The sequence below is a fragment of the Kitasatospora sp. NPDC086801 genome (assembly GCF_044745805.1).
Classification (GTDB): Bacteria; Actinomycetota; Actinomycetes; order Streptomycetales; family Streptomycetaceae; genus Kitasatospora.
In genome coordinates, this window is sequence record NZ_JBIVAX010000051.1 from 1 (window position 1) to 52060 (window position 52060).

A 52060-nucleotide genomic window follows, 5' to 3' on the forward strand; every position below is an offset into this window, starting at 1 on the left:
CGCGGACGAAGCCGGACAGGGTGTACGTGGTGTTCGGCTGGACGGTGACGGTCTGCTGGCACTGCGCGGTGTCGGAGGCCGAGGCGGCGGCGGCGCCCGCACCCGGCACCACCGCTTCCTGCCCCTCACCCCTCACGAGGATTTCCCGCCATGCGAACCCGACCCCTCGTCGTCGCCCTCGCCCTCGCCGGTGCGGCCGTGCTGCCCGCCGCCGTGCCGGTCGCCGCCCACGGCGAAACCGTCCACCTGGACGTCTCCGGCCAGCGGAACGGCCACGTCAGTACCGTCGCCACCTGGGAGAACGACCACGACCCGGTCACCGGGGAGTTCACCGGCACGCTGGCCGCGACGGCCACGGACGGGCGCACGGTCGGCCCCTGGCGCCTGGTCGCCGTCCTGGGCGAGCCGGGGACGTACACCACCCGGGAGATCCTCCCGGCCGGGCACTGGCGGGTGAGCGTCGACTGCGCGTTCCCCTCGCCGGGGCACGGCGAGGGCGAACTCGACGTCGAGGCCACGGTGAGCAGCGATCCTCCGCTGCCGGGGGCGACGGCCGGGGCCTCCGGCGGCATACCAGCGCCCGCTCCCACGCCCACGCCTGCGGCCCCGACCGCCCCGCTGGCCGCCGAGAGCGCCGCCCGGGCCCGCGCCGTCGCCCGCGACACCCGCTCCGACACCACACCCGACGCCGCCACCTGGGCCGCCATCGGCACCGCCGTCGCGGCCGTCGTGCTGGTCGCCACCGGCTTCTGGCTCCGCCGCCGCCCCCGGCACTAGGTGTTCTGACCCCGGGAGGTCGGGGTTGCGGCCACCGTCCGCGCCGATGCAGTCGCGGCCGGTGCCCGCGCTGCCCGCCCAGCTGACCGGACCGCACCGCCACGCCGGTCAGGAGGTGGTCAGGAGGTGAGGATGGAGATGCCGTCTCCGAGCAGTTTCAGCCCGAGAACGAAGAACAGGGCCGCCATCACGGCGACGTTGTGCTGGGCTGCCCAGTCCTTCCAGCCGCCGAGCGTGGTCTTCGCTCGCTCTCCTCCGAGCAGGAAGACTCCCAGTGGGGCCAGCAGGCCGAGGGAGGCGATCAGGACGAAGATCGCCAGCGACGCGATCTGCTGCCCGACCGGTAGTCCGGTCGAGCCGATCGCGGCGCCTGCGGCGATGGTCAGCGGGGCGTTCTTGACGTTGAGCGCGGCCAGGGCCGTTCCGAGTCCGAACACCTTGAGCGGCGTGAGGCGGTCGATCGCGCCCATCCACTTCGGCAGCTGAGCTTGCGAGGCATCCACCGGGCGCCGGTGCCACTGCCGGGCGCCGAAGAGGAGGAGGAGCACGCCCAGAGCGAGCTTGAGGACTCCCACCCAGGTGGCCGGGTGATCGTGGGCGGAGGCACCCGCGGGGGAGGCGATGGCCAGCATCACCGCGCCCAGTGCCGAGAGTCCCAGGATCCAGCCGACGGCGAAGAGCGATCCGTTGAGACGTCCCCGGGGCGTGGCGAGGGTGAGGATGATGGCGATGATCGGGAGCGGGCTGATCGCGACACCGGCCGCAAGCCCCAGGACGTCGCCGAGGACTTTGCCCATGCTTGCCTCCAGATGAGGGTCAGGGCCGCGATCGGGTTGCCCGAGAACGTGACGACGACCGGATCGGCAGCTCCCGGTTCCATTTTCCTGCGCCCTCGCGAACCTGTCCTCCGGAGCTTCTCGGAGCGCTCGGGTGAAGCCACCCCGGGTGATCACCTCGTCCCGGGCCGGATGTGCGAGGCGGTGCGCAGGCGGCCAGGATTGAGGGTGAGGGCGATGGCGCCTCGTTTCGGGCGCTTGGCGCCCCTCGCACCGATCCGCGGCAGGAGGCTCTCACGATGACCGCAACGACAGGTGCAACCCGGCCGGCTCAACCCGAGCGTCCGGGCAGGAAAGACGGGGTCTGTGGCGAGTTCACGGTCTTCACCAAGATTAAGCCGGGCCATGCGGACGCGCTGCGGGAGGACCTCGCCAAGATCGCCGCCACGTCGGTTGACGAGGGGAACCGCGCGGCGCTGCGCCAGATCGGCACCCTGCACGACGCACGTCATGTGATCTTCGACAACGACACCCGGTTCATGTTCGCCAGCGTCTTCGACGGCTCCTGGGACACCTACATCGACGACTTCGGCAAGACGGCGGTCGGAGCGAACTTCGACAGGGTCTTCGCGCACAGCGAAGGGTTCCCCGGCGTCAGCGATCCGGGGGCGAAGGACTGGTTCGTCGCTCACCAGGAACCCGCGGGTGTCTTCGTCAGCTCCTACCCCGATCTGACCGTTCAGCAGATCTGGAAGGACCAGCGCGTGAACGAGGCGTTCCAGGCGGTGCTGGACACCCCCGAGTTCCGGGCGGCACTGGAGAACCCGGCCAACGCGGAGCTGCTGGCGACGCCCGCCTTCCAGAAGCTGCTGGAGGAAGCCGCGGCCTAGCAGCCGGACAGACACCGATACAGGAACCGATACAGGAACCGATACAGGAACCGATACGGAGGCAGAGGCAGGCATGAACACGGCGGACAGCAGCAGCGCAGCCGATGCGGGCGTAGAGATCGACGACGTCCAGAGCGGGGCCCTGCGTCCCCGGCCGGTTCCGTACCAGGGAAAGTTCGTCTTCCTGCGCGTCGACGACCGCCACGCCGGGCGTGCCCTGCTGCGGCGGTTACTCCCGCTGACCTCGGGCGGTCTGCCCAGCGTGGACCCGAACCGGGGCGCCTGGGTGGCGGTGGCCTTCACGTACCAGGGGCTGAGGGCCCTGGGGGTGCCTCAGGAGTCGCTGGAAAGCTTTCCGCAGGCGTTTCGTGAGGGCATGGCCGCTCGGGCGGAGCTGATCGGTGACGTGGGCGAGAGCGGCCCGGCCCACTGGGAGGCACCGTTCGGAACGGGCGACGTCCACATCGCGTTGAGCGCCCTCGCCTCCGATGCGGCGCAGTTGGACCGGGAACTGGAGCGGGCCCGCGTCGCCTTCCAGGACACGCCCGGTGTCCAGGTGATCTGGCAGCAGGACGTCCATCAGCTTCCGACCGGGCGCACCACTTTCGGCTTCCGCGACGGCATCAGCCATCCGAACATCGAGGGCGTCGGACTGCCCGGCTCCAACCCGCAGGAAGTCCCCATCAAGGCCGGCGAGTTCATCCTCGGCTACGCCGACGAGACCGGCAGCCTGCCGCCGATGCCCAGCCCCGAGGTGCTGGGGCGCAACGGGACCTACGTGGCCGTGCGCAAGATCCACACCGATGTGGCGGCCTGGCGCCGGTACCTGCGGGCGAACAGCTCCAGCGCCGAGGAGGAGGCACTCCTGGCGGCGAAGATGGTCGGGCGCTGGCCCAGCGGGGCGCCACTGACCCTGGCGCCGGAGCACGACGATCCGGAGCTGGCGGCGGATCCGCACCGCGTGAACGACTTCCTGTACCGGGAGAACGACGATCGCGGCTTCCGGTGCCCCGCCGGTGCGCACATCCGGCGGAACAACCCCCGCGATGCCACCATCATCGGCGACGCACGGATGCACCGCCTCATCCGCCGCGGCACCACCTACGGCCCGCCGCTGCCGGAGGGCGTGCTGGAGGACGACGGCGCCGACCGGGGCCTCGTCGGCGTCTTCATCGGAGCCCATCTTGAGCGGCAGTTCGAATTCATCAAGGCCGAGTGGGTCAACGACGGCAATTTCATCGGCTACCCCGGCGAGAAGGACCCGGTAGCCGGGCATCACGACGGGACCGGCAGCGCCACCATCCCGGAGAAGCCGATCCGGCGCCGCCTGCAGAACCTTCCCAGCTTCGTGGTCACCCGCGGCGGCGAGTACTGCTTCCTGCCGGGCCTGCGCGCCCTGCGCTGGCTCGCGGAGTCGGAGGGCTGAGGGAGATCTCCGCCCCTCGGACCTCACTACGCTCGGAGGAGAGGTCGAATCCATGGCAGCGCAGTTCGTCCCCTACACGCCGGATGTCGAAGACGACGATCCGCATTTCGACCGCGACCTGCAGACGGTGATTGAAAAGACCGAGAGCTACATCGGCGAGTCGGTCGGCGCCGGTGGCACCGGCCGGGCCCTTCGCGACGCCCACGCCAAGGGCTACGGGCTGGTCCGGGGGCAGGTGGAGATCCTGGACGGGCTTCCCCCCGAGTACGCCCAGGGCATCTACGCGACTCCGGGCACCCACGATGCGCTCATCCGCTTCTCCAACGGTTCGCCTCACGCCGGAGCCGACGCGCGACTGGGCAGCGCCACCGGACTGGCGCTGAAGATCTTCGACATCGCTGGCCCGACCCTGCTGGAAGACGAACCGGACACCGGCACATTCGACTACGCCAACATCAACGCGCCGATCTTCTTCTGCAATACGGTCGAGCACTACCTGTTCATCCAGGACTTGTTCCTGAACGCGCCCGCCTACTTCTCTCAGGGCCGACCCGGAGCACATCGCTTCTTCACCGATTTCGTGACCGGAAAGGGAACGCTGGACCAGGACGACTGGGCGTGGGACGAATTCCTGGCCTTCGTCCGCCTGTCGAAGATCCCCCCGGTCAACGTCCTGCTGTCGAGCTACTGGACCATGGGAGCGGTCAGGCACGGGGACTACATCGCCAAGGTGCGCATCACCCCCGACCCGGCCTTCGCCGCCGCGGTGGTTCGGCGCGCCATCGACCCGGCCTCGGCGGCGGAGGTCTTCCGACCGGCCCTGCAAGCCGAGCTTCAGGAGCGCCCCTACGCCTTCGACATCCAGGTCCAGCTCTGCACCGACCTGGAGCGCATGCCGGTGGAGGACACCACCGTGGAGTGGCCCGAGCAGCTCTCGCCATCCGTCACCGTGGCCAGGCTGCGGCTGCCGCGGCAGGACATCTCCGGCCCGGAGAATCTGGAGCGGATGGACGCGCTGTCCTTCACGCCCTGGCGGGTCACCGCCGAGCACGCCCCCCTGGGCAACATCATGCGGGCCCGCAAGGAGGTCTACCGGCGTTCCTCCATCGAGCGCCACCGGCTCAACCGGCAGCCGCGCACGGAGCCGCGCAGCATCGACGAGGCATTCGGCCCGGCGCACGGCTAGGCGTACGGCCAGGCGTACGGCCCGGCGCCGCGGGATCCGCAGGCGGAACCATCGAGCGCGAACCACCGTCCCAGAAGTCACCGGGCGCCACCGGGCGCCCGGCCGACCGCAAGGGAGCGTCCGCGCATGAAGAAGGTCCTGATCACCGGCGGCGCGGGATTCATCGGCAGTTCGGTGGCGTTCGCCCTGCTCGACCAGGGCATCACCCCGGTCATCCTGGACGACCTGTCCAAGGGCCGGGCCGAGTTCGTCGAGGGCAAGGTGTTCTACCAGGGCGACATCGCCGATGCGGCGTTGCTCGACCGGATCTTCGCCGAGCACCCGGACATCGACGCCGCCGTGCACTGCGCGGCCAGGATCGTCGTCCCGGATTCGGTGGCCAGGCCGCTGTACTACTACCGGGAGAACGTCGGCAAGACCGTCGAACTGCTCGACGCCCTTCAGCGCCACGGCTGCACCCGCGTCGTCTTCAGCAGCTCCGCCTCCATCTACGCGCCCACCCCGGACGCGCGGGTCGACGAGAGCAGCCCGGTCGAGGCCAACAGCCCCTACGCGCGCACCAAGCTGATGATGGAGCAGGTGCTCCAGGACTGGACCCGGGGGGAGGGCGCCGAGCGGCAGCGGGTCATCGCCCTGCGCTACTTCAACCCGATCGGCGCCGACCCGCGGTTGCGCACCGGCCTCCAGGACCTCAACCCCACCCACGCCCTGGGCAAGCTGATCGAGGCGCACACCAACGGCACCCCGTTCACCGTCACCGGCGTCGACTGGGCGACCAGGGACGGCTCCGGCATCCGCGACTACGTCCACGTGCGGGACCTCGCCGAGGCGCACGTCGCGGCGCTGGTCCGCTTCGACCAGGTGATCGCCGAGGGCGCCGAGGACCGCTACCGGGTCATCAACGTCGGCACGGGCGACGGCACCACCGTGCGCGAACTGATCGCCGCCTTCGAGCAGGCCGTCGGCGTGACGCTCGACGTCCGCGAGGCCGGCCCCCGGCCCGGTGACGTGATCGGCTGCTACGCCGCCGTCGACACCGCCCGCGAACTGCTCGGCTGGCAGCCGCGGCGGGGCATCGCCGAGGGGGTCGCCGACGCGCTGGCCTGGCGCGCGAAGTGGGCCGCCCGCCTCGACGCCAGCTGACCCCCCGGCGCGGGCGCCTGCGGGGGCGCCCGCGCTCTCCAGGGCCCGGGGGCCGCGCTACTGGACGGCCGTGCCGGACTTGGCCCAGTTGTCGTGCAGCCGGTCGAGGTAGGACTGCGCCTGGGCGCCCACCTTGACCCCCCGCGCGAAGGCCAGCATGTTGCCCGCGCCGGCGTTGTAGCCGAGGGCGAGGAGCTCGTCGCGGTTCAGCGGCGCGCCGGGGCGCGCCGGAAGCTGCCCGGCCAGGTCGTGCAGGTGCCAGGCGGCCGCCTGGACGGCCAGGTTGCGGTCGTCCGGCAGCTCCTCCCACTGGCGGGCGGCGAAGGGGCGGCCGGGCTTGGTGTCGTCGAAGGCGGCGCGGTGCATGTTGGCGATGCCGAACGAGGCTTCGGGCTTGCTGCGCTGCCAGGCCCGTTCGAGCTCCGGGTCGTGCGGCTTGTACGACTCGTTGTAGAGGATCGCCATCAGCAGCTGCGGGTTGACCCCGGCCTCGGCGGCGTACTGGCGCACCGGGGCCGCGTAGTCGGCGGGGTCGTAGCGGCCGGACGGCTTCGACGGCGCGGCGGAGGCCGGTGCGGACGCGGAGGGCGCGGCACCGTCCGGGGAGGGGGTCGCGGACGGGGTGGCGCCGGACGTCGCCGTGGTGGGGTGGTCACCGCCGTGGACGATGCCCCACCCGGCCGCGACGAGTACGCCGACGACCAGCCAGCGCCCCCAGCGCGACCCCTTCTGCTCCTCGCTCACCGCTGCCGACCCCTCCCCGTCCGCCCGTGCCCTTGTTCGACCGTCGTGCTGGCGATCGTGCCCGGTGGCAGGCTACTCGGCCGGCTTCTGTTCGCCGTCGAGGTTGCGCAGGAAGCCCTTGGCCTTCTCCACGCCGGTGTCGATCTGGCCGCTGTACTTGCCGTCCGTGCGGTTGTCGATCACGTCGCCGACCTTGTCCAGACCCTGCCCGAGCACGTCGCTGTGCTCGCGGGCGAGGTCGGTGGCCTTGTCCGCGAGGTTCTTCAGACTCTCAAACATGGTGACGCTCTGCTCCTCTGACGCGTTCCTGATGGTGTGCCGACGTGGCGGGGATCATGACCATCCTAACGACGGCCCACCGGGCGCTCGGCCGCTACCGGAGGACGGCGGGTGACTTTGCTGAAATGGGTTTGTATGCTCCAGCCCACCTTCTACATCCCTGTAGAAGGTGGGAACCGCCACCAGGACGGAACACGTCCCGGCACGCACAGCGGCGCGCACGCGCCGCGGCAGCCGAAACGAGCGAGGGAAGTGCGCATGGCCGGGCAGCGGGCGAGAACGCCGTACCAGGACGCGGGACCGCGCACCGAGGACCCCGCCCTGCCCGCGCAGCGCTCGCGCGCGGCCGACGCGGCGGACCCCGCCGCACCGCCCGCCGTCCGCCCCCAGCGGGCCGCGGCCTCCCGCCGCCGCCCGCAGGCCCGCCGGGGCGGCCGGCTGCCGGTGCTGCTCACCGCCGTCGGCCTGCCCGTCCTCGGCGGCGTCGCGGACGAGCTCGGCGGCCCCGGCGTCGGCGTGCTCTTCGCGGTCGGTGCGGTTGGCGGGACGGGCGCCGCGGCGGCGCTGTGCAGCCGGGCCGGCCGCTGGTGGGTCGTCACCGCCGCCCCGCTCGTGGTGCTGCTCGGCGCCGCCGGCATCGAGTACCTGGCGAACCGGGACGCCTACCAGGGCAAGCAACTCGGCACCGGCGCGCTGCGGTGGGTGGTGGGGGCGTTCCCGGTGATGGCGGCGGCGGTGGCGGCCGCGCTGCTGGTCGTCGCGGTCCGCGCCGCGCTCGACCGCCGACGACCCCGCAGTGCGGGCACCCCGACCGGAAGGAGCCGTCGTGGCTGAACGCGCCGACCGCCCGCGCGGCCGCGCCCCGCGCCGTGGCGCCGCCCCGATCACCGTCGCCGGGCGCACCCTCGCCTGCACCGTCTCCATCGCCGTCCTCGGCGCCAGCGGCTTCACCTGGTACGAGTACCGCAGCCTGGACGACGGCATGACCAAGTCCACCGCGCTGAGCGAGGCCAAGAAGAACGCCCCGCCCCACCTCGACAAGTCCGTCAACCTGCTGCTGATCGGCCTCGACAGCCGCAAGGACATGGACGGCAACGACCTGCCCAAGCAGTTCGTCGAGGACGAACTGCACGCCGGGTCCAGCGAGATCGGCGGCTACAACACCAACGCCCTGATCGTCCTGCACATCCCGGCCAACGGCGGCAAGGTCACCGCGCTGTCCGTCCCGCGCGACGACTACGTGCAGACCGCCGGCGCCGACGGCAAGATGCACAAGATCAAGGAGGCCTACGGCATCGCCAAGGTGGCCGCCGAGCAGAAGCTCGCCGGCAAGGGGCTCTCCAAGGCCGACCTGGAACGGCAGAGCCGCGAAGCCGGGCGCTCCGCCACGATCCAGACCGTGCAGAGCTTCCTCGACGTCCCGATCGACCACTTCGCCGAGGTCAACCTGATCGGCTTCTACGACATCGCCAAGGCCGTCGAGCCGATCCAGGTCTGCCTCAACCACCCCGTCGACGATCCGATCACCGCCCGCACCGCCACCCACGAAGGCGGCGGCACCGGCCTCAAGCTCCCCGCCGGCATCAGCTCCCTCAACGCCGCCCAGGCCCTCTCCTTCGTCCGCCAGCGCCACCACCTCGCCAACGGCGACCTCGACCGCACCCACCGGCAGCAGGCGTTCATCTCCTCCGTCGAGTACCGGCTCAAACAGCAGGGCATCCTCAACGACTTCGGGCAGATGCAGAAGCTCTTCGGGGTGGTGAAGAAGGACGTCGTCATCGACAACGAGTGGAACATCCTCGACTTCGCCCAGCAGGCGCCCAACCTCACCGGTGGGAACGTCGAGTTCAACACCCTGCCGATCACCGGGTTCAAGACCGTCGGCGGCCAGGAGGTCAACACCGTCAACCCGGAGCTGATCAAGAAGATCGTCCGGCAGCTGTTCAACCGCGAGCCGGCCCCCGTCCCGGCCGCCCCGGCGCCCACCGAGGCGGCCACCGAGGCGGCCACCGAGACCGCCACCCCCTCGCCGTCCGCCGCCTCCCCGACCGCGACCAAGGCCGTCGCGGACGTCAACGCCGTCGCGGGCGCCGGGGTGGCCGCCGCCGAGTCCAAGGCCCTCACCGAACTCGGCTACCAGCCGGGGAAGATCGGCGACGCCGCCGCCAGGACCAGGGCCACCACCGTCACCTACGGCAGCGGTGCCAAGGCCGACGCCCAGCAGCTCGCCACCCGTTACGGCGTCACCGCCACCGCGGCCGCCGCCGTCGCGCCCGGCCACATCGTCGTCACCCTCGCCGCCACCCGCACCCCCAGCCCCTCCGCCGCCGCCATCGCACCGACCGACGCGGCCACCGACCCCGCCGCCGGCCTCCCCATGCAGGGCCCCGCCGTCAAGGCCGGCGGCATCCCCTGCGTGGACTGACGGGGCGGCGGGCGCCGCTCGGTGAGTCCACGCGAGGCGGTGGGCGAACCGGGCCCGGTGGCCGAACCGGCCGTCACGGGTGGGGAGTCCAGTCCCGGGCCCGCCGTACGAGCAGGCCGACCAGCCACAGCAGGACGGCGGTGGCGCCCACCGCGGCCAGCACGTAGGTCGCGGGCATGTCGTCGTTGGGGTAGCGGTCACCGGCCACGCGGACCGTGGCCGGGTCGTCCGCCGCCGCCTCCAGGGGGACGGTCATCCCGACGCGCGGCCGCCCGACCCGTTTGAGGCCGAGCGCCGTCGTGCGGTAGGCGCGGTCCCCCACCCGGTAGGTGACGGTGTAGAGCCAGCCGCCCTTGCGCAGGGCCGCCGCGCTGACCGTCCCGTCCACCCGCAGCGGAGCGGCGTCGATGCGGTTCGCGGCCCGCCACTGCGCGGACGCGGCGAACAGGCTCCAGCAGAGCACCAGCAGCGAGACCACCGCGCCCGCCAACGGAAGGGACCACACCCGGCGTAGCACTGCCTTCATGGGCCGGACGATACCCGCCCCGCGACGCGGTGTCGGCGCCCCAGGGGGAGGTGGTGTTCTGATCCTTCGTCAATTCCTGTTCTCGGCGAGCCAGTAGAGCAGTGCGGCCAGGCTGGTGGCCGCGCCGAGGAGGCAGACGGCCGTCCAGCCCCAGTGGTCGTAGACGACGGTGGAGCCGATCGCGCCCGCCGCGCAGCCGGCGGAGTAGAGGAGCATGTACCCGGCGGTGAGCCGGCTCTGTGCCTCGGGGCGGACCTGGTACAGCAAGTGCTGGTTGACCACGTGCACGGACTGCAGGCCGTAGTCGATCACCACCATGGCGAGCACCAGCCACCACACCGAGTGCGGCAGCAGGACCGCCGGGATCCAGGCGGCGAGCATGGCCGACAGGCCGATGCCGGCGGTGCGTTCGGCCCGGCCGCGGTCGGCCTGGCGGCCCGCGTGGCCGGCGCCCAGGGCTCCGGCGGCGCCGGCCAGGCCGAAGAGGCCGATCTGGGTGTGGCTGAGGTTGAACGGCGGGGCGGCGAGCGGGAGCACCATCGGGGTGAGCAGGACGGTGATCGAGGTGAAGGTGAGCAGCGCGAGGACCGCCCGGGTGCGGAGCACGGGCTCCTCGGCGAAGAGCGTGAACACCGAGCCGATCAGCCGGAGGTAGCCGATCCGCCCGGTCGGCCGGCGTCGTTCGGCCGGGAGGGCGAAGGCGACGGCGAGGGCCATCGCGCCGGTGGCGACGGCGGACACCACGTAGACGGCGCGCCAGCCGGCCAGGTCGCCGATGGTGCCGGCGACGGTCCGGGCGAGCAGGATGCCGACCACGATGCCGCTGGTGACGGTGCCGACCACCCGGCCCTGGTCGGCGGGGGCGGCGAGCGAGGCCGCGTACGCGACGACGACCTGGGCGACCACCGCGAGGACGCCGACGGCGGCCATCGCGGCGAGCATCAGCGGCGCGGAGGGGGCGAGCGCGACGGCGGCGAGGGCGAGTACGGAGAGCCCGAGCTGGGCGGTGGTCAGGGTGCGGCGGTTGACGTGGTCGCCGAGCGGGACGAGCAGCAGCAGGCCGACGGCGTAGCCGATCTGGGTGAGGGTGCCGACGAGGCCGATGGTGGCCGGGTCGATGCCGTAGTCCTCGGCGATGAGGTCGAGCAGGGGCTGCGAGTAGTAGACGTTGGCGACGGCGAGGCCGCAGGCGACGGAGAGGAGCCAGGCGGCGGCGGGTGGCAGACCGCGTGGAGGTGCGTCGGAGGCGGGGCCGGGGGTGGTGGCGCGGACGGGCGAGGTCATGGGTGGGGCTCCCTGGTGGCGGGCACGACTGGACTGGTTTCAAAGTGCTACCGCGCCACCCTGGCATATTCTGGTTTCAATAAGCAACCACGCAACAACTCGCCGGTAGGCTGGGCGCCGACCGGTGGAAGGTGGGAGAAGTGCCGAAGCGCACCACGCACGAGGAGTCGACCTGCCCGGTCGCCCGCCCGCTCGACGTCGTCGGCGACGGCTGGACGCTGTTGATCGTCCGCGACGCCTTCGACGGGCTGCGCCGCTTCGGGCAGTTCCAGAGGAGCCTGGGCCTCGCCAAGAACATCCTCTCGGCCCGCCTCGCCAACCTCGTCGCCAACGGGGTGTTCGAGCTCGCGCCGGCCGCCGACGGCAGCCCGTACCAGGAGTACGTGCTGACCGAGAAGGGGCGCGCGCTGTTCCCGGTCATCACCGCGCTGCGGCAGTGGGGCGACCAGTGGTTCTTCGCCGAGGGCGAGCCGCGCGCCCGGCTGGTGGAACGCGGGACGGGCGCGCCGATCGAGTCGATGGAGGTCCGCACGGTCGGCGGCCGGGTGCTCGGGCCCGAGGACGCCGAGGTGCTGCTGCCCTGAGACGCGCCGCCGCCACCGGTCCATGAGCGGCCGGTGGTGCCGGGTGGTGCCGGGGGAGTCGGGCGGATCAGCTGGGGGTGGTGCTCCCGGCCGTCGCGGTCTTCGGCACCCCGCTGCCCGTCGGGGTGGTGCCGGTGGTGGTACTCGTCGCGGTGGAGCCGGTCGTGGTCGCCGGGGCCTTGCTGCTCGGAGTCTGGGCCGGCGTCGTGGTGCTGGACGACCCCGTCGAGGAGCCCGTGGACGAGCCGGTCGAGGAACCGGTGGACGAGCCGGTGGACGCGGACGAGGTGCCGCTCGTCCTGGTCGTCCCGGCGGGGGTGCCCGAGGAGGTGGACGACGTCGCCGAGGCGGAGCCCGTCCCGGTCGAGGCGCCCGAGGATCTCGCCCCGGACGAGGTCGCTCCGGAGGACGTGGCGCCCGAGGAGGTCGCCCCGGACGAGGCCGCTCCGGAGGTCGAGGACGAGGCGGAGGTCGAGGACGGCGTCGAGGCCGTGGCCTTGCCCGCCGGCGTGGTGGGCGTCATCTTCCCCGGCGGCGGGATGCCGGGCGCCAGCGGCCCCCTGGGCGGCCCGACGTTCCGGTCGACCACCTCGATCCGCCCGGTCAGCCGGGAGAACCAGCCGCCCGTCTCGATGTTCACCAGGACGATCTCGGTCACCGGCTGCGGCGCCGGCACCACGACGACCAGCGTGGTCGGCTGGAATCCGGCCCACGCCTTCCCGGTGTACGTGGCGTCGCTCACCAGCACCGGCGGCTTCAACGGGTTGCCGCAGGAACAACGCACCCGGGGCACGCCCTGGGCGTCCACCAGGACGGCGGTGCCGGCCTGGAGTGCGGACTGGTACTCGGCGACGGCGCCGCTCTTGTAGTCGTGGTTGGTGACCCGGGTGTCCACCCGCAGGTACGCCGAGGTCAGCGAGCGCAGGTAGGACGGGACGGCGGACTGCTGGATGCCCGCGGCGGAGGCCCAGGCGCGGCCGGCGTCCCCGGTGGAGACCATCCCGATCAGGCGCTCGGTGTCGCAGCTGGGCCTGGCCATCGTGCCGCCGTACAGCCCGGCGGAGCCGCCCTCCACGCTGTGGATCACTGCCGGGGAGGCGGCCGTGGACCGGCCGCCCTGCCCGGACTGCGCTGCCTGCCCGGACTGCGGCGCCTGCGCCTGCGCGGGGGCGGGAGCGCTCACTCCCTGGGTTTCCACCGATGGGGTGAACGGGTCCGGTCCCGGGTCGGCCGGCGCCTGGAGGGCCACCTCATTGGCGGCCGGCAGGACGTCGTTGTGGCCGCCGCCCTGGCTGTTCACGATCAGTACGGCGGCCACCGCGGCCACCACCACCGTGCCGGCCGCCAGCGCGAGCCCCCGCCCGGAGCGCCACCACGGCGTGCGCGGCCCCCGGCCATCGCCGGCGGAAGGACCGGAGAGGCCGGAGGGGCCGGAAGGACCGGAGGGGCCGGACGGACCGGAGGAGCCGGATGACCCGGACGGCGGCCCGAACTGACCGCCGCCAGACGGGGGACCGGCCAGCGGACCGGACGGGGGGCCGTGGGGCGGCTCGCTCGGCGGGCCGGACGGGGGCGGTTGGGAACTCATCGAGGCTCCGTTTCGCAGGCGGCCGACGGACACGCCGACCCGGGAGGCTCCTGCCACTGGCTTCCATTTCCTCCCTGCCCCCCCGCCCGCCGCAACAGCAGGTGCGGGAGGCGTCGCCGAGCGTGCCCGCCGGGTGTCGGCCACCCTGGAACGCGAAGCCCGACGCACCGAGGAGGCGCCATGCAGCAGCCCACCACCCGGGTCGCGGGCCCGCCCGGCGCCCTGCGCGGTTGGCTGGACGCGCTCGCCGTGGTGCTGGCCGGGTTCGCCGCGATGGCGGCGGTGGCCGCGCTCGGCCTCTGGCTGGCCGGTGCCGACGACCTCCCGGCCGGCGGCTTCCCGTCCGTGCTGGCCGGGACGGTGGCGCTGGCCGTCGGCGGATCCGTCCAACTCGACGGCGGAGCCGGGCAGTTCGCCGTCGTGGGTGCCGGGATCAGCGCCATGCCGCTGTCCGTCTCGCTGGCCGGCGCGGTGGTGATGGCCGAGGTGTTCCTGCGCCAGCTGCGCTTTCGCGCGGTGGCCGGCGGCGGCGAACTGCTCGGCCGGATCGCCAGGACGGTGGTGGTCTGGCTGGTCGCCCTCGTGCTGCTCACCCTCGGCGCCCGGCACACCTTCGTCGTCCCGCTCGGCGGAGACCTGGCGCAGACCATCGGTGGCGCGCTCGGGCTCACCCCCGAAGTCGGCTTCCACGCGGACGCCCTGAGCACGGTCGGCATCGGGCTGGCCTGGCTGCTCGTCGTCCTCGCGGGCACCTTCGCGGTGTCCCGGCGGGCACCGCTGCCGCGCGCCCTGCTGCCCTACCAACTGGCCGTCCGCCCGGCCGCGTTCGCGCTCTGGCTGGTCCTGCTGGCGTATCTGGTGATCGGGCTGGCGGCCGGGGTGCTGACCGCGCTCGTGCACGGTGACGCCCGGCAGACCATGGCCGTGCTGCTGCTCGCGCTGCCCGACCTGGTCTGGCTGGCCTTCGGCGTCGGGCTCGGCGCGCAGTGGCACGGGCGGCTCAGCGGCGCGCTCGGCCTGCCGGTGCCCAAGCCGCTCGCCGAGGTGCTGCGGGCGCCGGACGGGCAGCAGGCCACCATCAGCCTGAGCACCCTCGCCGACCAGGACGCGCGCAGCTGGTGGCTGCTGCCGCTGGCCGCCGTGCTGCTGCTCGCGGCCGGCTTCCTCGCCGCGTACCGCTCGCCGCGCACCGTCCGGCTCTGGCAGCACGCCGTCCGGTTCGCCCTGGCCAGCGCGGTGACGGTGCTGCTGGTCGGGCTCTGGACCAGGGCGGACGCCGACTACGGGCTGTCGGTGCTCGGCGTCGGCGTCGGCCAGGGCGGCCTCGGTGACCTGATCGGCTCCCTCCTCGGTGGCCCCGACCCGCTGGCCGGCTTCGGCAGCGGCAGCCTCACCCTGCGCCCGGTGCTGTGGACGGCCGTCCCGCTGGCGGCGGGCTGGGGCCTGCTGGCCGGCGCCCTGGGCGCCCTGCTGGCCGCCCGCGCCGGCCGCCGGGGCGAGGTCTCCGGGGCGGGGTGACGGCACCAGCGCCCCACTCGGCCGGGCGTCCGGCGGCGCACGCTCAGAACGCCTCGGCGATGAGGATCGCCGCCGCCGGCAGCGCCTGGGCGAGGGCGCCGCGCCAGACCCTCGGTTCCGAGGCGCAGAGGGTGATCCCGCCGAGGAGCATGAACGCGGCGATGTAGGTGATCACGGCGCGGCCGGAGGCGGCGTGCCCGGAGTGCAGCAGGACCAGCCCGGCGACCAGGCCGAGCGCCAGGAACAGGTTGTAGAAGCCGACGTTGAAGCGCCACAGCCGGACCTCCGGGGCGTCCGCCGTGCTGCCGGTGAGCAGGAAGCGCACCCGGGGGTGGCCGTACAGGAAGCTCTCCAGCGGCCACGCGATGAGGTGGACCGCGGCGGCGATCATGGCGAAGACCTGGCTCACGGCGTTCATGGCGGTCGGCTTCCTGGGTGTGGCGGGCGGGCGGACGGCGGTGGACGGTGCGGCGGTCACCACGGCGGCGGGTGGACGACCGGGGCGGCCCAGGCGGGTGGCTCGGGCACGGCGGGCGCCGGGGCGAGCCCGGGGACGACCGCCGGGACGACCCGGGTGGGCGGCCCGCCCCCGCTCCACGGTCCGGGCAGGGCGCTCCGGCCGGGCACGACGGCGGTGGCCGCGCGCAACTCGGCGACGAACTGCAGGCAGCTGGCGTAGCGGTCCTGGGGCGCCTTGGCGAGCGCCCGGGCGACCACCGCCTCGACGGCGGCGGGCAGGTCGGGCCGGTGGTCGCGCAGCGTGGGCGGCGGGTCGTTGAGGTGCGCCCAGAGCAGCGCCAGATCGCTCTCCCGGCGGAACGGCGGGGCGCCCGCGAGCATCTCGAAGACCACGCAGCCGAGGCTGTACTGGTCGCAGCGCCCGTCCAGCGGCCTGCCGGAGATCTGCTCGGGCGCGGCGTAGTCGAGCGTCCCGACGATCTGGCCGACGCTGGTCAGCCCGCTCAGCGAGAGGGACTTCTTGGTGAGGCCGAAGTCCGCCAGGTACAGGTGCTCGGGGTGCTCGCTGTCCGTCCCGGCGGCGACCAGCACGTTGCCGGGCTTGACGTCCCGGTGGACCAGGTCGTGGTCGTGCGCGGCGTCCAGCGCGGAGGCGATCTGCAGGGCCAGCCGGGCGGCCCGCTCGACCGGGAAGGGGCCGCCCCGGTTCATCAGGCCGCGCAGGTCGCCGCCCTCGACGTAGCGCATCGCGATGAACAGGATGCCGTCGTGCTCGCCGGCCTCGAACACCGGGATGATGTGCGGGTGGTCGATCGCGGCGGCGGCCTCGGACTCGTGCATGAAGCGCTGCCGGAACACCTCGTTGCGGGCGAGTTCGGGGGCGAGCAGCTTGACCGCGACGGTCCGGCCGAGCCGCAGGTCCTTCGCCCGGTACACCACGGCCATGCCGCCGCGGCCGATCTCGCGTTCCAGCCGGTAGCCCGCGATCCGTCGCCCGACCATGCCGGCCGGCAGACCGGGGGCGGACGGCCGGTCGGCACGGTCGGGTTGGTCGGCACGGTCGGGGTGGTCGGGGTGGTCGGGACGGTGTTCGGGCACCCGCGCGGCCGGCTGGGCCGCGGGCTGGGCGGTCGGCCGGTCGAGGGGGCGTTCGGGGGGTCGTTCGGACGGGGTCACGGCGTGCCCGGCCGGGTGGGGGAGTACGGACCGGGCGCGGGCCCCGGCGGGGCGGCGGGGGCGGGCGACGGCGTGGGCGACGGCGTGGGGGACGGCCGGTCGGTGGCCGCGTACGTCTGGAGCTGGAGCCCGTCGCAGTAGCACCAGCGGTCGCGCACCGGGTCGAACACCCAGAGCGCCTCGGCGTCCACGACCAGGCCGATCCGCAGGCCGCGGGTCCGCTCCCGGAAGGCCTCCAGGTCCAGGGCGCCCGCCGCGAGGTCCTCCAGCAGGGCCCGGTAGCGGGCCACCGCGGCCTCGGCCTCCACGAGCGCCGGGCGCGGGTCCGCCGTCCGGGCGGGCGGGCCCCCGGCGGCGGGCGGCGGCTCCGGGAGGGCGACCAGCAGGCGGCCGTCGACCCAGGCCGTCCAGCCGTTGGAGCAGAGGATCTGCGCCCAGTCGCCCTGCCGGGCGACCACCCGCACCGGCAGCAGCGCGTCCAGCCGGGTGGCGGGCCGGGCCGGGTCCGGGGCCGCCCAGGTGGCCATCCCGGCCGGTGGGGCGACGTGGGTGGGGCGGAACGCGAACTCGTCCATGGGCGGCTACATTTCCTCCGCCGCGCGAGCCCGCGGCTGCGCGCGGTCATAGCGATGGGACTCGCACCACAGGTCGCTTCCCACTGTACCGGCGCTGGTCGGCCGGGGCCCGGGGCCGCTGTTCGGGACTCAGCGCCGCATGATCGCGGGCTCGTGCCGCCGCAGCAGGGCCAGCACCAGCAGCCCGTACGCGACCGCGAGGCCGGGCAGCACCGCGAGGTCGGACAGCCAGCCGGCGCGTTCGTGGCGGAACATCGGGTCGGCGGTGATCGAGGTCGGGAAGATGCCGTGCAGCTCGACCGTGCGGGCCATCGCGGCCATGCCCCAGCGGGACGGGATCAGCCAGGCGAACTGCTCCAGCCCGGGCACGCCGTGCAGCTTGAGCATCAGGCCGCTGAAGACGATCTGCACCACCGAGAGGAGCACCAGCAGTGGCATGGTGGCCTCCTCCTTGTCCACGATCGCCGAGACCACCAGGCCGAGCATCATCGCCGAGAACGCCAGCAGCGCGACCGCGATGATCAGTTCGGGCAGCTGCGGCATCACCACCCCGGTCGGCACCGCCCAGGAGAGGTTCACCCCGGCCAGGCCGACCACGGTCAGCACGGCGGCCTGGGCGACCGTGACCGTGCCGAGCACCACCACCTTGGAGACCAGGTACGCCGATCTGGACAGTCCGACCACGCGTTCCCGGCGGTAGATCGCCCGCTCCTTGACCACCTCGCGCACCGAGTTGGCGGCGCCGGTCAGCAGGCCGCCGATGCACAGCGTGAGCAGGCAGTTGACGGCGTTGTCCGGGGTGAGCCGGGAGCCGGCCATCACCCGGCACATCAGGCCGATCACGAAGGGCAGCGCCACCATGATGGTGAGGAACAGCCGGTCGGCGGCGAGCACCGCGGTGTACCGGCGCACCAGGGTGCCCAGCTGGGGGAACCAGCCCTGTGGCTTCTCCCGGCCGATCGACTCCCGACCGGCCGACTCCCGCGCGGCCGCCGGTGCCGCCGCCGCCGCGGACCCCGGTGCCGCCGGTGCGTCCGCCGCCCCCGGTGCCGCGGCCGGTGTCAGGGACACCGCCTCGGCGGCGACGTACCGGTCGTACTGCGGGGAGGTGCGGAAGCGGCGCTGCCAGGCCTCGTGGTCCTCGTTCTCGAAGGCCTCGAAGGCCTCCGGCCACTCCGCGAACCCGAAGAACGCCAGCGCCTCGTCCGGCGGGCCGTAGTAGGCCGTCCGGCCGCCGGGGGCGAGCACCAGCAGGCGGTCGCACACGTTCAGGCTCAGCACGCTGTGCGTCACCACGACCACCGTCCGGCCGTCGTCGGCCAGCCCGCGCAGCATGTGCATCACCGAGCGCTCCATGCCCGGATCCAGGCCGGAGGTCGGCTCGTCGAGGAACAGCAGCGAGGGCTTGGTGAGCAGCTCCAGCGCGACGCTGACCCGTTTGCGCTGGCCGCCGGAGAGGCTGCCGATCACCTGGTTGGCCCGACCGGCCAGGCCCAGCTCGTGGACCACCTCGACGACCCGGGCCTCCCGCTCGTGCTTCGCGGTGTCGCCGGGGAAGCGCAGTTCGGCGGCGTAGCCGAGCGCGCGGCGGACGGTGAGCTGGGTGTGCAGGATGTCGTCCTGCGGCACCAGACCGATCCGGCGGCGCAGTTCGGCGTAGTCGCGGTAGAGGTCGCGCCCGTCGTACAGCACGGTGCCCTCGTCGGCGGGGCGCAGCCCGGTGAGCGCGTTGAGCAGGGTGGACTTGCCGGCGCCGCTCGGGCCGGCCACCGCGAGCAGCGCCTTCTCGGCGAGCGGGAAGCTCACGTCGTCCAGCAGCACCCGGTGGTCGGACCCGACCCGGACCACCAGGTGCCGCACGTCCAGGGAGATCTCGCCGGTGTCGGTGTACTCGACCAGGTGGTCGTCGGCGAGGCAGAGCGCGGAGTGGCCGATGCCGACGATGTCGGCCGGGCCGACCGGCGCCCGCTGCACCGGGCGGCCGTTGTGGTACGTGCCGTTGTGGCTGTCCAGGTCGACGATCTCGTGGCCGCCGCCGGGCAGTTCGCGCAGTTCGGCGTGGTGGCGGGAGACCACCAGGTCGTCCAGGACCAGGTCGTTGTCGCGCGAGCGGCCGATCCGGACGGTGCGGCCGAGCAGCTGGAGCACCGAGCTGGGGCTGCGGAAGGTGCCGGAGGCCTGCGGGGCGAGCAGGGAGGGCCGCTCGCCGGGGTCGGGGCGGGGCAGGCCGGCGAAGGTCGCGGACGGGCCGTCGGCCGGGTCGCCGAAGCGCAGCCGGGTGCCGGGGCCGACGTCCTCGTGGTCGACCCGGTGGCCCTGGTCGTAGGTGCCGTTGGTGCTGCCGACGTCCTCCAGCCGCCAGTGCCCGTCGGTGGCCCGCAGCACCGCGTGGTGCCAGGAGACCCGGGGGTCGTCCAGGACGATCTCGCTGGTCGGGTCGCGGCCGAGGTGGTAGGCCAGGGCCGGGTCGATCAGCAGCGACCCGGTGTCGGTGACCAGGACGAGGGGCGGCGCGGTGGGTGCGCCCGGGCGCTCTCCCATGCTGGGCATTCTATCGCCGCCACGCCCCAGCGGCCTTTCCGGATCCCGGGATTGGACTGGACCACTGTGACGGCGCGGCACTATCGTTCGGCGTGCCCGCACGCCACCCGCCGAACAACCGGGGACGGAACGCATGAGCAGTTGGCCGGTGTTGCGAAGATCCCGGACTGTCAGGGCCGGCCGCGCCCCCGGGACGGTGCTGCACTGCGGCCTGATGGACACCATGCTGGCGGACCTCGCCGTCTCGGTCCTGTTCTACTTCGACCGGCCGCTGGACGACGACCGGCTGGCCGCCGGACTGGCCCGCGCGCTGGACCGGGTGCCGGTGTTCGCCGGGCGGCTGCGCACCGGCGGGGGAGGCGCCCTCGAAGCGGTCTGCGACGACTCCGGCGTCCCGCTGGACGTCTACACCGTGGACGGCACGCTCGCCGAGGCGATGGGCCGGGTGACGGCCGCCGGCTCCGCGCTGGTCGATCCGGTGGACGCCCCGGCCGCGCGCGGCGGCGGCGTCCCGCTGCTCACCGTCCGGGTCACCCGCACCGGCGACGGCGGGACGGTGCTGGGCTGCTCCTGGCACCACGCGATCGGCGACCTGCACAGCTTCATGCTGCTGCTGCGGATCTGGTCGGCGGCGGTCGAGGACGAGGAGTTGCCGGAGGCCGAACTGGTCGAGGACCAGGACGCGTTGCTGGACCGGGTGCTCCCGGCCGAGGACTGCGGACGGCCCGGCTTCCGGGTGCCCTCGGCGGCGCAGGCGCAGCTGCTGGCCCGCGAGGTGGCGGTCGGCCCGCGGGCCAACCGGACCGTCCAGATCTACTTCGGGGACGCCGAAGTCGAGCGGATGCGCGCGGAGTTCAGCGTGGCGGCCGGCCGACGGCTCTCCTCCGGCGACGTGCTCTGCGCCCATGTCGTCAGCACGATCAGGGAGTTGGACGGTGACGAGGCGGAGCGCTGGCTGACCGTCCCGGTCAACGCCCGGCGCTGGCTCGGGCTTTCACCCGCCCTGGTGGGCAATCTGCTGGGTGACGTCCACCTGCCGCACCAGCCCGAGGACGGCCCGGCGGCGCTCGCGGGCGCGCTGCGGGCGGCGGTCGAGGAGTTCCCGGCCGCCCACCTCAACCTGCGGTCCAATCTCGGTTTCCTGGCCTCGCTCGGCCGCTCCCGGCTGCGGGACTGCGTGCCGTTGGGCTTCGACCCGCAGGAGCGCCGGTTCAGCTTCTCCAACTGGAGCCGGTTCGGGGCCTATCGGGTGAGCTTCCAGGGGCATCGGCCGGTGTTCTTCAGCCCGGCCGCCAACTATCCGCTGCCCTGGGTGAGTTGGACGGTCGAGGGGTTCGGCGGCGCTGGACACCTGACCACCGTCGTGCTGCCGGCCCGGCTCGCCGCCCGGGTGCGGGGGGCGGAGGGCCGGGCCGCGCTGCACCGGTTCCGGGCGGCGGCGGACGAACTGCCCGCGTCGGCCGCCGCCGTGCCGAAGGTGGTCTGAGGCGCGACCCGTGGTCCGAGCCGCGCCTCGTGGCGGGAGACACGCCCGCGGCGCGAGCCGCACCGCGTGGCACAAGGCGCGAGCCGCACCGCGTGGCACGAGCCGCGCCCCGGCCGTTACGCGAAGGCGGCCTCGATCGCCGTCCACAGCTGCACCCGGGCGCGCAGCGCGGTGCGGACGGTCTCGGCGCACTCGTCCCACTTGGCCTGGTCGTCGCCGCACAGGTCGATCAGCATCTGCATCGCCATCGGGGTGTGCTGCTCGCCGTCCACCTCGATGTGCCGGGCCAGGTAGTCCTTGAAGACGGTGAGCACGCCGTCCGGGTCGTCGATGCCGACCACCTGGGCGAACATGTCCGGGATCAGGTCCTCGCGGCCGAAGGCGAAGGCGGCGGCCCGGCAGTGCACCGGTGCGTTCTCGATGATCGACCAGGTGGTGCCGGTGAAGTCGACGGCGGCCTGCGGCACCGCGGCGGCCTTCAGCGCCTGCGGCACGTCGGTGCCGGCGCCCAGCAGCCCCAGGAACTCCTCGACCGGGCCCGGGTCGGCGCCGGCCTGCCGCATGCCCTCGACGTACAGCTCGAAGTGGCTGGTGTAGCCCTCGCCGAGTTCGTCGCTCTCCTCGACCAGCACGATCTCGTTGATCAGCCGGCGGCTGGCGGTCGGCCCGCTCGGGACCCACGGGACCTCGACGCTGGTGAGGTCGCGCTGCAGGCTCTTCAGCAGCGACATGAAGTCCCAGACCGCGAAGACGTGGCTGTCCAGGAAGGTGCGGACGCGCCCGATGCTGGTCAGCCCGCCGTACACGCCGTGGCCGACCACCTCGCGGCGCAGCGGGTCGATGGCCTGCTGGAGGCTGGTCAGGCCGGGGTGCGAACGGTCCCAGTGGTAGCGGTTGGTGGACAAGGCGACTCCTTCTGTCAGGGGGGTGGTCAGGGGTGCTTGAGGACGGCGTGCAGGGCGTGGCGCAGTTGCTCGCGGCCGGGCTGCAGGGCGCGGTCGAGGGCGGGGGCGAACGGCAGGACGGCGCCGTCGGGGCGGGTGACCCGGCGGGGCGGGGCGATCAGCCGCATCTCCTCGGCGGCGGTGGCCAGCACCTCGGCGGCGAAGCCGCAGCTGCGGTTGGAGTCGTCGTAGACGACCAGCCGGCCGGTGCGTTCGAGCGAGGCGGCGAGCGCGGCCCAGTCCAGGGGGTAGAGCGTGCGGGGGTCGAGGACTTCGACCGAGATGTCCTCGGCGACCTCCTCGGCCACGGCGAGCGCGTCGTGCACCAGGTGCCCGACGGCGACCACGGTCACGTCGGTGCCGGGGCGGTGGATCCGGGCCCGGCCGAGCGGGATCGGCGCGAGGTCCCAGGTGACGGTCTCGCGCACCGGGAGGGCGGCGGCGGGCGCGAACACCACGACCGGGTCCGGGTCGCGGATGGCGGAGCGCAGCAGCCCGTAGGCGTCGGTCGGGGTGGCGGGCACCACGGTCTTCACCCCGGCGTGCGCGAACAGGCTGTAGGGGTGGTCGGAGTGCTGCCCGGCCCAGCCGTCCCGGGAGCCCGAGCCGGGCACCAGGCAGGTCAGCGGGACGCTCGCCTGCCCGCCGCTCATCAGCGAGAACTTGTGGGCCTGGTTGACGAGTTGCTCGAAGACCAGGAACAACAGCGAGGGGATCTGGAACTCCAGCACCGGGCGCCGCCCGGCGAGCGCGGCGCCGATCGCCATGGCGGTGAAGGCCTGCTCGGACAGCGGGGTGTCGACGATCCGTTCGGGCCCGAAGCGGTCCAGCAGGCCGAGCGTCGGGCCGGCCATCCCGGCGCCGATGTCCTCGCCGAAGACGCAGACCGCCGGATCGTCGGCGAGTTCGTCGGCGATCGCCCGGTTGAGGGCCTTGGTGTACGAGAGCCTGGTCATGCCACCGCCCCGGCTCGGGGCCGCAGGCCGTCGGCGTACAGGTGGTCCGACGCGCCGGCCGGGTCGGGGTGTTCGGAGGCGAGGGCGAACTCCTCGGCGGCGGCGAGCTGGCGGGCCACCGCTTCGTCGAGTTCGGCGACGGCGGGCCGCTCCAGTCGGGCGGCGGCCCGGGGGAGCGGGTCGCGGGAGCGCCAGGCCTCGACCTCCTCGGGGGTGCGGTAGTGCAGTTTCATCCGGCGTTCCATGGTGTGGTGGCCCTCGTAGCGGTAGGTGCGGCACTCCAGGAAGCCGGGGCCGCCGCCGGCCCGGGCCCGCTCCACCGCGCGCAGGGCGGCGGCGCGGACGGCCTCGGTGTCCATGCCGTCCACCTCCTCGGCGGGGATGCCGAAGGCGGCCGCCCGCCCGGTCGCGCTGCCTGCGACCGCGGTGGCGGCGGGCAGGGTGGTGGCGTAGCCGTTGTTCTCGCAGACGAACACCACCGGCAGGCGCCACATCGCGGCGAGGTTGAACGACTCCAGCAGCACGCCCTGGTTGAGCGCGCCGTCGCCGAAGAAGGCCACCGCCACCCGGCCGTCCCCGGCCTGCCGGGCGGCCCAGGCGGCGCCGACCGCGATCGGGGCGCCGGCGCCGACGATGCCGTTGGCGCCGAGGATGCCCAGCGAGAGGTCGGCGGCGTGCATCGAGCCGCCCCGGCCGCCGTTCAACCCGTCGACGCGGCCCGCGAGTTCGGCGAGCAGCCGGTGCGGTGCGGCGCCGCGGGCGAGCACGTGGCCGTGGCCGCGGTGGGTGCTGGTGAGCCGGTCGGCGGGGCCGAGCGCCGAGCAGACGCCGACCGCGACGGCCTCCTGCCCGATGTACGGGTGGATGCCGCCGGGGATCGCGCCGGACTTCACCAGGCCGAGCGCCAGTTCCTCGAAGCCGCGGATCAGCCGCAGCATCCGGTAGCGCTCGGCCGGTGTGTCCAGCGGCGCGGTGCCGGGAGACCCGGTGCCGGGAGGCGCGGCCGCCGGAGCGGGGGCGGTCAGGGTGGCGGTCGTGGGAGCGGCGGCTGTGGGAGCGGCGGTCGTGGGAGCGGCGGTCGTCGGGGGAGCCGTCACAGCGCCCCTCGCCAGATGGTCGGGCAGAACTGCGGGTCGGCGTAGTCGGGCCGGCCGTCGGCGGTGCGGCGCACCAGCACGTCGTGGTTGTACACCACCGGGCCGCCGTCCGCCCGGGTGTGGTGGCGGTACTCGTTGGCGCCGTCCTGGAGGTGCAGCGAGACGGCCCGGCGCGGGAAGGAGGCCAGGTTGGGGCCGCTGCCGTGATAGGTGCGGCAGTGGTGGAAGGACATGTGGCCGCGCGGGATGTGCATCGGGACGGTGTGCACCCGCTGCCCGTTGTGGGCGGCGTTGGCGGCCAGGATGTCGTCGAGTTCGGTGCGGTCGCGGTCGGCGAAGTGGCGGGTGGAGTCCTCGCCGGAGTCCAGCTCCCGCCAGCGGTGGCTGCCGTCCACCATGGTGATGGTGCCGTTCTCCTCGCGGCAGTCGTGGAACGGGATGAACGCGGTGAGCATCTGCTCCGAGGTGGAGGTCTGCCAGTAGTGCTTGTCGAAGTGCCAGGGCACCTGGTTGCTCGGCTCCCCGGGCACCGGCGGCTTGTGGATCAGGGTCGCCTGGAACACCCGGATCTCCTCGGCGCCGGCCAGCAGGGCGGCCACCGCGCCGATCAGCGGCTTGCGCAGGATCGCGCCGATGGCGTCGCTCTCGTAGTGCACGTAGTCGTTGTGCCGCTGGATCGGGCCGTGCGAGGGCTCCCAGGCGGCCAGGCGCGGCGGGCGGGCGGGCAGTTCGCGGTCGCGGTGGCCGGTGTAGTAGAGCTCGGTGGCGGCCTGGAGGGTGTCCAGTTCCTCGTCGCTGAACAGCTTCCGGGACAGGTACCAGCCGTGCTCGCGGTAGTGGGCCACCTCCTCGGGCGTGGGCAGCAGGGCGCGTTCGGCCTCGCTGAGGCGGAACTCGGCGACGGTGGTCATGGTGTGTGCCCTTCTTGAACTGTGGGCGGCGGTCAGACGGCGGCGTCGGAGCTCTGCCGCTCGACGGCCTCGTACAGGGCCTTGATGTTCGCGGTGCCGAAGGTGCCCGCGCCCTGGCGTTCGATCAGCTCCAGGAAGTACGTCCGCCGCGGGTGGGTGGAGCGGACGAAGATCTGGAACAGCTGGCCGCCGTGGTCCTGGTCGACCAGCACGTGCAGGTCGCGCAGGGTCTCCACCGGGATGGCCGTCTCGCCGAACCGCTCGGCCAGGGCGTCGAAGTAGGCGCCCGGGGTGCTCAGGAACTCCACGCCGCGGGCCCGGGCGGTCCGGACGGCGGTCGCGATGTCGCGGGTGCGGAAGGCGAGGTGCTGCACCCCGGCGCCGTCGTGGGAGGCCAGGAACTCGTCGATCTGGCCGGGCCGCCGGGTGGTGTCCGGCTCGATCAGGGTGAAGGTGACCTCGCCGGAGGCGCTCTGCACCACGCTGGAGTCCATGGCCTGCCGGCCGACCTCGATGTACTCGCCGAAGATCCGGTGGAAGCCGAGCGCGGCCTCGCAGAACCTTACGGCGTCGGCGAGTTCGCCCGCCGGGACGCAGATCGCGACGTGGTCCAGGGCGTCCAGCAGGCCCGGCTCGTCGGTGGGGTCGGCCGTGCGCAGCGGCACGAACCGCAGGGCGGTGTCGCCGAAGCCGGCGATCAGCCCGCCGGCCCGGTCCAGGACGCGGGCGCCGTGCCGCTCGGCGCGCTCCAGGGCGGCCTGCGGGTCGGTGCAGGCGAGGGCGAGGGCGGCGACGCCGTCCCCGTGCCGGGCGACGAAGCCGGCCACCGGGTGGTCGGGGTCGGCGGCGGAGGCCAGGTGCATCCGGATCGAGCCCTGGCGCAGCCGGATGGTGCGGGCGCCGTCCGGTGCGGTCGCCGGGGCGTCGGCGGTGAAGTCGAAGTCGGCGCAGAGCCCGGCCGCGGTCTTGTCGGCGTCCGCGCAGTGGAACTCGACGTGGGTGATGGACTGGATGGACAACGGGATCTCCCCCGGAGGGATGGAAGGGCGTGGATCGGCGCGCTACCTGGCGGCCCGGGTGGACGCCGGGCCGAGGATCAGGCTGAGGTTGTGGCCGCCGAAGGCGAAGGCGTTGCTCAGCGCGGCGCGCACCGGTGCGGACCGGGCTCCGCCCCGGACGTGGTCCAGGTCGCAGGCCGGGTCGGGGTCGGTCAGGTTGAGGGTCGGCGGCAGCGTCCCCCTCGCCACCGCCAGGGCGGTCACCGCAGCCTCCAACGCGCCTGCGGCGCCGAGGAGATGGCCGGTGGCGCCCTTGGTGGAGCTGACCGCGGGCGGGTGCGCGCCGAAGACGGCGTGCAGGGCGGCGGTCTCGGCCACGTCACCGAGCTTGGTGCCGGTGCCGTGGGCGTTCACGTAGTCGATGTCGCCCGGCGCCAGGCCCGCGTTGGCGAGCGCGGCGCGCATCGCGTCGGCGGCGCCGGAGCCGTCGGGGCGGGGCATGGTCGGGTGGTGGGCGTCGGTGGAGGCGCCCCAGCCGATGACGTCCGCGTACCCGGCGGCGCCGCGGGCGTCGGCGTGTTCGGCGCGTTCCAGGATCAGGACGGCGCTGCCCTCGCCGAGCACGAAGCCGTTGCGGCGGGTGTCGAAGGGCCGGCTGGCCTGCTCCGGATCGTCCCAACCCTGGGCGAGCGCACGGGCGTTGGTGAAGGCGGCGGCGATGGTCGGGTGCAGCGAGGACTCGGTGCCGCCGCACACCACCACGTCCGCGTCGCCGGAGCGGATCAGCCGCAGCCCCTCGGCGACGGCCTGGGCGCCGGCCGCGCAGGCCGTCACCACGGCCGAACTGTAGCCGCGGATCCCGTGCTTGATGGCGATCCGGGCGGTGGCCATGTTGGAGAGCATGCCCGGCAGCAGGTACGGGCTGACGCCGGGGCGGCCGCGCTCCAGCCGGCGGTGCGACTGCTGCTCGAAGGTCTCCAGCCCGCCGCCGCCGGTGGCCAGCACCACGGCGGTGCGGTGCGGGTCGACGTCCCGCCCGACGACCAGGCCGGCGTCGGCGAGCGCGTCGTCGGCGGCGGCGAGGGCGAGCAGCACGAAGCGGTCCACGCAGCGGGTCTCGGTGGGCGGCAGCACCTCGCGGCCGTCCACGGCGGGGGCGATCCCGGCGGCGGGCAGCCAGCCGTGCGCGGCGTGGCCCTCGGGGACGGCGGTCAGCCCGGAGCGCCCGGCGGTGAGCGCGTCGAACACCTCGGCGGGTTTGCGGCCGAGCGGCGAGACCAGGCCGAGGCCGGTGACGACGGCGCCCTCACGGCGGGCGACGACGGCGCCCTCGGGGCCGGTCATCGGGCACCGGCCGCGGCGTCGAGGTAGCGCTGGCGCAGCAGCACCTTGCGGACCTTGCCGGTGGGGCCGAGCGGGATGTCGTCCCCGGAGACGACCAGCACCTGGCGGACGGTCGCGGCGGCGGCCTCGTCCAGGGCGGCGATGACGTCCTTGGTCCGGTCGGCGGCCGGGTCGGCGTCGGCGGCGAGGATCAGCAGCACGTCGGTGACCACGCGCTCGCCGTCCCGGACGGCGACCACCGTGCAGTCCGCCACGTCCGGGCGGGCGGCCAGCACCCGCTCCTCCGACATGGCGGTGAACAGCCGCTTGCCGTCGCCGAGTTCGACCGAGTCGACGGCGCGGTCGACGTGGTAGTAGTAGCCCTCCTCGTCCCGGTACATCAGGTCGCCGGTGAGGAAGCGGCCGCGGATCCGGGTGCGGAAGGTGGTGGCCGAGTCGTTCCAGTAGCCGAGCGCCAGGGTCGGCGAGGAGGTGGCGAGCTCGCCGACCTCGCCGGGGCCGAGCGGCTCGCCGTCCGGGCCGACCACCTCGCAGTCGACGAAGGCGTGCGGGCGCCCGACGCAGCGCCCGTAGCGCTCGGTGCCGGGGCCGTGGGTGATGAAGAAGTGCGAGTGGCCCATCTCGGTGGAGCCCAGGCCGTCCACGAACAGCGAGCCGGGCGTCCGGGTGCGGCCCGCGCGGGTGACGGACTCCCGGCTGCCGGTGGCGATCAGGCGGCGGATGTGCACCTCGTGCGCGCAGTCGCCGGTGTTCCACCACAGGGCGACGGTGGCGAGGTCCCGGGCGGCCAGGTCGTGGTGGGCGAGTTCGGCCCAGGTGGCGGCGAAGCCGATCACCCCGGTGGGTCGCCACTGCTCGACCGCGTCCAGCACCCCGGCGCCGGACTGCCTTGACAGCACGGCGAGTTCGGTGTGCGAGCTGAGTGCGAGGTTGAGCGCGATCAGGGTGGCGGCGTGCGGCGCGGGCAGCGCGCTGAGCATCCGGTCCTGGCCCTGCGGGCGGGGCAGCCGCAGCCGGTGGCGGATCGCCGCGTACAGGCTCGCGTGCGAGTGGACGACGGCCTTGGGCATCCCGGTGGTGCCGGAGGAGTGGGTGATCGCCACCGGGTCGCCGGACCAGTGCCGGTACGGCTCGGGGGTGGTGTCCGGGTCGCCCGCGCCGAGGGTGGAGATCTCGGGCAGCAGCGGCGCGCCGGGGTCGTGGCCGGCCAGCGCGGCCAGGTGCGCGGGGTCGGCGAGGACGCCGACGGCGCCGAGGCGGGCGATGTAGCGGGCGGCCCGCTCGCCGTCCACGTTGGGGTTGAGCAGCGCGGGGATGGCGCCGAGCCGGGTCAGGGCGAGGAAGGCGAGCACGTGGTCGGCGGCGTCGCTCGCGTAGACCACGACCGGGTCGCGCCGGGTGATGCCGAGGGCGTGCAGGGCGGCGGCGCGGGCCCGGACGGCGCGGTCGAGCTCGCGCAGGGTGAGCGGCTGCCAGGCGGGGTGGTCGTCCACCGGGGTGTCGAAGGTCAGCAGCGGTTCGTCGAGGCCGAGGCCGAGTGCGAGCCGGGCGGTCAGGACGTTGCCGGCGCCCACGTCGGGGTCGTCCGCGATCAGGCTGCGGACACTGCGGATGGTCACGGGGTGGATCCCTCCCTCGGGGCCGGAGACGGCCCGGGCGGCTGATCGGTTGGCGTGGGTCGGGCGGCCGCTCGGGCGGCGAAGGGTGTCGGCGGGGTGTCGCGGGCTGTTCGCCGACTGTGGCGGGTTGCCGCCGGGCTGTCGGCGGGTGCGACGGGGTCCGGGTGAGTGACGGGGCCGGGCGCTGGTCTGCCGGGTGTGGCTGCTTCAGGCGTCGGGCCTCGTCCGTGGCTACGGCCGGCGGCGGTCGGACGGTTCAGTCGGTTCCGTCAGTTCCGTCAGTTCCGTCAGTTCGGCCGGTTCGGCCGGTGACCAGGACGGCCACCGCGTGGTCGCCGTGCTCGCCCTGTTCGTCCTCGCCCTGTTCGTCGTCGCCCTGTTCGGCGGCGATGACCAGCACCTGGTCGGCGTCGCCGTCCGCGAGGAGCAGCGCCGCGAGGTCGAGCGCGTCCGCGGGCACCTGTCCGGGTTCGGCGCGGGCCGGGCTGATCGCCACGACGGGGCCGGTCAGGCCCCAGCGGGCGGCGATGTGCCCGAGGACGGCGTTGGGGTTGGACTGGAAGAACAGCAGGGGTGCGGGCCGCCGTCCGGGTTCGGCGCTCCGGTCGATGGCCCGCGCGGTCGCGCGGTCGCCTCCGGTGCTGGCCAGCAGCAGTGCGGTCCGTCCGGGGGCGGGCGGGGCGCCGTGGTGGGCGCGCAGGCAGCGGTCGGCGGTGTCGGCGACCAGCGGGTTGAAGCCGGAGGCGGCGAAGCCGGGCAGCGGTGGTGGCGGGCCGGCCAGGGCGGGGTCGGTCGAGCCGGGGTCGGGTCGGCGGGCCTGGGCGAGGACGCGCAGGCCGGCGGCGATCGGGGCGGGTGTGACGCCGGAGTCCGTGGCGTCGGGGGGTGTGGCATCGGTGGTCATGGTGTGGGTGCCGGGGTACGGGGTCGGCGCCGTCGGACGGCGGGTGGGGGCCGGTGGCCGGTCATGCCGGGGCCACCAGCAGGGCGGTGTTGGCGCCGCCGAAGGCGGAGTTGAGGCTGAGTGCGTAGCGGGGGCGGGCGGCGCGGGGGCCGTCCAGGACGAGGTCCAGGCCGACGTCCGGGTCGGGGCCGAGCCAGCCGGCGTTGACCGGGAGCAGGCCGGTGCCCAACGCGCCGATGGTGACGGCGAGTTCGAGCAGGGCGGAGGCCTCCAGGGCGTGCCCGTGGACGGATTTGCTGGAGCTGACCGGGAGTTCGGCGGTGTGCGCGCCGAAGATCCGGCGCAGCGCGCTCGCCTCGGCCTGGTCGGCGAGGGTGGAGCCGGTGCCGTTGGCGTTGACGTAGCCGACCTCGGCCGGGGAGACGCCCGCGCGGGCGAGCGCGGCCTCGACGGCCCGGGCGACTCCGGCGCCGTCCGGTTCGGGGCGGCACACGTGGTGGGCGTCGCCGGCCCGGCCCCAGCCGGCCAGCCGGGCGAGCACGGCGGCGCCGCGCCGTTCGGCGGCCGGGGCGGCCTCGACCAGCACGGCGGCGGCCGCGTCGCCGAGCAGGGTGCCCGTCCGCCCGGTGCTGAACGGACGCAGCTCGCCGTCCCGGGCCAGGGCACGCCCGGCGTCGAAGACGGCGAACACGCCCGGCTCGACCAGGTGCCCGGCCGCGACCAGGATCCGCTCGTGCCGCCCGGCGGCCACCAGCGCCGCGGCGTCCGCGACGGCGGTCGCGGCCGCCACGCAGGCGCCGGTGTACACCCGGGTGACGCCCGCGGTGCCCCAGGCGGCGCGGACGCCGGCGGCCACCGCGTCGGCGGTGCCCCTGGTCCGTTCGTCGCTGTGCAGGGCGAGCAGGACGGGCGTGTCCGCGCCGTCGACGGCGGTCAGTCCGGCCTGGTGGCAGGCCTGGCCGACGGCGTCGAGCACCGCGCGGGCCAGCGGGAAGGTGTGGGCGAGCGGCACGTCGTCGGGCAGTAGGGCGGCCCGGGTGGTGCGGCGGGCGCTCACGTCGAAGCGGGTGACGGGGCCGAAGGCGGTCTTGCCGTGGGCGGCGGCCTCGGTCAGCGGGCCGAGTCCGCGCCCGGCGGCGCTGAGCACGCCGAGCCCGGTGACCACCGGCCGGCCGCGCGGCCGGTGCGCGGAGGGCGCGCCGGTGGTCATGGCCGGGCGCCCACACGGTCGGCCAGGACGGCCGCGCGCAGCAGTTCGGTGGCGTCGTCGACCGTTCGGACGGCGCCGAAACGGTCGTCGTCGAGGTCCACCTGGATGCCGTAGCGCTGCTCGAACTCGGCTATCAGCCAGGTGAGTTCGAGCGATCCGAGGTCATCTGGCACGGTGTCGGCGGCGCGCTGCCCGAACGCCGCCAGCATCGTGCGGACCTCGGCCCGGTCGGGGAGGGCGGAGCCGCTCACGCCGGGCTGCCGGCGGTGACCGTGGCGGTGGCGGCGGCGATCCGCTTGACGACGTCGGCGGTGAACTCGTCGAGCGTCATCAGTGCCGTGGTCTCCATCTCGTCGAGGTCGAACTTGATCCCGAACTCGTCCTCGACCTGCACCGACAGCTCGGCCAGCGCGAGCGATTCGAGGTCCAGGCCGGCCGGGCCGAGGTCGGTGTCCCCGGTGACCTCGGAGACGTCGTACTGCATCTCGGTGAGCGAGGCGAGGACGAACTCGCGGACGCGGTCCTGCATGGTGTGGGCTCCTTGTCGGGGTGTGTGCGGTGGATCAGCGCGCGGCGGCCGTGGCGGTGGTGCGCAGGGCGGCCGGGTCGCGCAGGAGTTTTCCGGTGGCGGTACGGGGGAGTCGGGGCAGCAGGGCGAGCCGTCGCGGCCGCTTGTAGGCGGCGAGCCGGCGGGCCAGCCCGTCCTGGACGAGGGCGAGGTCGGCGTCGGGCTCGGTGGCCAGGTAGGCCTCGATCGCGCCGTCCTCGAAGACCACCACGGCCTCGCGGACCTCGGGCAGCGCGGTGAGCGCCTGTTCGACCTCGGTGAGGTCGACCTTGAGGCCGCCGATCGAGACCTGCGAGTCCAGCCGGCCGAGGACGGTGACCAGGCCGGTGGCCGGGTCGAGTCCGGCCGCGTCGCGGGTGTGCAGCCAGCCGTCCGACCAGCGGGTCGGGTCGTCCAGCCCCGGGTAGGGCGAGGCCGCCGCGCCGATCCGCAGCTCGCCCGCGACCAGCCGCAGCCGCATCCCGTGGACGGGCTGCTTGGCCGGGTGGAGCGCGCCGGACAGATCGGTGGCGATGACCCCGGTCTCGGTCATCCCGTACATGGTGCCGAGCGGGACGCCGTAGCGGTGGGCGAAGAGCGCGGGCAGGCCGGGGCGGACCAGCTCGCCGGCCACGATCATCCGCCGCAGCCCCGGCAGCGCCGGGGGAGTGACGGCGCCGGCCAGCAGTTCGGCGTGGAAGGGCACCCCGATGACGGTGGTCGGCCGGTCGCCGGCGGCGACCGCGGCGAGGATGCCCGCCGCCGTCATCCGCTCGGGCACGGTGAGCGCGGCACGGGCGTGCAGACTGTTGAGCAGTCCGCCGACCAGGCCGAGCACGTGCACCACGGAGGACAGCAGGACGACCCGCTCGCCCTCGCCGGGGAACTCCGCCAGCCTGCGGTAGCAGTCGAGTTCGCGGAGCAGGTCGGTGGCCGTGCGGGCGATGACCTTGGCCGGACCGGTGGAACCGGAGCTGAGCTGGATCAGCGCGTGCCCGGTGCGGGCCGGGCGTCCGCCCGGCAGTCGGACGGCCACCGGCTCGACCTCGGAGAAGCCGCGCAGGGCCGCCGCGGGCCGGTGGGCGGAGCCTACCAGCACCTGCGGGGCCAGCCGCGCCACCGCCGCGTCGACCTCGTGGTCGGTCAAACGGTGGTCGAGCAGCGCCACTTGGGCGCCGAGCCGCCAGCACGCCAGCAGCACCGCGACGAACGCCACCGAGGGCGGCAGCCGTAGCGCGGCCGTGCCGCCGGGGCCGAGTCCGGCCGCGGCGAGCTGCGCGGCCTGGTCGTCGACCAGGGCGCGCAGGGCGTCCCGGTCGAGTGGTACGCCGAGATGCAGGCACTCCTCGCCTCCAGGACCGGCCAGCAGCAGCCGGTCGACCCAGGCGTCCGGGGCGTCGGCGTGCGGCGGTGAGGAAGGCGGAAGTGAAGAGGGGGAAATGCCGGTCAACACCGCTCCACACAAGTGAGGGGATTTGACATGGACGCCGTTCACAACCAAAACGGTCAATTCCGTTGCCAGACGATTGCACAGACGTTTGGTCAAATCAAGGTCTATACCAATGTGGTTGTTGCTCCTACGCTGCCGAACCGGGGCTGGTCCACGCGTGGCCGCCCGGAATCGAGGATGCCCGTGGGAGAACTCACGTTGGCCGGGATCGAGTGCGCCGCGCGCGCCCAACTTTCCCCGGAAATATGGGACTTCATCGAAGGCGGCAGCGGCACGGAACGCACCGTGGCGGCGAACCGGGAAATGTTCGCACGCTATGCACTGCGCCCGCGCACGATGGTCGACGTCTCCGACTGCTCGCCCGGGCGCACGCTGCTCGGCGCGCCGCTCGGCCTGCCGGTCGGCGTCGCCCCGATGGCCTACCACCGGCTGGTCGACCCGGAGGGCGAGACCGCCACCGCGCGCGCCGCCGGCCGCGCCGGGGCCCTGCTGGTCGCCGGCATGTTCGCCAGCCGCACGCTGGAGGAGATCGCCGCCGCCGCCACCGGCCCGCTCTGGCTCCAGTTGTACTGGCTGCGCGAGCGCGCCGCGCTCGCCGCCCTGGTCGAACGGGCCGAGGCGGCCGGCTACTCCGCGCTCGTCCTGACCGTGGACGCCCCCAGGATCGGCCGCCGCCTGCGCGACCTGCGCAACGGCTTCGCGATCCCGCCTGCCGTCCGCGCCGTCAACCTGGACCAGGCCCTGATGTCCGCCAGCCACCGCGCGACGGACGGGGGATCGGGCATCGCCGAGCACGCCCGCGAACAGTTCGACCCCACCCTGACCTGGGCCGACCTCGACTGGCTGCGCTCCCGCACCCGGTTGCCGCTGGTCCTGAAGGGCATCCTGACGGCCGAGGACGCCCGCCTCGCCGCCGAGCACGGCGCCGACGCCGTCGTGGTCTCCAACCACGGCGGGCGACAACTCGACGGCGCACTGCCCTCCCTGGCCGCACTGCCCGAGGTCGTCGACGCCGTACCCGCCGACCTGCCGGTGCTGCTCGACGGCGGGGTGCGCACCGGCGCCGACATCGCTGTCGCGCTCGCCCTCGGCGCCCGCGCCGTCCTGGTCGGCCGCCCGGTGTTCTGGGGCCTCGCCACCGAGGGGGAGGCCGGTGTGCACCGCGTCCTCGACCTGCTGCGCGAGGAACTGGAGCACACCATGGCCCTGTTGGGCCGCCCCCGGCTCGTTGACCTGGACCGCACGGCCCTCGCCCCCTGGCCCTGCCCGGCCGGCTGAACCGCGCGGCGCCCGCACCGCGTTGTCCGTACTGGATGGAGAACAGCAGATGACCGAACAGGCCCCCGCACCCGAACAGCCCCACACGCCCGAACAGGCCCACACGCCCGAACAGAACACCCCCTTCCCCGGCTGGGACTGGGACGACCCCGACGGCCTCGCCACCCGCCTGGACGCCTTCAGCGAGCAGGTCGCCACCTGCGACCAGCTCGAAGCGCACCCCGGCGGGCTGCCCCGCGACCACGCCGGATTCCGTGAACTCGGCCTCACCGGAATCGAGTTCGCCGCCTTCCGGACCGCCCACCCGGAAGGCCTCGGCACCGACCTCACCACCCTGCGCAGCCCCGGCGCCGCCACCGAACCCGGCACCCTCTACCGGATCGACGGCGACCGCTGGTTCACCCAGCTGGACATCGGCCGGCCGCTGCCCTTCGCCGACGCCAGCGTCGACTGGGTCTACGCCGAGCACCTGATCGAGCACGTCACCATGCCGGTCGCGGTCGGCTGGCTGCGCGAGGCCCGCCGCGTCCTGCGCCCCGGCGGCGTGCTGCGCCTCACCACCCCGGACCTCGCCCGCTACCTGGCTGGCTACGTCAACGGGGACAACTTCCTCGCCAAGCACCGCCGCCGCCTCACCACCCTCGGCTTCGGCCCGCCGATGCCCGCCCGCCCGGCCTTCCTGGTCAACCAGATCTTCCGCTACTACGGGCACCAGTGGATCTACGACCTGGACGAGCTGCGCCACGTCCTCACCCTCGCCGGCTTCGAACCCGAGCGGATCCGCCACTGCGCCTACCGCCAGGGCGCCCGCCCCGACGTCGCCGACCTCGACACCGCGTTCCGCACCGACGAGACCGTCTACGTCGAAGCCGATCGTTAGGCCCTCGGGTTCCTGAGCTCATAGGCCCCTGGACCCTGAGGCCCCTGGACCCTGAGGCCCCTGGACCCTGAGGCCCTCGGGCCCTGAGCCCGCCCGCCGACTCCTCCGCACCGGAACAGCACCGGATCCGCACCGAACGGGACCGCCCATGCCCCTGCACCCCCAGGCCGAGGCCCTGCGCGCCCGGCGCGCGAGCAGCGGCGCACCGCCGCTCTACACCCTCACCCTGGCCGAGGCCCGCGCCGCCGACCTCGCCGACATCCGCGCCGCGGCCGGGAGCCCCGAGCCGGTCGCCGCCGTCGAGGAGCACCGCATCCCCGGCCCGGGCGGCGAACTCGCCCTGCGGCTCTACCGCCCAGAGCCGCCCGGCCGCCGACTTCCGGCCCTGCTCTACCTGTTCGGTGGTGGCTGGGCCCTCGGCTCGCCGGACACCAGCGACGCGATCTGCCGCCGGCTGACCAACACGGTCGGCTGCGTCACCGCCTCCGTCGGCTACCGGCTCGCCCCCGAACACCCCTTCCCCGCAGCCGTCCACGACTGCCGCGCCGCGCTGTACTGGCTCGCCGCACACGCCGGCGACCTCGGCGTCGACCCCGGCCGGCTCGCCGTCGGCGGCGACAGCGCCGGCGGTAACCTCACCGCCGCCCTCACCCTGATCGCCCGCGACGAGGACGGCCCGGCCCTGCGCCACCAGCTGCTCGTCTACCCCAACACCGACCACGCCGCCGACACCCCCTCGCTGCGCGAGCACGACGACCCGCTGCTCTTCAACCGCCGCTCGGTGGCCTGGTACTGGGGCCACTACCTGGCCGACCCCGCCGACGGCGCCCACCCGCATGCCTCCCCGCTGCGCGCCCCCGACCTGGCCGGCCTGCCGCCCGCGACCGTCATCACCGCCGAGTACGACCCGCTGCGCGACGAGGGCGAGCAGTACGCCGAGGCGCTGCGCGCGGCCGGCGTCCCGGTGGAGAGCCGCCGCTACGCCGGCCAGCCGCACGGCTTCTTCGCCATGACCGGCACCCTGGACGCGGCCGCCGACGCCCAGCGCTACGCCGCCGAGCGGCTGCGCGAGGCCCTGCGATGAGCGCGCCCGAGCCCCTGCCCCTGGCCGACCTGCACGCTAGCCTGGCCGATCCGCTGCTGGACGCGATGACCTTCCTCAACGAGGTCACCACCCGCTACCCCGACGCCGTCTCCTTCGCCCCCGGCCGCCCCTACGAGGGCTTCTTCGAACCCGAGGACGTCCCCGCCTATCTGGACACCTACCTCGCCCACCTGGCGGCCCGCGGCCTCGACCGGGCGGCCGTGCGCACCGCGTTGTTCCAGTACGGTCCCACCAAGGGGATCATCGCCGACCTGGTCGCCCGCACCCTCGCCAACGACGAGGGCCTGGCCGTGGCCCCCGAGGCCCTGGTGCTCACCGTCGGCGCCCAGGAGGGCATGCTGCTCACCCTGCGCGCCCTGTGCGCCGGCCCGGACGACGTCCTGCTGGTCAGCTCGCCCTGCTACGTCGGCGTCACCGGCGCCGCCCGGCTGCTGGACCTGACCACCCTCCCGGTCCCCGAGGGCCCGGTCGGCGGCCCCGACCCGGAGGCCGTCCGCGCCGCCGCCCGGGCCGTCCGGGCCGAGGGCCGCCGCCCGCGCGCCCTCTACGTCGTCCCGGACTTCGCCAACCCCTCGGGCACCAGCATGCCCGTCGCCGCCCGCACCCGGCTGCTGGACGCGGCCGCCGCGGAGGGCCTGCTCGTCATCGAGGACAACCCGTACGGCTTCTTCGCCCGTGACCCGGGGGAGCGGCCGACGCTCAAGGCGCTCGACCGCCGCCGTCAGGTGGTCTACCTGGGCTCCTTCGCCAAGACCTGCTTCCCCGGCGCCCGCCTCGGCTACGTCGTGGCCGACCAGGAGGTGGCCGGCCCCGGCGGGCGGCGCACCCTGCTGGCGGACGAACTGGCCAAGCTGAAGAGCATGACGACGGTCAACACGCCCGCGCTCAGCCAGGCCGTCATCGGCGGCATGCTGCTGCGCCACGACTGTCGGCTGCGCGCCGCCAACGCCCGTGCCACGGCCCACTACGCGGCCGGCATGGACACCCTGCTGCGGGAGCTGGAGCGGCACTTCCCGGCCTCCGGGCGGCGCCGCCCGGGCGTGTCCTGGAATCGCCCCGAGGGCGGCTTCTTCGCCGTGCTGACCGTCCCCTTCGCCGCCGACGACGCGGCGATGGAACGCTGCGCCCGCGAGTACGGGGTGCTGTGGACGCCGATGGCGCCGTTCTACCCGGCGGGCGGGGGGGAGCACCGCCTCCGGCTCTCGATCAGTTCACTGACGCAGGATCAGATCATCGACGGTGTCGGAAAGCTGGCGGCGTTCATCGCCTCCTGAACGACGCGCGCGACGATAGGAGGGGCCCGGCTCGCGAGCCGGGCCCCTCCTATCGTGACTTCGATCGAATAGATTGCGAATCCGAGCTGTAGTTTGCGAGCGGCGGCCCGGGGGCCAGTCGAGTCACGCTGAGTAGCGGTCATGTGCTGTCTCTGGCAGTGCTGGGGAGTGTGGCCGTGGTGCTGTGGAACAGGTGGATTCTTCGGCTGGGTCCGATGGGTGCGGTGTGGACGACCTGGTGGTGGCGTACGCGGGTGATGCCGCCGAGTGGGATCGCCTTCGGCTGGCGGATGGCTGGCTGCGTCGCTGGGTCGGTACGTGGTTGGTCTGCGATACGGAGGTTTCGTGGCCGTTGGGGGAGCGGCCATGGCCAGGCCTCGGCTCTGCCAGTCGTTGCGGACCACGTACGGGATCTTGAGACCACGAGCAGCCCATGGCAGGCTCAGGCCGCATGATCGACGAATTCGCGAAGAACAACCTTCACGGGAGACTGCGGCGAGACCGCGAGGCGCTGCTCTGGAAACTTGACGGCTTGTCCGAATACGACGCCCGCCGGCCTCTGACGGCGACCGGGACCAACCTCCTCGGCCTGGTCAAACACGTGGCCAGCGTCGAGGCCAGGTACTTCGGTGAGGTCTTCGACCGCCCTTCCCCGGAACCGTTGCCCCGGTGGCAGGACTCCGACGGCAGCGATCTGTGGGCGGCCGAGGACGAGACCCGCGATCAGATCATCGGGTTCTACCGGCGCACGTGGGAACACTCGGACGCGACGATCAACGAGCTTCCCCTCGACGCCCCCGGCCACGTGCCGTGGTGGCCGGAGCCCTATTCCAACACGAACCTGTTCGCCGTCATGGTCCATGTCCTCGGCGAGTCCAACCGGCATGCAGGGCACGCCGATATCCTGCGCGAGGGCCTCGACGGCCGGACCGGGATGCGCCCCGAACACGAGAAGCAGATCGACGAGGAAGCCCGTGCAGCCTACTGCGCGAAGATCGAGCAGGCCGCCAGGTCGGCCGCATCAATCAAGGCTTAGTGATCCGTCGCCTACGGTCACCACCGCCGGACGGCACCTCGCAAAGTAGCCTTCGGAACGGCTCGCAAACGACAAGTCGAAACCCCAGGTCGCAGACGGCGGACTCGCAGACTATCCGTTGAAGTCACACCTTTCGTCGCGCGCGTCCCAGTTGTCGGTGTCTCAGCCGTCCGTGTCTCAGCGCACCCGGGTGGAGAACAGCCGGGCCGACCAGTACACCGACAGCACGGTCATCACCACGACGACCAGCAGGCCCTGCCACACCGAACTGTCCCCGATGTGGCCGGAGAACAGCGCGCGCATGCCCTCCACCGCCCAGTAGAAGGGGTTCCACTTGGCGGTCTGCTGCAGCCAGTGCGGCGCCAGGGTGAGCGGCAGCAGCACCCCCGAGAGCAGCGCGATCGGTTGCGCGATGGTGTTCACCACCGGCGCCATCGCCGCGTCCGTCGGCACCATCAGCGCGATGCCGTAGGAGATCGCCGAGGTCATCAGCGCCAGCAGCCCGAGCAGCAGGTAGGCGAGCAGCAGGTTCAGCGGGCTCACCCGCAGCCCGAACGGCAGCGCGATCAGGGTGATCAGGACGGCCTGCACCAGCAGCGCCACCATCTCCCGCAGCGCCCGCCCGAGCAGCAGCGCCAGCCGGCTCACCGGCGTCACCCGGGAGCGTTCGATGATGCCGGCCTTCAGCTCGCCGAGCAGGCTGAAGCCGGTGAACAGCCCGCCGAAGATGCACAGCACCGCCAGCAGGCCCGGCACGTACACCTGGTAGGCGTCGGCGTAGCTGCTGGCACCGTCGGGGGCGAGCACCTTCTTCAACAGCGGGGCGAACAGCAGCAGGTAGAACACGGGCTGGATGATCCCGACGGCGATCCAGATCGGGGTGCGGATCATCAGCAGCACCTGGCGCTGGAAGACCAGCCAGGTGTCGCGGGCGAGCTTCATGGTCTCCCCAGGAATGGGCGGGTCAGGACTGCTGGAGCGAACGGCCGGTGCGGGCCAGGAACACGTCGTCCAGGCTGGGGCGTTGGAGCTGGACGGTGTCGGGCGTCACGCCCGCCCCGTCCAGCGCGCGCAGCAGCTGCGGGATGGCCGCCGCGCCGTCCTCCAGGTAGAGCCGCAGTCCGTCCTCCCCGCTGAACTCCAGCCGGTGCAGGTACGGCTGCGGGCGCAGCACCTCGGCGGCCCGCTCGGCGACGCCCTCTCCGGGCTCCAGCCCGAGCAGCACGACGTCGCCGGAGATTTCGCGCTTGAGCACCTCGGGCGTGCCCTCGGCCACCACCTGGCCGTGGTCGACGATCGCGACCCGGTCGCACAGGGCGTCGGCCTCGTCGAGGTAGTGCGTGGTGACGACGACGGTCATGCCCTCGGTGCGCAGCCGGCGGATCTCCTCCCACACGTACGCCCGGCTGGCCGGGTCCAGCCCGACCGTGGGCTCGTCCAGGAACAGCACCCGGGGCTCGTGGATGACGCCGAGCGCGATGTCCACCCGGCGGCGCTGGCCGCCGGAGTAGGTGGCGCACGGGCGGTCGCCGAATTCGGTCAGGTCGAAGGCCTTGAGCGCGCCCTCGGCGGCCTGGACGGCCTGCGCCTTGGCGGCGCCGTACATCCGGGCCTGGAGCACCAGCTCCTCGCGGGCGCTGACGGTGTCGGTGGTGCCGCCGCCCTGGGCGACGTAGCCGATCCGGCGGCGTACACCGGCCGGGTCGGTGAAGAGGTCGGCCCCGGCGATGCTGGCCCGACCGCCGTCCGGGCGGATCAGGGTGGCCAGCATGCGCAGGGTGGTGGTCTTCCCGGCGCCGTTGGGCCCGAGGAAACCGTAGATCTCGCCCGCGTCGACGGACAGGTCGATGCCGCGTACGGCGTCGACGGTGGGGTTCTCGCCGCTCTTGCGGGAGGTCTTCTTGCGATAGGACTTGCGCAGTCCCGTGGTCTCGATCAACCGGAACTCCCGTGCGGGGATGGGCTGCCACGGCACCTGGGAAGGCGGTGCTCGGCACCTGCGAAGGCGGTGCTGGGCGCCACCCTAGGCCGAACTCCGGCCCGGAGACAATGGCCTAGACCAATGGACGTTGATCTTCCGGTCTGCTACAGGATCCCCGGTAGCGGCTGTCGGAAGTCCTGCCCGGCGCGGGCCGCCAGGGCCTCCAGCCGGTCCGCGGCGGCCGCCGCCCCGCCGCCTGCGCGCAGCGCCTCGCCGACCCGGACCGCGCTGCGCCGGTAGTCGGCCGTGTCCAGCACGGCCCGCACGGCCTGCGCCAGCCGCTCCGGCGTCACCCGGGCGAACGGCACCCGCAACCCGGCCCCGGCCGCCGCCACCTGCGCCGCGACGAACGGCTGGTCGTGCCGGATCGGCGCGGTGACCAGCGGCAGGCCGTGCGTCAGGGCCTCGCCGACGGTGTTCATCCCGCCGTGGCACAGCACCGCGTCCAGCGCGCCGCGCGCCATCAGCTCCAGCACCGGCGCCCGGTCCACCGCGACGGCCTGCGGCGGCAGCTCGGGCAGCAGCTCGCGCGGGGCCGCGAACACCGGCTGCACGTCGTCGCCGCACAGCTCCAGCGCCCGGGCTGCCCTTGCGTGGAAGTCCGCGCCCAGTTCGCCGGCCAGCGTGCCCATGGTGACCAGGACCCGCCGACGCCCCGGCAGCAGCCGGTCCCACGGGAAGTCCGGGTCGGCCGGCCGGACGGACCGGACCGGCCCGACCAGTGCGTGGTGCGGGGGCGGCGCCGCGTCACCGGTCAGCGCGGGCCCGGTGGTCGCCAGCACCAGGGCGGGGGAGAAGCGCGGGTCCACGTACTCGTGCGCGGGGAGCCGGGCGCGCTCCCACAACCCGCGCAGCAGGTCGGTCATCCATGCCTCCACCTGCGGCAACCCTTGGTACGGGCGACCCAGTTCCATCGCCCCGGGCGCGAAGCTCGCCCACGGCAGGCCGTGCCGGTGGGCGGCCAGCGCGCCCGCCGGGGTGTGCTGGTCGACCAGCAGGACGTCCGGCCGGAACTCCCGCACGATCGCGTCCAGCGGCTTCGCGGTGAACCGCGCGTACGGGACGATGAAGCCCTGCCAGAGCGAACGCAGCGCGGCGAGCCCGTGCCCGCCCTGCGCCCGGAACGCCCGGGTGCCGGTGCCGAGCACCCGGGCCTGCGGGCCGAGCAGCGGGCGCAGCACCGACTCGGTGCCGGTCCAGGCGACGTCGTGTCCGCGCGCGGTCAACTCGGCGGCGATGCCCGCCGCAGGGTTGACGTGCCCGGTCAACGGGGGCATCACCAGCAGGAACCGGGTCATCGCGCACCCTCCTCGGGGATCAGTTTCTGCACGTCGGCGACGGTCAGCGCTTCCAGGGCGGCCAGGTCCAGCCCGGCGCGCAGCCGGGCCAGGTCGGCCGCCGGGCCGAAGCGTTCGCGCAGGCGCCCGGCGAGCGCGGCCAGTTCGCCCTCGTCGAGCAGCAGGTCGCCGTCCAGCCGGGCCTCCGGGGTCAGCCCGTCGGCCCAGCCGGGCGGCGCCCCGGCGGCCTCGACCAGCAGCGCGACCAGCTCGGGGTGCAACGGCGCGGCGGGGTGGTGCGGTTCACGGTCGGACGACGTGGCGGACATCGCATCGGACATCGCATCGGATGTTGCATCGGACCTGGCACGGGACATCGCATCGGACATCGAAGGGGGTCTCCCACCTGCTCGACGGCACGGGGGTGAACGCGTCGGCCCCGGAGGCGGATTTCGGCGGCCCCGGAGGCGAACGCGACGGTGAAGGGCCCGAGATCACTTGTGCGACCCGGCGGGCGTCGGAATACTAGCCCGGGTGACCGCACTGGAGGCAGTGGCCGTTCACCTCCCCCCGCACGCCGTGCCCATCGAGGCGGTTGGTGAGCGGATCGGCCTGACCCCACGTCAACTTCGTCTCTTCCGCCGCTTCCACGGACTGGACCAGCTACGTCTGGACCCGTCCGGGACGCTGCCCGACCTGCTTGAATCCGCCCTCGACAACCTGCCTGAGCTGCGCGGACGCGAGCGGCACGTCCGCTTCGTGATCCACGCGCGCAGCATGCCGGTGGCGGTGCCCTACCCGCTCAACCCGCTGCACGACCTGCTCGCCCCGCGCGGCCTCGCGCACGCCAACGCCTTCACGGTGACCCACCACGCGTGCGCGGTGGGCCTGCTGGCCATCGACCTGGCCGGCCGGCTGCTCGCCGCCGAGCCCGACCCGCGGGCACTGGCGCTGATCCTGGCGGGCGAGAAGACCTTCACCAAGGACGCCCAGGTGGTGCCCGAGACCGGCATATTCGCCGAGGGCGCGGCCGCCTGCCTGGTGAGCGCCGACGGCGAACGCCATCGGGTGCTCTCCTTCGCGGTGCGCCAGCGCCCGGAGTTCGACGGCCGACTGGCCGAGGACGCGGACCTCCTGGCGCGCTACCAGCGCGAGTACCCGAACGTGATGGTGGAGGCGATCGAGGCCGCCCTGGACGAGGCCGGTCTGGACCTCTCCGACCTGGCCGCGGTGCTTCCGCACAACGTCAACCAGGCGTCGTGGCGGATGATAGCGCGCCGGATCGGCTATCCGCTCGACAAGGTGGTGCTGGACAACGTGCTGTCGGTGGGGCACAGTTTCGCTGCAGACAGCCTCATCAATCTTCACACCGCCACCACGCGGGGGCTGCTGCGCCGCGGCGACCACTACCTGATCGCCGCCGCCGGTGTCGGAGCCACCTTCTCCGCGATGGCGGTCCGCTGCTGACGGAACGTCGGTTTCGTCCATCATTCCCACGCCAGACCACTCTCCCACGTACGACGGGACGGGACACCCATGTCAGAACCTGTGGTCCAGACCACTGACCCCGAGCTGCGCGAGCGGATCCGCTCCGGCATCGGCGAACTGCTGCCCCGCGTCCTCAAGCGCGAACTGCCCGAGATCCCCGAGAACGCCTGCCTCTTCGACGACCTCGGCCTCACCTCCGCCGGCACCATCGAACTCATCCTGGAGCTGGAGGAGTCGCTCGACATCCAGGTGGACGTCGAGCAGATCACCGAGGACGACCTGCGCTCGGTCGCCAATCTGGCCGACTACGTCGCCGGGCACGTCATCCCCGAGGACTGACCGGGTGGCCGACCACGGCCTGCGGATCACCCGGGCGCTCGCGCGGCGCTTCGACGGCCGCTCGGAGGCCTCGCTCGACCCGGACCTGCGGGTGTTCGTCTCCGACCTCGTCCGCCCCTACGGGCTGCCGCTGCGCGAGGACCTGCTGCGCGAGGGCGCGGGCCACTCCTACGAGGAGCTGGCCGCGGACCTGCTGCGCGAGGCGCTCGCCGAGGACGAGCCCGTCGACCTGCTGATCCTGGCCTTCGACACCCCGGACGTCCGACCGGGCGCGCCGTCCTCGCTGGCGCTCAGCCGGTCCTGTCCGGGCACGCCGCTCGCCTTCGCGGTCTGCGACCAGGGCGTTGCCGCGGCCTTCACTGCCCTGCGCCTCGCGGCCGACTACCACCGCACCGGATCCTGCCGTCGGGCGGTCGTGGTGCTCGCCGAGCAGACCGCGCTGCACCACGAGCCGGCCGTGCCGGTGTCGCTACCGGAGCGGCACGGTGTGGTGGTGCTGGTCTGCGAGGAGGCGCCCGGGCCTGGCATGACCGTCCATCAGATCCCTGGTGTCGAGCTGCCGGACGCGGCGGTTCGGGCCCGGGTCGCCGAGCTGGGGCCCGACGCGGCGCTCGTGCTCGGCCCCGGGCTGGACGGTGCCGAAGGCCCGGCCGCCCAGCCGTTCACCGGGGCCTGGGCGGAGCTCGCCGAGCAACTGCCCGCCTGGCGGGCGCGGGGGCGCCCCGTCCTGGTCGCCGACCTGGACCGCCGGCTCGGCGTGCTGAGTGCGCTCGCCCTGCCGTGACCACCGCTCAGTTCATGTCAACTCGCAAGAGCCGCAAGTGCATTGACGAATCATCAGTCGAATGTTCAGTTGGTCTGGACCAGTGTGCGAGGTCGCTGCTAGCGTCCCGGTCACACCCCCGCTGAGCCCTTCCCCGGCGAGCCGAAAGGCGCATGCGACGTGACCCCGTACGACGAGACTCCGTGCGACGAGACCCCGTACGACGAGACACGGGCCAGTAGACGGATCGAGGTCCGGTACGCGGCCCCGGCCGGCGGACCCGGCGACGGATCGGGGCCGCTCACGCTCGGCCAGGACAACATGATCCGGTGCATCCGGCGCGACGCCCCCGAGCAGATCAACAAGGAGTCGCTCTGGCCCGTCCCGGACGGCACCTCGGTGCCGGCCGGGCTGGCCGCCCTGCGCCGGCTCGTCGAACGGCACGAGTCGCTGCGCACCTCCTTCCCCACCGGCCCCGGTGCGGACGGCTTCCCGGAGCGCCAGGTGGTGCACCCGGAAGGCCGGTTCACCGTCACCGTGGTCGAAGCTGGCAACCGTAGTGATGCCCAACTGGACGCGCTCGCAGCGGCGTTGGGTCACGCCGACGTCGCCGTTCCGGTCGACCTGGCCGCCGCGCCGAGGCTGCGCGTCACCCTCGTCGCCGACGGGGAACGACTGCTGCGGCTGGTCGCGGTGGTCTGCCACGCGGGCGCCGACGGCGCCGCCACCGCGCTGCTGATCCAGGACTGGCTGGCGCTCGCCGCCGGAAAGGACCTCCCGCCGGTCACCGCTCCCACCCCGCTACAGATCGCGGACGCGGAACGGAGCGCGCAGGGCCGCCGCAAGTCGGTCACCGCCCTGCGGCACTGGGCCCGCATCCTGGCCACCGGTCCGCAGGTGGTCTTCGCCGACGCGCGGATCACCGGCCGCCCGCGCGACCACTCCGCCGTCCTGGTCCGCTCCCGCAGCGCTGCGGAGGACCTCGCCGCCGTCTGCCGCCGCACCGGCGCGAGCCCGTCCGTCGTCCTGCTCGCCGCCTTCGCCGCGCTCGTCGCCCACCGGGCCGGCCGCACCGAGCTGGCGCTCTCGGCGCTCTCCGCGAACCGCCAGCGCGCCGCCCTGGTCGACCACGTCGGCACCCTGGCGCAGGACGCCCTGATCCTGCTCGACACCGGGGCGGCCGACCTCGATCAGCTGATCGGCCGGGCCAAGTCGGCCTCGCTGAGCGCCTACTGGCACAGCACCCTGGACGCCGAACGGGTCTGGCGGATCATCGAGGACTGTGCGCACCTGCGCGGCAGCCGTTTCCCCCGCCAGGTCGTGGTCAACGACCTCAGCCTGACCATCCCCGCCGCCGTCGCCGATGCCCAGCCCGCCGCGGCCGCCGACCCCGAACTGACCCGGGTGCCCGCCCCGCCGCTGCCGGTCCGGCTGATGTTCACCATCCTGCGGATCAGCGGCAGCCTCGACTTCGCCCTGATCGCCTGCCCGCAGGTGCTGGATCCGGACGAGACCGACCGGTTCGCGCGGGCGCTGTTCGCCGTCCTGGCCGCCGCCGCCCGGGGGCCCGTGCCGCTCGACGCCCTGCCCGGCGTCGCGGACGTGCCGACCCCCGACCGGAACGGCGAGTGGCACCTGATCGACGGCACCTGGATCGACCTGGCCGCCGTCCGCGCCCTGCTGGGGACCGCCCTCGGCGCCCGGACGGACGTCGAACTCGCGGTGGACGGGGGAAGGCTGACCGCGACGCTGACCACCGCGGACCGCGAACTCACCCCGGCCGCCGCCCACCACGCGGTGGTCGCCGTCCTGGCCGACCGCGACACGGCGATGGCGCCGCAGCACTATGTCGTCCGGTGCACCGGCCCCGGGGCGGAGACCGTCGCCTCCGGCGGCGGCCGCGACCCGGACATCGCCGCCCGGCAGGCCGTGCTCACCTGAACGGGGGAGCGCGGGCAGGCGCGGGCGGCTCACTCCAACGAGTCCTCGCCGTCCCACCGGACGTCCCACGAACACGCCGAGGTCGCTCCCGAGGTGAGCCCCCACGGGCTCGGCACCTCCTCCTCGTCCTCGTCGCCCTGCAACGGCAGTTGGTCGATCACCGCGACCAGTTGCGGCGGCAGTTGCGGCGCCAGCCCGTGGTGGACCCGGGACAGGATGTCGCGCCGCACGTCGTCCGGCAGCAGCGGCCGGGCCATCCTCAACGGCCTTGGCCCGGCGTGGCGTTCGGACGCGACGAGCTGATCCGACCAGGCCCGCCAGTAGTCGGCGTCATCGTTCTCGCCGAGCTTCAGATGGTGCAGGTGCAGGCAGTACGCCGCCGTGCCGCAGCCCGACCCGGCGGCGAAGCGCCACCAGAACTCGGCGCCCTCCTCCCGCCCGGTCGCGTACAGCAGCGCGGCGAACACCTCCGCCCCCTCGGGCTGGATCCGGCGGGCGTTCACCAGCAGGTCGAGTCCCCGGGAGGCGTCCGGCGCGCCCAGCACCAGGGCCACCACCAGGCCCAGTTCGAAGGTGGCCTGCTCGAACTCCGATGGCAGGTGCGCCGGCGCGGCCGTGAGCCGGGCCTGGCGCAGTGCTGCGATGCGCTCGGCGTGGGCGCGCTCAGGCCGGGGCACGTGGACCATCGCGCGCCCCCCGCCGCTCGGGACCGCCCCGCCGCTCGGGACCGCCCCGTCGGGCGGGTCCGCTTCCCGTCCGGGCGTCACAGCTCGCCCGCACGGTCCGTGAGTTCGCCTGAGTGGTCGGACGGTTCGCCGGAGTGGTCCGGCAGTTCGCCCACCCCGAGCCGGCGCGCCAGTCGCTCCCGCGCGTGCCGCAGGTTGGAGTGCACCGTCGCCACCGGCCGCCCCAGGTACGCCGCGATCACCTTGACGTGCAGGCCCAACAGGTACCGCAGGATGATCACATCCCGTTGTCGGTCCGGCAGTTCGAGGATCGCCGCGTACAGCCGCACCTCGTCCGCCTCGCTGTGCAGCAGCCCGTTCGCGACCTGCTTGAACGCGCCGATCACCGCCGCGAAGGTGACGGCCTCCACCGCCACCGGCTCCTCGGCGGACATCCAGTCCGAGACGTGCCGGTTCGCCAGCCGCCAGGCGTACGCGGCGGGCTCCTCGAACCGCAGCACCTGCGGCCAGCAGCGGGCCAGGTCCGCCTTCACGGCCTCGACCACCACGGCGGCGTCCGCCTGGCCGCCTATCCTGGTCAACGCGAGGGCGTGCCACGCGGGTTCATGCGTCTCACAGAACGCCGCGTAGGTGACGTCCAGCCGCAGACCGAGGTCGCCGGCCGCCTCCCGGTCCGACTCCGCGCCGCCGACGCGCTCCAGCGTCGGCCCTCCCCGGTACCCGCGGACGGGGGCGCCCCTGTCGATCGTCATCGCGCCTGCTTTCCGTGGCCGCCGGCTGCTCGCCGGGCCACTCGAGGGTCGGGCTGTCTGCGCCCATCCTCAGTCCATCGGGCCTGTCACTCCAGGCCGCATCCCGAATACAGATGGTCATCTCGCGCGATCAACCGACTGTTTGGAGCGTGGCGGACCGCGATTGACCTCCGGATACGGTGGGCACCAATCGACAGGTGTCCGCGACGCCAAGGGGGAACGCGATGAGCCTCTACGACGGAGTCGACCTGCGGCTCAACATGCCGCACTCGGCCCGGATGTACGACTACTACCTCGGCGGCTTCACCAACTTCGCCGCTGACCGCGAGGCCGCCGGACACGCCCTCGCCGTCGCACCCTGGCTGCGTGCCGCCGCCCGGGCCAACCGGTCCTTCGTCCACCGCTCCACCCGCGCCCTCGCCCGGGCCGGTATCGACCAGTTCCTCGACATCGGTACCGGAATCCCCACCTCGCCCAACCTCCACGAGGTCGCCCAGAGCGTCGACCCGTGTGCCCGCGTCGTCTACGCCGACAACGACCCGATCGTGCTCTCGCACGCCCAGGCACTGCTCACCGGCACCCCCGAAGGCCGCACCGCCTACGTCGAGGGCGACGTCACCGACCCCGCCCACCTCCTCGCCTCACCCGGCCTGCGCGACACCATCGACCTCACCCGGCCCGTCGCGCTCTCCCTCAATGCCCTCCTGCACTTCGTCCCCGACACCCACGGCGCCTACGAGATCGTCGAGCACCTCAGAACCGCCCTCGCCCCCGGCAGCGCCCTGGTGATGACCCACGTCACCCCCGAGTTCGCCCCGGCCGAGATCGCCGTCCTGGTCCGCATCTACGAATCCGGCGGCACCGCCGCTCAGCCCCGCACCCTCCCCGAGTTCACCCGATTCTTCGACGGCTGGAACCTCCTCGCCCCCGGCATCGTCCCCACCCCCCACTGGCGCCCCACCCCCGACGACCCGTCCGTCACCGCCCCCGAGGCCGCCTCCCACGCCGCCGTAGCCCTCAAGCCCTGACTCCCACCCCTCGCACCCGCGGGGCTTCGCCGCCCCCGCCAGGTCGCCCCCCCACCCCTCCACCCGTGCGGCCTCGCCGCCCCGGGGACAGACTGGTGGGTGGATAGATGCTGCCCGTGAGGCTGGGAGAGGCATGCTGCTGGGACTCACCACCGCGCTGGTCGCGACCGTCTGCTTCGGGTTCGGGGCGGTGTTCCAGGCGCGTGGGGCGAGGTCGGCGCCGCGGGCGGACCGGGTGCGGGCAGGGCTGCTGGCCGCGTTGGTGCGCTCGTGGGAGTTCCTGCTCGGCACGGTGCTGGACATCGTCGGTTTCGTGCTGAGCATCGTGGCGCTGCGCAGTCTGCCCCTGTTCCTCGTGCAGGCCGTCACCAATGCGAGCCTGGCCGTGACGGCGCTCGCCGCCGTCTGGCTGCTCGGGGCGCGGCTGCGCCGGGGGGACGTGACGGGGATCGTCGCCGTGGTGGTCGGCCTGACGCTGCTGGCGCTGGGGTCGGGCAGGGAGGGCCGCGAGTACGCCCCGCCGGTGTTCCACTGGGCGCTGCTCGCGACGACGGCCGTGATGCTGCTGCTCACCCTCGTCCTGGTGCGCCGGGCCGGCACCGTGGCGGCGGCCGGGCTGGGGCTGCTGGCGGGGGTGGGGTTCGGGGTGACGAGCCTGGCGGTCCGGGTGATGGACGCGTCCAGCCTGGTCACCGTCCTCACCGATCCGGCGGCGTACGCGCTCGCGGTGGGCGGCCTCGGCGGCTACCTGGCGTACGCGCTGGCCCTGCAGCGCGGCACCGTGACGGCCGCGACCGCCGCCGGGACGGTCGCCGAGACCTTCGGTCCGGCGCTGGTGGGCGTGGCGGCGCTGGGTGACGCGGCGCGTCCGGGGTTCGAGTGGTGCGCGCTGGCGGGCTTCGCGGTGGCGGTCGGCGGCACCTTCCTGCTGTCCCGGTTCGGGGAGTTGGAGGGGGAGCCTGCGGAGGTGGCCGCCGCGCGGCCGGACGCGGCGGATCGGGACCCTGAGCCGGGTCCGGACCCGGAGGCGGAGCCGGCCGTCCCGCCCCGGTAGCCCGGGTGGCGCCGCCATGCGAAGGTGACTTGCCGGACAAATCAGACGGCGACACGCCCACGGAGTGGCAGGTGTGCGATGGCGGAAGCCCAGCCGGGCCCCCGACGGCCGGGGCCCACCGACCATCCGGTCGTCCTCGTCACCGGCGCCTCCTCCGGCATCGGCCTGGCCACGGCCGTCCGCCTGGCCGACGCCGGCTGGCGGACCCTGCTGTCCGGCACGGACCGCACCCGTCTGGACGAGGTCGCCGCCCGGACCGGCGGCTGCGTCCTGCCCGAGGACCTGAGCAAGCCGGACGGCCCGCGCCGGCTCGCGGAGGCGGCCCTCGCCGAGGCCGGCCGGGTGGACGCACTGGTCGCGAGCGCGGGCCTGGGGTGGCGCGGACCGTTCGCGGACACCCCCTCGGACGTCCTGGACCGGATGATCGAGGTCAACTTCGCCGCCCCGCTGCGGCTGGTCCGCCTGCTCCTGCCGGGCATGCTGGAACGCCGCCGGGGCCGGATCGTGCTGCTCGGCTCGATGGCCGGACAGGTGGGCGTGCGCGACGAGTCGGGGTACGCGGCGACCAAGGGCGGGCTGGCGATGTTCGCGGAGAGCCTCTGGTACGAACTGCGCGGCACCGGGGTGGGGGTGCGCCTGGTGCTGCCGGGCCCGGTGGACACCCCGTTCTTCGACCGGCGCGGCACGCCCTACCAGCGGGAGCGGCCGCGGCCCGTCTCGGCGGAGCGGGTCGCCGACACCGTGGTCGCGACCATCACCACCGGGCGTGACCGGCTGTTCGTGCCGCACTGGCTCGGCTTTCCGGCCCGGATCCACGGCGTGGCGCCGGGCGTGTTCCGGCGCATGGCCTCCCGTTTCGGGTGAGCCCGGTGAGGTCAGTGAGGTCAGTGAGGTCAGTGAGCGCGGTGGCCCGGTGAACACGGCGACCCGGGTGCTCGCGGCGGCGACCGCGGGGGCGACCGCGGCGGAGTTCGCGCACCTGGCCCCGGCGGCGGTGCGCCTTCCGACGCTGCGCCGCACGCTCGCCCGCCGAACCGCCGGCCACGGCGCCGACCCGCACCACGTCGCGCTGACCTTCGACGACGGCCCCGACCCGCGCAGCACCTCGTACGTCCTGGACGCTCTGGACGCGCTGGGCGGTGTGCGGGCCACCTTCTTCCTACTGGGTTCGATGCTGGAGCGCGCCCCCGCCCTCGGCCGGGAGCTGGTGCTGCGCGGCCACGAGGTGGCGGTCCACGGCTGGTACCACCGGCAGCAGTGGTACCCGGCTCCGGCCCGTGACCTGCGCGAACTGCGCCGCACGACCGAGGCGGTGACCGCGCTGTGCGGGGTCCGCCCGCACTGGTACCGCCCGCCGTACGGGGTGCTGACGGCAGGCCCGGCCCTGGCCGCCTGGCACCTGGGCCTGCGCAGTGTCCTGTGGACGGCCTGGGGCCGGGACTGGACGGCGGAGGCGACCGGCGCGTCCGTCTACGCGACCGCCCGCCCCGGCCTCACCGGCGGCGCGACCCTCCTCCTGCACGACTCCGACTGCACCTCCGCCCGCGACTCCTGGCGGGCCACCCTTGGCGCCCTTCCCCTGATCGCCGCCCACTGCCGCAGCCGCGCCCTCACCCTCGGCCCGCTCCGCGACCACGCCGTCCCGGGGCGGCCCGTGGCCGACGGCATCGCGGCCGCGGCCGAGGGCCGGGCGGACGACGATGCCCCGCCTCGACCGAGGGGCGGTCTCTAGGAGTCCTCGCAACACCTGATGGCCTATGCGGTTGTCAGTAGATCACGCAGACGCTCGGCTGGAGTTCTCCAGCCGAGCGTTTT

Annotated in this window: 51 protein-coding genes; 23 read left to right on the forward strand and 28 right to left on the reverse strand. The window is 73.9% G+C overall.

Annotation, left to right across the window (positions count from 1 at the left end; genetic code table 11):
• The first annotated feature begins 150 nt into the window (after nucleotides 1-150).
• Nucleotides 151-777 (forward strand): hypothetical protein, encoded by a 627-nt coding sequence (locus tag ACIPLC_RS33635; protein WP_400476829.1) that lies wholly within the window; start codon nucleotides 151-153, stop codon nucleotides 775-777.
• A 119-nt stretch (nucleotides 778-896) separates the two neighbouring features.
• Here the strand turns inward: ACIPLC_RS33635 and ACIPLC_RS33640 are convergent, their stop codons facing one another.
• A complete protein-coding gene (locus tag ACIPLC_RS33640; protein WP_400476830.1) occupies nucleotides 897-1574 on the reverse strand; it encodes a GAP family protein in 678 nt (225 codons plus the stop codon).
• Nucleotides 1575-1852: 278 nt separating this feature from the next.
• Between ACIPLC_RS33640 and ACIPLC_RS33645 the strand changes: the two genes are divergently transcribed.
• The 4 genes from ACIPLC_RS33645 (at nucleotide 1853) to galE (ending at nucleotide 6198) form a co-directional block, all read left to right on the forward strand.
• A complete protein-coding gene (locus ACIPLC_RS33645) occupies nucleotides 1853-2443 on the forward strand; it encodes a hypothetical protein (protein ID WP_400476831.1) in 591 nt (196 codons plus the stop codon).
• 73 nt (nucleotides 2444-2516) lie between these two features.
• Nucleotides 2517-3869: a Dyp-type peroxidase gene (locus ACIPLC_RS33650; protein WP_400476832.1), complete on the forward strand. Its 1353-nt coding sequence runs from the start codon at nucleotides 2517-2519 to the stop codon at nucleotides 3867-3869.
• Nucleotides 3870-3921: 52 nt separating this feature from the next.
• Complete coding sequence (locus tag ACIPLC_RS33655; RefSeq protein ID WP_400476833.1) at nucleotides 3922-5055, forward strand: catalase family protein; 1134 nt, start codon at nucleotides 3922-3924, stop codon at nucleotides 5053-5055.
• 126 nt (nucleotides 5056-5181) lie between these two features.
• Nucleotides 5182-6198, forward strand: coding sequence for a UDP-glucose 4-epimerase GalE (gene galE, locus ACIPLC_RS33660; protein ID WP_400476834.1), 1017 nt, complete (start codon nucleotides 5182-5184; stop codon nucleotides 6196-6198).
• Nucleotides 6199-6255: 57 nt separating this feature from the next.
• Here galE and ACIPLC_RS33665 read toward each other — a convergent pair whose 3' ends face one another.
• The gene (locus tag ACIPLC_RS33665; protein ID WP_400476835.1) at nucleotides 6256-6942 is read right to left on the reverse strand and encodes a transglycosylase SLT domain-containing protein; all 687 of its coding nucleotides are present in this window, start codon (nucleotides 6940-6942) and stop codon (nucleotides 6256-6258) included.
• 72 nt (nucleotides 6943-7014) lie between these two features.
• Complete coding sequence (locus tag ACIPLC_RS33670; protein ID WP_400476836.1) at nucleotides 7015-7221, reverse strand: antitoxin; 207 nt, start codon at nucleotides 7219-7221, stop codon at nucleotides 7015-7017.
• 258 nt (nucleotides 7222-7479) lie between these two features.
• On the opposite strand from ACIPLC_RS33670, the gene ACIPLC_RS33675 reads away from it, so the two are divergent.
• Together ACIPLC_RS33675 and ACIPLC_RS33680 are read left to right on the forward strand one after the other, a co-directional pair.
• Nucleotides 7480-8055: a DUF6542 domain-containing protein gene (locus ACIPLC_RS33675; protein ID WP_400476837.1), complete on the forward strand. Its 576-nt coding sequence runs from the start codon at nucleotides 7480-7482 to the stop codon at nucleotides 8053-8055.
• Complete coding sequence (locus ACIPLC_RS33680) at nucleotides 8048-9646, forward strand: LCP family protein (protein ID WP_400476838.1); 1599 nt, start codon at nucleotides 8048-8050, stop codon at nucleotides 9644-9646. Before ACIPLC_RS33675 ends, ACIPLC_RS33680 begins: the two co-directional genes overlap by 8 nt.
• A gap of 73 nt (nucleotides 9647-9719) precedes the next feature.
• On the opposite strand, the gene ACIPLC_RS33685 is transcribed toward ACIPLC_RS33680, so the two are convergent.
• Together ACIPLC_RS33685 and ACIPLC_RS33690 are read right to left on the reverse strand one after the other, a co-directional pair.
• A complete protein-coding gene (locus ACIPLC_RS33685) occupies nucleotides 9720-10172 on the reverse strand; it encodes a hypothetical protein (protein WP_400476839.1) in 453 nt (150 codons plus the stop codon).
• A 69-nt stretch (nucleotides 10173-10241) separates the two neighbouring features.
• Entirely contained in the window at nucleotides 10242-11456 is a 1215-nt protein-coding gene (locus tag ACIPLC_RS33690; protein WP_400476840.1) for an MFS transporter, read from the reverse strand.
• Nucleotides 11457-11596: 140 nt separating this feature from the next.
• Here ACIPLC_RS33690 and ACIPLC_RS33695 point away from each other — a divergent pair, with 140 nt between their 5' ends.
• Nucleotides 11597-12040: a winged helix-turn-helix transcriptional regulator gene (locus ACIPLC_RS33695; RefSeq protein WP_400476841.1), complete on the forward strand. Its 444-nt coding sequence runs from the start codon at nucleotides 11597-11599 to the stop codon at nucleotides 12038-12040.
• A 67-nt stretch (nucleotides 12041-12107) separates the two neighbouring features.
• Here the strand turns inward: ACIPLC_RS33695 and ACIPLC_RS33700 are convergent, their stop codons facing one another.
• On the reverse strand, nucleotides 12108-13358 hold the full coding sequence (locus tag ACIPLC_RS33700) for a DUF6777 domain-containing protein (protein WP_400476842.1): 1251 nt from the start codon (nucleotides 13356-13358) through the stop codon (nucleotides 12108-12110).
• Nucleotides 13359-13808: 450 nt separating this feature from the next.
• Here ACIPLC_RS33700 and ACIPLC_RS33705 point away from each other — a divergent pair, with 450 nt between their 5' ends.
• Entirely contained in the window at nucleotides 13809-15146 is a 1338-nt protein-coding gene (locus ACIPLC_RS33705; protein WP_400476843.1) for a streptophobe family protein, read from the forward strand.
• 43 nt (nucleotides 15147-15189) lie between these two features.
• On the opposite strand, the gene ACIPLC_RS33710 is transcribed toward ACIPLC_RS33705, so the two are convergent.
• From ACIPLC_RS33710 to ACIPLC_RS33725, 4 genes are all read right to left on the reverse strand, one after another.
• Complete coding sequence (locus ACIPLC_RS33710; protein ID WP_400476844.1) at nucleotides 15190-15564, reverse strand: DUF1304 family protein; 375 nt, start codon at nucleotides 15562-15564, stop codon at nucleotides 15190-15192.
• Nucleotides 15565-15620: 56 nt separating this feature from the next.
• Nucleotides 15621-16607, reverse strand: coding sequence for a serine/threonine-protein kinase (locus ACIPLC_RS33715; RefSeq protein WP_400476878.1), 987 nt, complete (start codon nucleotides 16605-16607; stop codon nucleotides 15621-15623).
• A gap of 170 nt (nucleotides 16608-16777) precedes the next feature.
• Nucleotides 16778-17356, reverse strand: coding sequence for a hypothetical protein (locus tag ACIPLC_RS33720; RefSeq protein WP_400476845.1), 579 nt, complete (start codon nucleotides 17354-17356; stop codon nucleotides 16778-16780).
• Nucleotides 17357-17485: 129 nt separating this feature from the next.
• The gene (locus ACIPLC_RS33725) at nucleotides 17486-19897 is read right to left on the reverse strand and encodes an FHA domain-containing protein (protein ID WP_400476846.1); all 2412 of its coding nucleotides are present in this window, start codon (nucleotides 19895-19897) and stop codon (nucleotides 17486-17488) included.
• A gap of 214 nt (nucleotides 19898-20111) precedes the next feature.
• Here ACIPLC_RS33725 and ACIPLC_RS33730 point away from each other — a divergent pair, with 214 nt between their 5' ends.
• Entirely contained in the window at nucleotides 20112-21383 is a 1272-nt protein-coding gene (locus ACIPLC_RS33730) for an acyltransferase (RefSeq protein ID WP_400476847.1), read from the forward strand.
• 116 nt (nucleotides 21384-21499) lie between these two features.
• On the opposite strand, the gene ACIPLC_RS33735 is transcribed toward ACIPLC_RS33730, so the two are convergent.
• The 12 genes from ACIPLC_RS33735 to ACIPLC_RS33790 form a co-directional block, all read right to left on the reverse strand.
• Nucleotides 21500-22288, reverse strand: a complete 789-nt coding sequence (locus ACIPLC_RS33735; protein ID WP_400476848.1) for a DUF3050 domain-containing protein — start codon at nucleotides 22286-22288, stop codon at nucleotides 21500-21502.
• Between the two features lie 26 nt (nucleotides 22289-22314).
• The gene (locus tag ACIPLC_RS33740) at nucleotides 22315-23283 is read right to left on the reverse strand and encodes an alpha-ketoacid dehydrogenase subunit beta (protein ID WP_400476849.1); all 969 of its coding nucleotides are present in this window, start codon (nucleotides 23281-23283) and stop codon (nucleotides 22315-22317) included.
• The gene (locus ACIPLC_RS33745) at nucleotides 23280-24221 is read right to left on the reverse strand and encodes a thiamine pyrophosphate-dependent dehydrogenase E1 component subunit alpha (RefSeq protein WP_400476879.1); all 942 of its coding nucleotides are present in this window, start codon (nucleotides 24219-24221) and stop codon (nucleotides 23280-23282) included. The genes ACIPLC_RS33740 and ACIPLC_RS33745 overlap by 4 nt, the downstream gene beginning before the upstream one ends.
• Before the next feature lie 155 nt (nucleotides 24222-24376).
• Nucleotides 24377-25291, reverse strand: a complete 915-nt coding sequence (locus ACIPLC_RS33750) for a phytanoyl-CoA dioxygenase family protein (RefSeq protein WP_400476850.1) — start codon at nucleotides 25289-25291, stop codon at nucleotides 24377-24379.
• Nucleotides 25292-25323: 32 nt separating this feature from the next.
• Nucleotides 25324-26310 carry a 4-hydroxyphenylpyruvate dioxygenase gene (gene hppD, locus ACIPLC_RS33755; protein WP_400476851.1) on the reverse strand — a complete coding sequence of 329 codons (987 nt, stop codon included), beginning with the start codon at nucleotides 26308-26310 and terminating at the stop codon, nucleotides 25324-25326.
• A 42-nt stretch (nucleotides 26311-26352) separates the two neighbouring features.
• Nucleotides 26353-27633, reverse strand: a complete 1281-nt coding sequence (locus ACIPLC_RS33760; protein WP_400476852.1) for a beta-ketoacyl-[acyl-carrier-protein] synthase family protein — start codon at nucleotides 27631-27633, stop codon at nucleotides 26353-26355.
• Complete coding sequence (locus ACIPLC_RS33765; protein WP_400476853.1) at nucleotides 27630-29252, reverse strand: class I adenylate-forming enzyme family protein; 1623 nt, start codon at nucleotides 29250-29252, stop codon at nucleotides 27630-27632. Before ACIPLC_RS33765 ends, ACIPLC_RS33760 begins: the two co-directional genes overlap by 4 nt.
• Before the next feature lie 256 nt (nucleotides 29253-29508).
• Complete coding sequence (locus ACIPLC_RS33770; RefSeq protein ID WP_400476854.1) at nucleotides 29509-30156, reverse strand: hypothetical protein; 648 nt, start codon at nucleotides 30154-30156, stop codon at nucleotides 29509-29511.
• A gap of 61 nt (nucleotides 30157-30217) precedes the next feature.
• On the reverse strand, nucleotides 30218-31366 hold the full coding sequence (locus tag ACIPLC_RS33775) for a beta-ketoacyl synthase N-terminal-like domain-containing protein (RefSeq protein ID WP_400476855.1): 1149 nt from the start codon (nucleotides 31364-31366) through the stop codon (nucleotides 30218-30220).
• Nucleotides 31363-31617, reverse strand: coding sequence for an acyl carrier protein (locus ACIPLC_RS33780; RefSeq protein WP_400476856.1), 255 nt, complete (start codon nucleotides 31615-31617; stop codon nucleotides 31363-31365). Before ACIPLC_RS33780 ends, ACIPLC_RS33775 begins: the two co-directional genes overlap by 4 nt.
• Complete coding sequence (locus ACIPLC_RS33785) at nucleotides 31614-31895, reverse strand: phosphopantetheine-binding protein (RefSeq protein ID WP_400476857.1); 282 nt, start codon at nucleotides 31893-31895, stop codon at nucleotides 31614-31616. Before ACIPLC_RS33785 ends, ACIPLC_RS33780 begins: the two co-directional genes overlap by 4 nt.
• A gap of 34 nt (nucleotides 31896-31929) precedes the next feature.
• Nucleotides 31930-33366 carry a class I adenylate-forming enzyme family protein gene (locus ACIPLC_RS33790; RefSeq protein ID WP_400476858.1) on the reverse strand — a complete coding sequence of 479 codons (1437 nt, stop codon included), beginning with the start codon at nucleotides 33364-33366 and terminating at the stop codon, nucleotides 31930-31932.
• Nucleotides 33367-33540: 174 nt separating this feature from the next.
• On the opposite strand from ACIPLC_RS33790, the gene ACIPLC_RS33795 reads away from it, so the two are divergent.
• The 5 genes from ACIPLC_RS33795 to ACIPLC_RS33815 all read left to right on the forward strand — a co-directional run bounded on the left by ACIPLC_RS33795 (nucleotide 33541) and on the right by ACIPLC_RS33815 (nucleotide 38936).
• Nucleotides 33541-34641, forward strand: coding sequence for an alpha-hydroxy acid oxidase (locus ACIPLC_RS33795; RefSeq protein WP_400476859.1), 1101 nt, complete (start codon nucleotides 33541-33543; stop codon nucleotides 34639-34641).
• A gap of 49 nt (nucleotides 34642-34690) precedes the next feature.
• On the forward strand, nucleotides 34691-35521 hold the full coding sequence (locus ACIPLC_RS33800; protein ID WP_400476860.1) for a class I SAM-dependent methyltransferase: 831 nt from the start codon (nucleotides 34691-34693) through the stop codon (nucleotides 35519-35521).
• A gap of 148 nt (nucleotides 35522-35669) precedes the next feature.
• On the forward strand, nucleotides 35670-36605 hold the full coding sequence (locus ACIPLC_RS33805) for an alpha/beta hydrolase (RefSeq protein ID WP_400476861.1): 936 nt from the start codon (nucleotides 35670-35672) through the stop codon (nucleotides 36603-36605).
• Nucleotides 36602-37900 carry a PLP-dependent aminotransferase family protein gene (locus tag ACIPLC_RS33810; protein ID WP_400476862.1) on the forward strand — a complete coding sequence of 433 codons (1299 nt, stop codon included), beginning with the start codon at nucleotides 36602-36604 and terminating at the stop codon, nucleotides 37898-37900. The genes ACIPLC_RS33805 and ACIPLC_RS33810 overlap by 4 nt, the downstream gene beginning before the upstream one ends.
• Before the next feature lie 451 nt (nucleotides 37901-38351).
• Nucleotides 38352-38936 carry a DinB family protein gene (locus tag ACIPLC_RS33815; protein ID WP_400476863.1) on the forward strand — a complete coding sequence of 195 codons (585 nt, stop codon included), beginning with the start codon at nucleotides 38352-38354 and terminating at the stop codon, nucleotides 38934-38936.
• 177 nt (nucleotides 38937-39113) lie between these two features.
• Here ACIPLC_RS33815 and ACIPLC_RS33820 read toward each other — a convergent pair whose 3' ends face one another.
• From ACIPLC_RS33820 to ACIPLC_RS33835, 4 genes are all read right to left on the reverse strand, one after another.
• Complete coding sequence (locus tag ACIPLC_RS33820) at nucleotides 39114-39878, reverse strand: ABC transporter permease (RefSeq protein WP_400476864.1); 765 nt, start codon at nucleotides 39876-39878, stop codon at nucleotides 39114-39116.
• Nucleotides 39879-39900: 22 nt separating this feature from the next.
• A complete protein-coding gene (locus tag ACIPLC_RS33825; protein ID WP_400476865.1) occupies nucleotides 39901-40875 on the reverse strand; it encodes an ATP-binding cassette domain-containing protein in 975 nt (324 codons plus the stop codon).
• 146 nt (nucleotides 40876-41021) lie between these two features.
• Nucleotides 41022-42215 (reverse strand): glycosyltransferase, encoded by a 1194-nt coding sequence (locus tag ACIPLC_RS33830; protein ID WP_400476866.1) that lies wholly within the window; start codon nucleotides 42213-42215, stop codon nucleotides 41022-41024.
• Nucleotides 42212-42535 carry a hypothetical protein gene (locus tag ACIPLC_RS33835; protein ID WP_400476867.1) on the reverse strand — a complete coding sequence of 108 codons (324 nt, stop codon included), beginning with the start codon at nucleotides 42533-42535 and terminating at the stop codon, nucleotides 42212-42214. The genes ACIPLC_RS33830 and ACIPLC_RS33835 overlap by 4 nt, the downstream gene beginning before the upstream one ends.
• Nucleotides 42536-42728: 193 nt before the next feature.
• Between ACIPLC_RS33835 and ACIPLC_RS33840 the strand changes: the two genes are divergently transcribed.
• The 4 genes from ACIPLC_RS33840 (at nucleotide 42729) to ACIPLC_RS33855 (ending at nucleotide 46725) form a co-directional block, all read left to right on the forward strand.
• Nucleotides 42729-43661 carry a 3-oxoacyl-[acyl-carrier-protein] synthase III C-terminal domain-containing protein gene (locus ACIPLC_RS33840; protein WP_400476868.1) on the forward strand — a complete coding sequence of 311 codons (933 nt, stop codon included), beginning with the start codon at nucleotides 42729-42731 and terminating at the stop codon, nucleotides 43659-43661.
• 69 nt (nucleotides 43662-43730) lie between these two features.
• Entirely contained in the window at nucleotides 43731-44021 is a 291-nt protein-coding gene (locus ACIPLC_RS33845) for a phosphopantetheine-binding protein (protein ID WP_400476869.1), read from the forward strand.
• A gap of 4 nt (nucleotides 44022-44025) precedes the next feature.
• The gene (locus ACIPLC_RS33850) at nucleotides 44026-44805 is read left to right on the forward strand and encodes a hypothetical protein (RefSeq protein WP_400476870.1); all 780 of its coding nucleotides are present in this window, start codon (nucleotides 44026-44028) and stop codon (nucleotides 44803-44805) included.
• Between the two features lie 159 nt (nucleotides 44806-44964).
• Complete coding sequence (locus ACIPLC_RS33855; protein WP_400476871.1) at nucleotides 44965-46725, forward strand: condensation domain-containing protein; 1761 nt, start codon at nucleotides 44965-44967, stop codon at nucleotides 46723-46725.
• 29 nt (nucleotides 46726-46754) lie between these two features.
• Here ACIPLC_RS33855 and ACIPLC_RS33860 read toward each other — a convergent pair whose 3' ends face one another.
• Nucleotides 46755-47411, reverse strand: coding sequence for a hypothetical protein (locus tag ACIPLC_RS33860; protein WP_400476872.1), 657 nt, complete (start codon nucleotides 47409-47411; stop codon nucleotides 46755-46757).
• A gap of 77 nt (nucleotides 47412-47488) precedes the next feature.
• Nucleotides 47489-48163: a sigma-70 family RNA polymerase sigma factor gene (locus ACIPLC_RS33865; protein WP_400476873.1), complete on the reverse strand. Its 675-nt coding sequence runs from the start codon at nucleotides 48161-48163 to the stop codon at nucleotides 47489-47491.
• Nucleotides 48164-48387: 224 nt separating this feature from the next.
• On the opposite strand from ACIPLC_RS33865, the gene ACIPLC_RS33870 reads away from it, so the two are divergent.
• From ACIPLC_RS33870 to ACIPLC_RS33885, 4 genes are all read left to right on the forward strand, one after another.
• Entirely contained in the window at nucleotides 48388-49191 is an 804-nt protein-coding gene (locus tag ACIPLC_RS33870; RefSeq protein ID WP_400476874.1) for an SAM-dependent methyltransferase, read from the forward strand.
• A gap of 133 nt (nucleotides 49192-49324) precedes the next feature.
• Nucleotides 49325-50245 (forward strand): hypothetical protein, encoded by a 921-nt coding sequence (locus tag ACIPLC_RS33875; RefSeq protein WP_400476875.1) that lies wholly within the window; start codon nucleotides 49325-49327, stop codon nucleotides 50243-50245.
• A gap of 78 nt (nucleotides 50246-50323) precedes the next feature.
• On the forward strand, nucleotides 50324-51109 hold the full coding sequence (locus ACIPLC_RS33880; RefSeq protein ID WP_400476876.1) for an SDR family NAD(P)-dependent oxidoreductase: 786 nt from the start codon (nucleotides 50324-50326) through the stop codon (nucleotides 51107-51109).
• A 49-nt stretch (nucleotides 51110-51158) separates the two neighbouring features.
• Nucleotides 51159-51977, forward strand: coding sequence for a polysaccharide deacetylase family protein (locus ACIPLC_RS33885; RefSeq protein WP_400476877.1), 819 nt, complete (start codon nucleotides 51159-51161; stop codon nucleotides 51975-51977).
• Nucleotides 51978-52060: the final 83 nt, after the last annotated feature.

Bases quoted from the DNA above. Each gene is read 5' to 3' on its own strand.
- ACIPLC_RS33635 (WP_400476829.1), top strand. From the start codon at position 151: ATGCGAACCCGACCCCTCGTCGTCGCCCTCGCCCTCGCCGGTGCGGCC.
- ACIPLC_RS33640 (WP_400476830.1), bottom strand. From the start codon at position 1,574: ATGGGCAAAGTCCTCGGCGACGTCCTGGGGCTTGCGGCCGGTGTCGCG.
- ACIPLC_RS33645 (WP_400476831.1), top strand. From the start codon at position 1,853: ATGACCGCAACGACAGGTGCAACCCGGCCGGCTCAACCCGAGCGTCCG.
- ACIPLC_RS33650 (WP_400476832.1), top strand. From the start codon at position 2,517: ATGAACACGGCGGACAGCAGCAGCGCAGCCGATGCGGGCGTAGAGATC.
- ACIPLC_RS33655 (WP_400476833.1), top strand. From the start codon at position 3,922: ATGGCAGCGCAGTTCGTCCCCTACACGCCGGATGTCGAAGACGACGAT.
- galE (WP_400476834.1), top strand. From the start codon at position 5,182: ATGAAGAAGGTCCTGATCACCGGCGGCGCGGGATTCATCGGCAGTTCG.
- ACIPLC_RS33670 (WP_400476836.1), bottom strand. From the start codon at position 7,221: ATGTTTGAGAGTCTGAAGAACCTCGCGGACAAGGCCACCGACCTCGCC.
- ACIPLC_RS33675 (WP_400476837.1), top strand. From the start codon at position 7,480: ATGGCCGGGCAGCGGGCGAGAACGCCGTACCAGGACGCGGGACCGCGC.
- ACIPLC_RS33685 (WP_400476839.1), bottom strand. From the start codon at position 10,172: ATGAAGGCAGTGCTACGCCGGGTGTGGTCCCTTCCGTTGGCGGGCGCG.
- ACIPLC_RS33690 (WP_400476840.1), bottom strand. From the start codon at position 11,456: ATGACCTCGCCCGTCCGCGCCACCACCCCCGGCCCCGCCTCCGACGCA.
- ACIPLC_RS33705 (WP_400476843.1), top strand. From the start codon at position 13,809: ATGCAGCAGCCCACCACCCGGGTCGCGGGCCCGCCCGGCGCCCTGCGC.
- ACIPLC_RS33710 (WP_400476844.1), bottom strand. From the start codon at position 15,564: ATGAACGCCGTGAGCCAGGTCTTCGCCATGATCGCCGCCGCGGTCCAC.
- ACIPLC_RS33715 (WP_400476878.1), bottom strand. From the start codon at position 16,607: ATGGTCGGGCGACGGATCGCGGGCTACCGGCTGGAACGCGAGATCGGC.
- ACIPLC_RS33720 (WP_400476845.1), bottom strand. From the start codon at position 17,356: ATGGACGAGTTCGCGTTCCGCCCCACCCACGTCGCCCCACCGGCCGGG.
- ACIPLC_RS33725 (WP_400476846.1), bottom strand. From the start codon at position 19,897: ATGGGAGAGCGCCCGGGCGCACCCACCGCGCCGCCCCTCGTCCTGGTC.
- ACIPLC_RS33730 (WP_400476847.1), top strand. From the start codon at position 20,112: ATGGACACCATGCTGGCGGACCTCGCCGTCTCGGTCCTGTTCTACTTC.
- ACIPLC_RS33740 (WP_400476849.1), bottom strand. From the start codon at position 23,283: ATGACCAGGCTCTCGTACACCAAGGCCCTCAACCGGGCGATCGCCGAC.
- ACIPLC_RS33745 (WP_400476879.1), bottom strand. From the start codon at position 24,221: ATGCTGCGGCTGATCCGCGGCTTCGAGGAACTGGCGCTCGGCCTGGTG.
- ACIPLC_RS33750 (WP_400476850.1), bottom strand. From the start codon at position 25,291: ATGACCACCGTCGCCGAGTTCCGCCTCAGCGAGGCCGAACGCGCCCTG.
- ACIPLC_RS33760 (WP_400476852.1), bottom strand. From the start codon at position 27,633: ATGACCGGCCCCGAGGGCGCCGTCGTCGCCCGCCGTGAGGGCGCCGTC.
- ACIPLC_RS33770 (WP_400476854.1), bottom strand. From the start codon at position 30,156: ATGACCACCGATGCCACACCCCCCGACGCCACGGACTCCGGCGTCACA.
- ACIPLC_RS33775 (WP_400476855.1), bottom strand. From the start codon at position 31,366: ATGACCACCGGCGCGCCCTCCGCGCACCGGCCGCGCGGCCGGCCGGTG.
- ACIPLC_RS33785 (WP_400476857.1), bottom strand. From the start codon at position 31,895: ATGCAGGACCGCGTCCGCGAGTTCGTCCTCGCCTCGCTCACCGAGATG.
- ACIPLC_RS33795 (WP_400476859.1), top strand. From the start codon at position 33,541: ATGCCCGTGGGAGAACTCACGTTGGCCGGGATCGAGTGCGCCGCGCGC.
- ACIPLC_RS33800 (WP_400476860.1), top strand. From the start codon at position 34,691: ATGACCGAACAGGCCCCCGCACCCGAACAGCCCCACACGCCCGAACAG.
- ACIPLC_RS33805 (WP_400476861.1), top strand. From the start codon at position 35,670: ATGCCCCTGCACCCCCAGGCCGAGGCCCTGCGCGCCCGGCGCGCGAGC.
- ACIPLC_RS33810 (WP_400476862.1), top strand. From the start codon at position 36,602: ATGAGCGCGCCCGAGCCCCTGCCCCTGGCCGACCTGCACGCTAGCCTG.
- ACIPLC_RS33815 (WP_400476863.1), top strand. From the start codon at position 38,352: ATGATCGACGAATTCGCGAAGAACAACCTTCACGGGAGACTGCGGCGA.
- ACIPLC_RS33820 (WP_400476864.1), bottom strand. From the start codon at position 39,878: ATGAAGCTCGCCCGCGACACCTGGCTGGTCTTCCAGCGCCAGGTGCTG.
- ACIPLC_RS33830 (WP_400476866.1), bottom strand. From the start codon at position 42,215: ATGACCCGGTTCCTGCTGGTGATGCCCCCGTTGACCGGGCACGTCAAC.
- ACIPLC_RS33835 (WP_400476867.1), bottom strand. From the start codon at position 42,535: ATGTCCGATGCGATGTCCGCCACGTCGTCCGACCGTGAACCGCACCAC.
- ACIPLC_RS33845 (WP_400476869.1), top strand. From the start codon at position 43,731: ATGTCAGAACCTGTGGTCCAGACCACTGACCCCGAGCTGCGCGAGCGG.
- ACIPLC_RS33860 (WP_400476872.1), bottom strand. From the start codon at position 47,411: ATGGTCCACGTGCCCCGGCCTGAGCGCGCCCACGCCGAGCGCATCGCA.
- ACIPLC_RS33865 (WP_400476873.1), bottom strand. From the start codon at position 48,163: ATGACGATCGACAGGGGCGCCCCCGTCCGCGGGTACCGGGGAGGGCCG.
- ACIPLC_RS33870 (WP_400476874.1), top strand. From the start codon at position 48,388: ATGAGCCTCTACGACGGAGTCGACCTGCGGCTCAACATGCCGCACTCG.
- ACIPLC_RS33875 (WP_400476875.1), top strand. From the start codon at position 49,325: ATGCTGCTGGGACTCACCACCGCGCTGGTCGCGACCGTCTGCTTCGGG.
- ACIPLC_RS33880 (WP_400476876.1), top strand. From the start codon at position 50,324: ATGGCGGAAGCCCAGCCGGGCCCCCGACGGCCGGGGCCCACCGACCAT.